Below are 51,509 nucleotides of genomic sequence, written 5' to 3'. Positions count from 1 at the left end.
ATCTCGTTGAACGCCAGCCCCAGCCGGTGCCGGTCCCCCAGCCCGACCCAGCAGATGCGCGCGGGCAGGCCCTGGAAGTGGATGCGCTCGCGCGCCATGTCGAGCCAGTTGTGGAGGTGGCGGTCGTCGGGCAGCAGCTCCTTCACCTTGGCGTCGGTCTTCCAGATGTCCTCCGGATTGCCCGACAGCGCCGCCCAGCGGAACGGGCCGATGCCGCGGCAGAACAGCGGGCGGATATAGGCGGGGACGAAGCCGGGGAAGGCAAAGGCGTCCGCCACGCCCGCGTCCTTCGCCACCTGGCGGATGTTGTTGCCATAGTCGAAGGTGGGGATGCCCATGCGGTGGAACGCCAGCATCGCCTCCACCTGCACGCCCATGGACTTGCGCGCGGCGGCCTCCACCTCGTGCGGCGCGCTCTCGCGCCTGGCGAACCACTGCTCCAGCGTCCAGCCGAGCGGGAGGTATCCGTTGATTGGATCATGGGCGGAGGTCTGGTCGGTCACCGCATCGGGCCGCACGCCGCGGCGGACCAGCTCCGGAAACACCTCGGCCGCGTTGCCCAGCAGGCCTACCGATACCGGCTTGTCCGAGGTGCGAATGATCTCAAGCGCTTCGTCGATGCTCCTCGCTTCGCGATCGAGGTATCCGGTTTCCAGCCGCATCGCGATGCGGCTCGGCTGGCATTCGACGGCCAGGCAGGATGCGCCCGCCATCGTCGCCGCCAGCGGCTGCGCGCCGCCCATGCCGCCCAGCCCGCCGGTGAGGATCCACCTGCCCGAAAGATCGCCGCCATAATGGCGCCGGCCCATCTCGACGAAGGTCTCGTAGGTGCCCTGAACGATGCCCTGGCTGCCGATGTAGATCCACGATCCGGCCGTCATCTGGCCGTACATCATCAGCCCCTTGCGATCGAGCTCGTGGAAATGATCCCAGTCCGCCCATTTGGGGACCAGGTTGGAATTGGCGATCAGCACGCGCGGGGCATCGGCATGGGTGCGGAACACGCCCACCGGCTTGCCCGACTGGACGAGCAGCGTCTGATCCTCCTCCAGCCGCCGCAGCGCCGCGACGATCCGGTCGAAGCTCTCCCAGTCGCGCGCCGCGCGGCCGATGCCGCCGTACACCACCAGGCTCTGCGGATTTTCGGCAACTTCGGCGTCGACATTGTTCATCAGCATGCGCAGCGGCGCCTCCGCCAGCCAGCTCTTTGCGCTGATCTCCGGGCCGGTGGGCGCCTTGATCCGGCGGGTGTTGTCGATGCGGGTCATGGGCTTACCTCAGGGCGAATTCGATTGCGGCGGCAAGGACATAGCGGAGCGCCATGCGGCACGGCTCGGCGCGCTCCTCATTCCATGCGGGCGGCCAGGCGGCCGGCGCCACCTCGTCCAGATAGGCGCGCATCGCCAGCTCCATCTGGATCGCATGCACCCCCTCCCCCGGCTGCCCGTAATGGCGGGTGATCCAACCGCCCTTGAAGCGGCCGTTGAGGATCGTGCTGCCCCCTGCGGTGCAGATGCGCTCCACCGCGCGCTCCAGCGCGGGATCGCACGAAGCGCCTGAATTGGTGCCGATATTGAACAGCGGCAGATCGCCGTCGAACAGCCGCGGCGCGCGGCTGCGGATCGAATGGGCGTCATAGAGCACCACCTGCCCATGCCCCTCGCGCAGCCGGGCGATCTCGCCGCGGATGGTGGCGTGATAGGGATCGAACCAGTCGCGCCGCCGCCGCGCGATCTCCTGCGCGTCCGGCTCACGCCCCTCGCGATAGAGCGGGATGCCGTCGAAAGTCTCGGTAGGGCACAGCCCCGTGGTGGTCATCCCCGGATAGAGCGACTGGCCGGAAGGATCGCGGTTCACGTCGATCACGGTGCGCGAGATGGTGGTGCGGACGATCGTGGCGCCGAGCGATCCGGCGAAGGCATAGAGATGATCGACGTAGAGGTCCGCGTCATAGCGGGCGATCGGCAGCGAGACGAGGTTGCCGGCGATATCTTCCGGTATCTCGGTTCCGGCGTGCGGGATGCTGACGATCAGCGGCGCATCGCCGCGCTCCACCCGGATCATCGCGCGACCCCCGGCAATGCCAGCCCCTGGGTCAGCGGCCCGCGCACCAGCGCGGTGGCCTCCGCCATGTCCGGCGCGAAATAGCGGTCGTCCTCCAGATGCGGTACCCTCCCCCGCAACAGCGCGCGCGCGGCCTCCAGCGGCTCGCTGGAGGCGAGCGGCGCGTGGAAATCGCATCCCTGCGCCGCCGCAAGATACTCGATCCCGAGCACGTTCGCGAGATTGTCCGCCATCGCCAGCAGCCGCCGCGCGCCATGCCCGGCCATGGAGACATGATCCTCCTGATTGGCCGATGTGGGGATCGAATCGACGCTGGCCGGATAGGCGCGCTGCTTGTTCTCGGAAACCAGCGCGGCGGCGGTCACCTGGGGGATCATGAAGCCGGAATTCAGCCCCGGCCGCGGCGTCAGGAACGCGGGCAGGCCGGAGAGCGCGGGATCGACCAGCATCGCCACGCGCCGCTCCGCCAGGCTGCCGGTCTCGCAGATCGCCAGCGCGATCGTGTCGGCGGCGAAGGCCACCGGCTCGGCGTGGAAATTGCCGCCCGACAGCGCCTCGCCGGTCTCCGCGAAGATCAGCGGGTTGTCGGTCACGCCATTCGCCTCGATCTCCAGCGTGGCGGCGGCGTTGCGCAGCAGGTCCAGGCACGCGCCCATCACCTGCGGCTGGCAGCGCAGGCAATAGGGGTCCTGCACGCGCTCGTCGTCGATCGCATGGCTCGCGCGGATGGCGGAGCCGGCCATCAGCCCGCGCAGCGCTTCCGCCACCTCGATCTGGCCGCGATGGCCGCGCAGCGCATGGATACGCGGATCGAACGGCGTGTCGCTGCCCTTCGCCGCCTCGGTGGACAGCGCACCCGTGACCAGCGCGGCACGGAACAGCCGTTCCGCCTCGAACAGCCCGGCGAGCGCATAGGCGGTGGAGAATTGCGTGCCGTTGAGCAGCGCCAGCCCCTCCTTGGCGCCCAGCGTCACCGGCGCGATCACCTCGGCCGCCGGGCGGCGCTCGCCCTCCACGATCACCTCGCCCACGCCCAGCATCGCCGCCGCCATATGGGCGAGCGGGGCAAGGTCGCCGCTGGCCCCCACCGATCCCTGGCACGGGATCACCGGCATCACGTCGCGCGCCAGCATCTCCTCCAGCAGCGCCACGGTGGCGGGCCGCACGCCCGATGCGCCCTGCGCCAGGCTGGCAAGCTTCAGCGCCAGCATCAGCCGCACGACCGGCACCGGCATCGGATCGCCCACGCCCGCGGCATGGCTGAGCACGATGTTGCGCTGGAGCGTCTCAAGGTCCGCGTCGCCGATCTTGACGCTGGCGAGCTTCCCGAACCCGGTGTTGATGCCATAGGCCGGATCGTGCCGCGCGACGATGGCCTCCACCGCGGCGGCGCTGGCCGCGACGGCGGGCATGCAGGCGGGATCGAGCGACGCACGCGCGCCCTGATGGATCGCGCGCCAATCGGCCAGCGCGGCCTTGCCGGGATAAAGGACTAGCTTGGTCATATGCCTCTGAACACGCGCGCGTGGAGCGGATTGGCGCCGATGCGATAGGCCAGCTCCGCCGGAGCCTCGACATCCCAGATCGCCAGGTTGCACAGCTTGCCCGGCTCGATCGTGCCGATCAGATGCCCCAGCCCCAGCGCCCGCGCGGCGTTGCGGGTGACGCCCAGCAGGCATTCGTCCACGGTGAGGCGGAACAGCGTCGCGCCCATGTTCACCGCCAGCAGGATGGAAGCCATGGGCGACGTGCCCGGATTGCAGTCGCTCGCCACCGCGATCGGCACGCCGGCGTCGCGCAGCGCCTGCACCGGCGGTAGCTTCGTCTCGCGGGTGAAATAGAAGGCGCCGGGCAGCAACACCGCCACGGTGCCCGCCGCCGCCATCGCCGCCACGCCTTCGGCGTCCAGATGCTCCAGATGGTCCGCCGACAGCGCCCCGTGCCGCGCGGCCAGCGCCGCGCCGTGCATGTTGGAAAGCTGCTCGGCGTGCATGCGGACGCCCAGCCCATGTTCGCGCGCCGCCGCGAAGATGCGGTCCACCTGTGCCAAGGTGAAGCCGATGCCTTCGCAATAGGCGTCCACGGCATGCGCCTCGCGGCGCGCGGCGGGGATGATCGCCTGGCAGATCAGATCGACATAGCCCTCCGGATCGTCGCGATATTCCGGCGGCACAGCATGCGCGGCGAGCAGCGTGCGCACGGTCATCACCCCGCGCCCGGCCCAGCCGAGCAGGTGCGCGGCGCGCAGCATCTTGATCTCGTCGGCCAAGGTCAGGCCATAGCCGGACTTGATCTCGACAGTGGTAACGCCCTCGCCGGTCAACTGGTCGAGCCGGGGCAGTGCGGAGGCCACCAGTTCCTCCACCGTCGCCGCGCGCGTGGCTTCCACGGTGGAGAGGATGCCGCCGCCCGCCCGCGCGATCTCCTCATAGCTGGCGCCCGCCAGCCGCAGCTCGAACTCGCGCGCGCGGTTTCCAGCGTGGACCAGATGGGTGTGGCAGTCGATCAGCCCCGGCGTGATCCAGCGGCCCAGGCAATCGATGATCTCGGCCGCGTCCGGGGCGTCCTGCGCCGGCCCGGCATAGACGATCGTATCGCCCGCCGCCGCCACCGCGCCGCGATCGACCGCGCCCAGCCCCTCCCCCGCCATCGTCGCGAGGCGGGCGTTGGTCCACAGCCGGTCCGCAGGAGTCGCCATGGACGATAGCTCTTGGCCATCGCCGCCAATATGTCTAGACATATTTGCGATGACCTTGTGGTTCGAACAGGCGCTGTTGCCCGGGGGCTGGGCGAGCAGGGTGCGGCTGAGCATCGCGAACGGGCGCATCTGCGGCATCGAGACCGGTGCGGATGCCCGCCCCGGCGACGAGCGCCATGCGATCGGCCTTCCCGGCCTGCCCAATCTGCACAGCCACGCCTTCCAGCGCGGCATGGCGGGGCTGGCCGAGGCGCGCGGGCCGGGCAGCGACGATTTCTGGAGCTGGCGCGAGCTGATGTACCGCTTCGTCGCGCGCATCGGCCCGGACGAGCTGGAGGCGATCGCGGCGCAGGCCTATGCCGAGATGCTGGAGGCCGGCTTCACCCGCGTCGGCGAGTTCCACTATCTCCACCACGCTCCCGGCGGCGGACGCTATGGCGATATCGCCGAGATGTCCGGCCGCATCGCCGCGGCGGCGCAGGCGGCGGGGATCGGGCTGACGCTGCTGCCGGTGTTCTACGCGCATTCCGGCTTCGGCGGGGCGCCGCCGGGCGAGGCGCAGGCGCGGTTCGTGACCAGCCCCGAGGTGTTCGGCGATCTGGTGGACCGTTCCCGCGCGAAGCTGGGCGACGGCGATCTGGCCGGCATCGCGCCGCACAGCCTGCGCGCGGCCACCCCGGACGAGCTGCGCGCGATCCTGCCGGTGGCGGACGGGCGTCCGGTGCATATCCACATCGCCGAACAGCTCCGCGAGGTGGAGGATTGCCTCGGCTGGAGCGGCCGCCGCCCCGTCGAGTGGCTGCTCGGCGAAATGCCGGTGGATCCGGACTGGTGCCTGGTCCACGCGACCCACATCACCCCGGGCGAGCGCGAGGCGCTGGCCGCCAGCGGCGCGGCGGCCGGGCTTTGCCCGGTCACGGAGGCGAACCTGGGCGACGGCATCTTCCCCGCGGCGGCATTCCTGGATGCGGGGGGCCGGATCGGCGTGGGTACCGATTCCAACGTGCGGATCGATGCGGCCGAGGAGCTGCGCCTGCTCGAATATGGCCAGCGCCTCACCGCCCGCGCGCGCAACGTGCTGGCGCAGGACGGCACCTCGACCGGGGGCCGCCTGTTCCGCGCCGCGCTGTCGGGCGGTGGCCAGGCGCTGGGTGCCCCCTCGGGCCTGGCGCCCGGCAACTGGGCCGATATCGTCTCGCTCGACGCCTCGGACCCCGCCCTCGCGGACCGGTCGGGCGATGCGCTGCTCGATAGCTGGATCTTCGCGGCGCGGCGCCCGGTGGATTGCGTGTGGCGGATGGGCGCGAAGCAGGTCTCCGGCGGCCGCCATCGTCACCGCGAAGCGATCGAGGCGCGCTTCCGCGCCGCGCTGGCCCGGCTGACCGCATGAGCATCGAGGCGCGCATCCGCGGCGAGATCGAGGCGCGCATCCGCTCGGGCGAATGGGCGCCGGGCATGCGCATCCCGTTCGAGCACGAGCTGGTCGCCACCTATGGCTGCGCCCGGGCGACCGCCAACAAGGCGCTGAGCCGCCTTGCGCGCGAGGGGCTGATCGAACGCCGGCGCCGTGCCGGATCGTTCGTCGCACGGCCCCAGATCCGCTCGGCGGTGGTGGGCGTCCCCGATATCGCGCTGCTGGTCGAGCGGCGCGGCGAGCACTATCGCTGGGAACCCATGCTGCGCACCATCGTGCAGCATACGGCCGATCCCGAGGTGCAGCATCCGGGCGGCCCATGGTTGCACATGGAGGGGCTTCACCACGCATCCGGCGCACCCTTTGCCTGGGAGGAACGCTGGATCGACCTTGGCACCGTGCCCGAGGCGGCAGCCGTCCCCTTCGCCGCCGAGCCGCCGGGGAGCTGGCTGCTCGCCAACGTGCCCTGGACCGACGCGCGGCACCGCATCAGCGCGATCGCTGCGCCCGCGGCGGTGGCGCGGCTGCTCGACCGGCCCGCCGGAGCGCCCTGTCTCCAGGTAGAGCGCTGGACGTGGCGGCAGGGCACACCCGTCACCTTCGTGCGCCAGCGCTTCCCCGGAGACCGCTTCAATTTGGTGGAAGATTTCGCGCCCGCGCCCTGAAAAAATCGGGGCCGCGCGTCCACCGGCAGTGACCAGGATCAGCAACAGTCTGTAACGGGTGAGAAATTAATCTGGCGCCGCTGCCTTGAGCTTGACCACCGCTGCTGTAGTATCCGCCCCCGATTGGCCACCGGATTGCCAACAGGAGGATTGCATGATTCGGCACGCTACCCGACTTCTCTTCGCGAGCGCATTCGTTCTGGGTGGAACGGCGCTGCTTCCGTCCGAAGCTTCCGCGCAGGCTTCGCGCACCTGGATCTCCGGCGTGGGCGACGACGCAAACCCCTGCAGCCGCACCGCCCCGTGCAAGACCTTCGCGGGCGCGATCTCCAAGACCGCGGCCGGCGGCGAGATCAACTGCCTCGATTCTGGCGGCTTCGGCTCCGTGACCATCACCAAGTCGATCACGCTCCTCTGCCAAGGCGTGATCGGCGGTATCCTGGCATCGGGCACCAACGGCATCAACGTCAACGCCGCCTCCACCGACGTCGTCGTGATCAAGGGCCTGGATATCGAGGGCTTCGGCACCGGCCTCTACGGCATTCGCGTGATCAGCGCGGGCTCGGTGCATGTCTATGACACCATCATCAGCGATTTCCGCGCCTCGACCAGCGGCGGGATCTTGGTGGCGCCTACCGCAGCGGTGGAGCTCTTCGTCAACAACGTCCGCATCAACAACTCGGGCGTCGCCGGCACCGGCAGCGGCATCGAGCTTGCGCCGGGCGCGGGCGGATCGGTCCGCGCGGTGATCACCAACTCGGTGATCGCGGACAACGTCAACAATGGCATCCGCCTCAACACCGCCAACGGCCCCGTCAGCGCGGTTATCGAGAACACGGACATCTCCGGCAACGTCAGCGGCCTGGTGGTGCTCTCGCTCAGCAACGCGGGAAGCGCGACGCTGACCCGCAGCTCGGTCAGCGGCAATACCACCGGCGTTCTCGCCGCGGGCGGCGCCGGCGTGGTGCGCCTGGGCGACAACACGATCTCGGCGAACACCACCGGCGTCAGCGCGGTCGCGGGCGCGAGCGCGATCAGCTTCGGCACGAACCGTCTGGCCGGCAACACCACCAACGGCGCGTTCACGTCGACGACGCCGCAGCAGTAACCGGAACGGCGGCCCGGCCCCGCGCCGCGCCGCCCTTTCGAGGCCATGGCCTGAAATAGGAGGAAGCCCGGTCCCCCAGGAGGGGGCCGGGCTTCTTCTTTGCCGCCACGGCGTTCCAGGGCGGCTGGCACTACCGCAGATCCGAAATCGCCGCATGCGCGAGCGGATGCCGCGATGGTTCCGTGCGCCCCGATCGACGGGCGTGCCGGAATTCCCCTCCGGCTTTTCTGAACCGGCACCGATTGTCCCGCCCATCCGGACGGCACAAAAAAAGAGGCACGCCGAAGCGTGCCCCCTCACGATCGATCCGCGGTTACGCGGTTCGGATCAGCTAATGCCGATGATGCCGTCGTCACCCGACGCGCCGACCGCCTCGGCCTCGCCAGCCGCTACGCGGCGAACCTCAGGGCGCACCCATTCGCGCGCCTCGGCCTGTTCCACAACCGGCGTTGCTTCCATGCTCGACAGGTTCATCGAATCTCCCCTTCCCTGGGATCAAAATATCTCAGTTCGGCGCTGTTATTATCGCGCGGGCGTCCCAGGTGCAAGGCCGGATCGTTACCGCACCGGCCCTTGCCGGGCGCCCGGCGCGTGCGTAAGCGCGTGTCGCTCAGGCGTTGCTGCGCGATGCGCGGCGCAGAAAATGGCCGCACGCCGCACCCCGGGCGAGCGCGAACCGGTAGCGTGCAATCACCTCCGGCCGCTGCCACGCGCCCTCCGGCCAGGCGTCCACCATTGTCTCGATTTGGTCCAGGTCCAGGCTGCGCCACGCGCTCGGCACCTCGTGCAACCGGGCCGCCTCTTCCTTCAGCGCGTCCCGGGCCGCGTCCATCCCGCGATACCAGTCCGCCGCCTGCACGCCATGCATCGTGCCACCCGCCACCTCCGGCGCCAGCCGGTCCGCAAAGGCCCGCCGCGCCAGCGCGCGCGGCCGCCCGTCCTCCAGGAACAGCGCGGGCGGCAGCGACAGGCAGAACTCGATCAGGCGCCGGTCGGCGGTCGGATCGCGCACGTCGATGCCCCATCCCCCCGCCGCCGCCATGTGATGATTGCCCGGATCGAAGCGCCGCAGGTGCCACAGCCGCGCCGACACCGCGTCGGCATGCGGGCGGAAGCGCAGCTCCAGCTCGCGCTCGCTGCGCAGCATCTCCGCCATGCTGCCCCGCGCCAGCACCGAATAGACGGCCGGATCGCGCGCCGCGCCGCCGCGCAGCCGGGTGAGCAAACGCCACGCCGGACGGGGTATCCACGGCCCCAGAGCCGTGGCGGCCACCCCGCCCCAGCGCATCCGCCCGGCATGCACCAGCCCGCGCCCCGCCCGTGCCAGGCGCAGCAGCGCGCCCTGCCGCAGCAGCTCGGGCAGCAGCTCGATCCCGTCATAGCTGATCGATATGTTGCCCATCTCGCCGGTCAGCAGGATGCGCAGCCCGCGCCGCGCGATCTCATCATTGATCGCGTTCCACCAGCGCTGGTTGAACGGGTTGAGCACCGGACGCTGGAGCAACGGATAGTCGCGGTCCCAATCCTCCGATACCGGCCGCGCATCGGTCTTCACGAGCAGGTGGGTGATGTTCGGATGCATCGCCGCGGTGGCGGCGGCGAGCGGCCCTTCGTCTGTGATCCGGCCCGGCGCCGCGGGCGGCGGCTCTCCGGGAACGGCGGTGAAGGCGAACAACCTGCTCCCCGGCGCCAGCAGCCGCGCCGCCGTCGCCGCCACCGCCGAACTGTCCATCCCCGCGCTCAAATGCGCCGCGACGCCGCCCCCGGCACCCCGCAGCCGCGCGGCAACCGCCCGCCCGAAATGCTCGCGCAGCCCCTCGCAGGCCTCATCCGCGCCGATCCGCAGCCGTTCGGGCCGGGGCTCCCAGTGGCGATGGGTCGCCACCGATCCCGGCGCGATCGCGACCCAGTGCCCCGGCTCCACCCGGCTGATCCCGGCGAAGAAGCTGCGCGGCCCGCGTTCGGGCAGCAGCGCCAGGAATTCGGCGGTCCGCACCTCGTCCGGGGCATAGGGCACCTCGGCCAGCGCATGCAGCCCCCCCGGCATCGAGGCGAAGGCCAGGAAGTCTGGGCCGACGTGATAGTGCAGCGGCTTCGTCCCGATGCCGTCGCGCGCCAGCAGCATACGCCGCTCGCGCGCATCCCACAGCGCGAAGGCATAGTCGCCGGACAGCCGGTCGAACACCTCCTCCTGCCAGCGCTCCCAGGCGCGCATCAGCAGCATCGCGTCGGTCAGCGTGCGCGCCTGATCCGCGGCGATGCCGATCGCTCCCGCCAGCGCCTCGCGATCGTCGAGCCGGATGTCGGACACGAGCGCGAACCTGCCGTCTCCGCCGCTGACGGGGCCGCGATCATATCCATCTTCCGGCAACGTAGCGAAGAGTCCGCGGCCGATCGCCGCTACGCCCAGATCGGCGCAGGCATCGCCATCGGGGGCGAAGCGGCGCTGCGCGGCGAGCATCCGGGCGCAATCCGCCGCGGCGCCGGGCCTGCCGTCGAAGTTCCATCGTCCCGCCAGGACGGTCATCAGCGCTTCATCCTTCCGGCCCAAGGCCCTGATAGCAAAGGCGCGGGCGGGCACAACGCCGATGTTCCCGCCCGCCGGGGCTTTGCGCCGCGCCGCGCGGCGGCTAGAGCAGTCCGAGCGCAATCCGCACCGGCTGGGAGTTCCGAAGCTGACCGCTGTCCCACCCGAACCCTATCCCGCAAGCCGTTGCTACCGGCTGTTCGGCCTGGTGCTGCGCTCCTGGATCGCGCTGCCCGAGCTGATCGAAGTGCCGGATCAGGCCGCGGACGTCACCATCCGCCGCGGCCACGTCTCCCCGGCACCGATCGGGCCGCGCACCGGCGGGCTGCGCATGGATGGCGATGCGGCTGTCCTGGAGGGGACGGGCGTGCGCTACCGCGTGGAGCGCGGCGATACGATCACCGTCGATGCCGATCCGGAGATGCCGCTGCGCGACGTGCGGCTCTATCTGCTCGGATCGGCGATGGGGGCGCTGCTCCACCAGCGCGGCATCCTGCCGGTTCATGCCAATGCGATCGTGATGGGTGAGCGCGCGATCGCCTTCGCCGGACGGTCCGGGGCGGGCAAATCGACGCTTGCGGCGGCCTTGCACGATGCCGGCCACGCGCTGCTCTCCGACGATGTCTGTGCGGTTACCGCGGCGCCGGACGGCGGATTTCTGGCGCAGCCCGGGATCGCGCGCATCCGGCTGTGGCGCGACGCGGTGGAACGCAGCGGGCGCACCACCGACGCGCTCGAAATCGCGTATGAGGGCGCCGACAAGTTCGTGGTGCCGCTGGAGCGCGAGCGGGCCACCCGCGCCTATCCGCTCGCCGCGGTCTTCTTCCTGTCAGAGCCCGAGGCCGACGAGGCTGCATCCGGTATCCGCCCGCTCCCCCCGCGCGAGGCGGCGGAGCGGCTGATCGCCAACACCTATCGCGGCGCCTTCGTGCCGATGGTGGGCGACCAGCATCGCTATTTCGCGACCTGCCTGGCGCTGGCGCGCAGCGTGCCGATGTTCACGCTGGGCCGATCCTGGGACGCTGCGCGTATCGGCGAGACCGTCGCGCTGGTCGAGGGCCATCTGGCGCGCGAGACCGCATAGGCGCGGCGGCGGATCAGGAAAGCCGGACGATCCCGTCGCCCGCCAGATCGTCGAGCAGCGCCCGCACCTCCGCCTCGCAGGTCGCCGCATCGACGGAGAATTCGCGCGTCAGCACGGCGCAGATTTCCGCCAGCGTGCGCGGGCGTTCGATGATTTGCCACACCCGCGTCGCGGTGGGGTTGAAGCCATAGCAGGTGCCGTTGGCGATATTCAGCCCCATCAGCTCACCGCCGACCTCGGCCTCGATCAGCCCTTCGCAGCGGGTGACGATGAGGCGGTTCGCATCAATCTGTGCCATGCGCGCGTTCCCAGCACAGCGCGGCGCGGCGTTCAACCGGCGATTTCGGCGCCTTTGCCGTGCCGGGGCGCGACATCGCGCGGCCCCTGTCCTATTGGCATTCCCGGCGCGGGCGCGCAGTATCTCGCGGGTTTGCGAATCAAGAAAATGAAGGCCGGGGACTGGATGGGCATCGGAACGGGGTACAAGCGGCTTTTGGCGTCGATGGGCGCGTTGTGGGCCATGCTGTCGGCGAATGTCGCCGCGGCGCAGGATTCGCTTGCGGACCCCCAGGGCTCAGGCGTGATCGTGGCCGCGGTGCGCTGGCTGGAAGGTACGCTGCTCGGCACCATCGCCACGGTGGTTGCGGTGATCGCGGTGGCCGCGGTCGGCTTCATGATGCTCACCGGCCGGATCAACTGGCGCTATGGCGCCACGGTGATCCTGGGCTGCTTCATCCTGTTCGGGGCCGCCAGCATCGTGGCGGGCATCCAGAACACGGCAGCGATGGGCCAGTGAGATGCAGGGGCTTGAGCGCGACCAGCTATTCGTGGCGCTCACGCGGCCCCAGATGTTCGCGGGCGTCACCTACAGCTATTTCATCGTCAACGCGGTGATCGCGACCGAGCTGTTCCTGATCTTCAAATCGATCTGGGTGCTGCTGGCCGCGGTGGTGATCCACCTGGCCGGCGTAGTGCTCTGCGTGCGCGAGCCGCGCTTCTTCGACCTGTGGCTGACGCGGATGGGCCGTTGTCCGCGCGTGCGCAATCATTCGATCTGGCGATGCAACTCATACCGCCCCTGAGCGACAATCCGAAGGCCGCGGCGCGCGAGGTTCCGGCAGGCAAGCACCTGCCCTATGCCCGGCACGTCGACGATCACACGATCGCGACGCGCGACGGCCTGTTGATGCAGGTGATCCACCTGCGCGGCCTGTTGTTCGAAACCGCGGACAGTGACGAGATCAACTATCGCAAGCGGCTGCGCGATGCGATGCTGCAGGCAATCGGATCGTCGCGCTTCGCCATCTATCACCATATCGTCCGCCGCCGCGTGGATGCGGAGATCGCGGCCGAATATCCCGACGCCTTCTCGCGCGATCTGGACGCGAGCTGGCGCGCCCGGCTGGCGGGCAAGCAACTCTACATCAACGAGCTGTTCCTCACGATCGTGCGCCGCCCGATGCAGGGCCGGATCGGCATGATCGATCGCGTGCGCGAATGGCTGGGCAAGTCCGGCACGCCGCCGGAAACCCAGTCCGCCTATGAGGTGCGCCAGCTCGACGTTGCGCGCGATGCGGTGCTCGCCGCGCTGGCGAGCTACGGCCCGCGTCTCCTGGGCGTCTACCAGACCGAGCAGGGGCCGTGCTCGGAGCCGCTCGAATTCCTCTCCGCGCTGTACAATGGCGAGGTCCGGCCGGTGCTGCTGCCGATGCAGGATCTGGGGATGTACCTGCCCTATCGCCGCGTCAGCTTCGGCCAGGAGGCGGTGGAGCTGGCGCCGACGGGCACCGCCGGGCGCAGCTTCCTGGGGCTCATCTCGATCAAGGACTATCCGGGCCAGACCACGCCCGGCATGCTCGACGAGCTGCTGCGCCTGCCGTTCGAGATCACCGTGTCGCAGAGCTTCGCCTTCGTCGAGCGCCAGGCCGCGCTGTCGAAGATGAACCTGGCGCTGCGCCGGATGAAATCGGCCGAGGACGAGGCGGTCAGCCTGCGCGCGGACCTGTCGAACGCCAAGGACGAGGTGGCGGCCGGCCGCGCCGGCTTCGGCGAGCATCACATGACGATCGCCGTGCGCGGCGAAACGCTGGAGCGCGTGGACGAGGGCGTGGCCGAGGTCCAGGCCGCGCTGGCGGACCTGGGCATCATCGCGGTGCGCGAGGAGATCGCGCTGGAACCCGCCTTCTGGGCGCAGTTCCCGGCCAATTTCAAATATATCGCCCGGCGCGGGCTGATCTCCACCGGCAATTTCGCCGGGCTGGCGAGCGGCCACAACTTCCCGCTGGGCGAAGCGAGCGGCAATCACTGGGGCGAGGCGGTCAGCCTGCTGGAGACGACCGCGGCCGGCCCCTATTATTTCAACTTCCACCAGGGCGATCTGGGCAACTTCACCGTCATCGGCCCGTCGGGATCGGGCAAGACGGTGGTGCTCAACTTCCTGCTCGCCCAGGCGCGCAAGTTCCGCCCGCGCATCATCTTCTTCGACAAGGATCGCGGCGCGGAGCTGTTCATCCGTGCGATCGGCGGGCGCTACGACCAGCTTCGGCCGGGCGTCGCCTCCGGGCTCAATCCGCTCCAGCTTCCGGACAATCCGGTCAACCGCCAGTTCCTGATCGACTGGGTCGCGCTGCTGGCGGGCGGCGCGGACATCGACGAGGCGGCGCGGATCAAGGACGCGATCGACGCCAATTACGAACAGCCGGTGGCGCACCGCCGGCTGCGCCACCTGGCCGAGCTGTTCCGCGGCGGCCACCGCCCGCACGGCGCCGACCTGTGGGCGCGGCTGCGGCCCTGGTGGGGCGACGGCGAGCATGCCTGGCTGTTCGACAACGAAACCGACATGACCGATCTCGCCGCCGAGGCGGTGGGATTCGACATGACCTCGATCCTCGACGATCCGGCGCTGCGCACCCCGGCGATGATGTACCTGTTCCATCGCGTCGAGGAACGGCTGGACGGATCGGCCGCGATCATCGTGGTGGACGAAGGCTGGAAGGCGCTCGACGACGATGTGTTCGTCCGGCGGATCAAGGATTGGGAAAAGACGATCCGGAAACGCAACGGCATCGTCGGCTTCGCTACCCAGAGCGCGCAGGACGCGCTGGAAAGCCGCATCGCCAGCGCGATCATCGAGCAGGCCGCGACCCAGATATTCATGGCCAATCCAAAGGCGCGCGCCGCCGATTACATCGACGGCTTCGGCCTGACGCCGCACGAATATGACCTGATCCGCACCCTGCCCGACAACGCCCATTGCTTCCTTATCAAGCATGGCGCGGACAGCGTGGTCGCCCGGCTGAACCTGACCGGTGAGCGCGACCTGCTGACCATCCTCTCGGGCCGCGAGCGCACGGTGCGCCTGCTCGACGAGATCCGCGCCGTCAGCGGCGACGATCCCGCCGACTGGATCCCGCGCCTGCTGGAGGTGGCATGAGCTATTGCCGCCCGCTCTATTACGGCGATGGCTTCCTGAAGGGCGTCCTCGACTTCATCGACTGCCAGGCGCAGAACATGGGGACGCAGGGCTATCAGGCGCTCGCGGCCCCGGGATCGACGCTGTCGCTGATGCTCACCGGGCTGCTGACGCTGTTCGTCGCCTTCTATGGCTATCGCATGCTGATGGGGCAGACGCCGGTGCTGCGCGACGGGGTGATGGCGCTGGCCAAGATCGGCATCGTGCTGGCGCTGGCCTCGAGCTGGCCGGCCTATCGCGCGCTCGTATACGATGTGGCGATGCTGGCGCCGGCACAGGTGACCGAAGAGGTGGGCAGGCCCGCCGGGATTCCGGGCGCGGGCGGCGGGCTGGTGCTGCGGCTGCAACAGGTTGATGCGGCGCTGCTGGCGCTGGCGCGGCGCGGCGTCGGATCGGTGGAGGAGCAGGAGCGATCGGCCGCAAGCCAGGCCGTCAGCGGCCGCCAGCAGACGGTGGTGCAATCCGCCAAGCCGGTGGACAGCAGCTTCGATCCCTGGGCGATCGGCGGGTCGCGCGTCACCTTCCTGGCGGCGACAATCTCGGCGCTCGCGGCGGTGCGGCTCGTCGCCGGATTCCTGCTGGCACTCGGGCCGTTCTTCATCGCCTTCCTGCTGTTCGATGCGACGCGGGGACTGTTTGAGGGCTGGGTGCGCGCGCTGGCCGGCACCGCGATCGGCGCGGTGGCGGTCACGCTGATCCTGGGCGCGGAGCTGGCGCTGCTCGAACCCTGGCTCAATTCGATGCTCGCCCGCCGCGCGGTCAACCTGGGTATCCCGGGGGCGCCGGTCGAGCTGCTGGTGGTGACCAGCGTGTTCGGGCTGGCGATGCTCGCGGCGCTCGTCGCCAGCGCGCGCGTGGCGATGGGTTTTCAGCTTCCGGCGATCGTGCGCGCCGTGCCCGAACGGATCGGCGCCGCGCTGCGCGGGGACAGCCCCCAGCTCCAGCAGCGGCTGGCGATGGCCGGGCCGCAGGTGCCCTCCGAACAGCGCAGCCGCGCGGCCGCCATCGCCGAGGCGGTGGCCGCCAGCCACCGGCGCGAGACGACGGCAAGCGGCGGCGGCGGCATCGGCCTCGGGGCGGCGCGCGCCGCCTCTCAGGCCCCTGCCCGCGACATTCCCGCCCCGGCCCCTGTGCCGCTGGGGCAAAGCTATGGCCGCCGGGCACGGACGCGCGTATCGGGTAGCGCCGGGAAACGGGATCGACGTTCATGAAGATGAAGGCGCGCGAGGAGCTCGACGCTTATTATGGTCAGGCCGAAGGCTGGGGCTCCGATCAGCGCGACGCGCTGGCGGGATCGCGCCGCACGGCCTGGATCGTGGCGTCCGTCGCGTCGGCGATCGCACTGCTGGAGGCGATCGCGCTGTGGCAGCTCATCCCGCTCAAGACGGTCGAGCCCTATACGCTGCTGGTCGACAAGCAGACCGGCTATGTCCAGGCGCTCAAGCCGCTGGAGGGCAACGCCGTCACGCCCGATGCGGCGCTGACGCAGAGCTTCCTCGTGCAATATGTGATCGCGCGCGAAAGCTTCGACATCGACGCGCTCCAGTCGAACTATCGCAAGGTCGCGCTCTGGTCCGAGGGGCAGGCGCGCACCGAATATGTCGGCGGGATGCAGGCGACCAATCCCGACAGTTTCCTCGCCCGCCTGCCGCGCAGCACGATCGTGGAGACGCGGGTCAAGAGCATCTCGCCGATGGGCAAGGACAGCGCGATGGTGCGGTTCGAGACCCAGCGGCGCGACGCCGGCGGCCAGGTGGCACCGGCCCAGCCCTGGGTCGCGGTGATCCGCTATCGCTATTCGGGCGAGCCGATGCGGCTGGAAGACCGGATGATCAACCCGCTCGGCTTCCAGGTGCAGCGCTACCAGCGCAACGCAGAGGCGCTGGTCCCGCCCGATCCCGCCGCCGGCCCGGCCCCGGCCACGCCCGCCTCTTCGCCCGCGCCGCAGGCGGGCACGCCGCAACCGGCCGCGCCGCAGCAGCAACCGGGGCAACAGGCGCCCGCCGGGGTGCAGATAACGCTGTGAGGCTGCTCGCCGCCCTGATCGCGCTCGCCGCGCCGCTGCCCGCCGCCGCGCAGGTCGTGCCTCAGCCGGGGCCGGGCGACCCGCGCGTGCAGAGCGTGGAATATAACCCGGAACAGGTGGTGCTGCTGCGCGCGGCGACCGGCTATCAGGTCACGATCGAGCTGGCCCCCGACGAGCGGATCGAGAGCATCGCCGTGGGCGACGCCGGATCGTGGCAGGCCACGCCAAACAAGCGCGGCGACCATGTGTTCGTGAAGCCGCTGCAATCGGGCATCACCACCAACATGGTGGTCGTCACCGATACGCGCACCTACGCCTTTGAGCTAGCGCCGCTGTTCGGCCCGCAACCGGACATGGCGTTCACGCTGCGCTTCCGCTACCCCGGCACCGCCCAAGCGCCCGCGGAGGGAGCCGCCACGGCGGAGGCCGCCCCGCGAGGCCGCTATCGCGTCACCGGAGACGCGGCGATCCGCCCGAGCGGGATCGATGACGATGGCGCCAAGACCTATATCGAATGGCCCGCCGATGCGACGCTGCCCGCCGTCTATTCGGTGGACGGCAAGGGCAAGGAGGCGCTGGTCAACGGCATGATGCGCGACGGGATCCTGGTGATCGACAGCGTGGTGCCAAGGCTGGTGTTCCGGCTGGACAAGCAGGTGGCGCGCGCCACCCGCGTCGCGCCGGGCAAGGGCAGGAAGCGCGACTGATGGCCGCCACGACACCCCCGGGCGATCCCCGCGCGGCCGCCGCTTCCGGCGGTTCAGGCGGCAACGGCAACGCGCCCGCCGCCGGAGCCTCGGCGAGCGCGCTCCCCGTGGTCGCGCGCGCCGCTCGCGGCCCTTCGATGGCGATCGCGATCGTGGTGCTGATCGTGTTCGGCATCGCGCTGTTCCTCGTGCTCGACGCGCGCAGGCGCTCGGGCAGCGCCCCTGCGGTGCGCGCGGGCGGCAGCGATCGCGCCGCCCTGCCCGGCTCGGCCGCGCCGCCGTCGCTGTTCATCCCGCCCGATCCGGCGCCGCCCCCGGTGGTTCAGCAGGCCCCGGCCGAGGCGCCCGTCCAGCTTCCGCCCCCTCCCGCGCCGCAGCCGCAGATCGTCTATGTGCCCCAGCCGGCCCCGCCCCCGGCCCCGTCTGCCCCGGTAGAGATCGGCGCGGCGCGCGCCGCTTCCGATCCGGCGCTGGTCTATGACAGTTCCGCCGCGGAGCAGGCCGCGGGGGGCGCCGCCTCCGGTGGCGAAGGCTCCGGCTCGGGCGGCGGCACCGCTGCCGGCCAGTCCAACGGCGTCCAGTCGGTCGCAGGCGCGCGCGCGCGCGCGGGCGTTCTCGCCAACCGCAGCAACACGGTGGCGCAGGGAACGCTGATCCCCGCCGTGCTGGAAACCGGCATCGATTCGACGCGCCCGGGCCTGGCCCGCGCAATGGTGACGCGCGACGTGCGGGGCTTTGACGGCAAACGCATCCTGATCCCGCGCGGCAGCCGCCTGATCGGCGAATATGCCTCCCAGAACCAGCTCGGCCAGAAGCGCGCGCTGGTGAACTGGGTGCGGCTGATCCGTCCGGACGGGGTGACGATCGCGATCGGATCGCCCGCGGGCGATCCGCTGGGCCGCGGCGGCGTGCGCGCGAAGGTGGACAGCCACTTCTTCGAACGCTTCACCGGGGCGATCCTGCAGTCGGCGCTCGACGTGGGCGTCAACCTGGCCTCGCGCTCGTCCAACTCGCCGGTCGTCGTCGCCCTGCCCGGCGCGGTGCAGAATTCCACCGCGCCGCTGGTGCAGCAGCAGCAGATCCAGCCCACGCTGAAGGTCGCGCCGGGCGTAAGCATCACCATCTTCGTCGCCCGCGATCTCGATTTTTCGGGCGCGGAGGGCCGTAGATGAGCAGCGCGGCCGAGGCCGGCGGCCGCGTCTATCTCCATGCCTATCTCGCTCCGCTCAATGCGATGCTGGAGCGCGACGACGTGACCGACATCTACGTCAACCGCCCCGGCGAGGTGTGGCTGGAAACGGTGGGCGGCAAGGTCGAGCGCCACGAGGTTCCGGGCCTCGACGAGCCGACGCTGGCGCGGCTGGCGCGGCAGATCGCGGCGCTGACCCATCAGGGCATCAGCCGCGAACACCCGCTGCTCTCCGCCACCCTGCCCGATGGCGCGCGCGTCCAGATGATCGCGCCGCCCGCCACGCGCGGCGGCATGGCGCTGGCGATCCGCAAGCATGTGATGCCGGATCTGACGCTGGACGATTATGTCTCCAACGGCGCGTTCGAGGCGACCCGGCGCAGCAACGCGCCCGGCCGCTCGAAGGTGGACGAGGCGCTTGCCGCGCTGCTGGCGGACGGCGACATCGCCGGTATGCTCTCGGCCGCGGTGCGGGCGCGCAAGAACATTCTCGTTTCCGGTGGAACCTCAACGGGAAAAACCACGTTCCTCAATGCGTTGATACGCGAAATTCCGGCGGAGGAGCGGCTGATCGTCATCGAGGACACGCCCGAGGTGCATCTGCGCCACGCCAATTCGCTCGGCCTGCTGGCGGCGCGCAGCGAACTGGGCGAGGCGCGCGTGACCGCCAACGATCTGCTCGCCGCGTCGCTGCGCATGCGGCCGGACCGGATCATCCTGGGCGAGCTGCGCGGGCCGGAGGCCTATGCCTTCCTGCGCGCTGTGAACACCGGCCATCCGGGCTCCATGACCTCGGTCCACGCCGACAGCGCCGAACGCGCGATCGAACAGATCGTGCTGCTGGTGCTGCAGGCCGGCACCCAGCTTGGCCGCGAGGATGTGCGCCATTATGTCGGCAGCACGGTAGACGTTTTCGTCCAGCTCGTGCGATCGGGCGGAAAGCGGCGCGTGGCGGAGGTGATCCTCTCGCACTAGGCGCTGGATGCGTGACGACGAGACGTGTATGTCATGCGATGAATTGAGTAGGCAGATTCGGGTTCGGGGATCGAGATGGACCATGTGACGGAGCGCCCGCTGAGCGGGAAGTGGACGCGGACGGTTTCGGTGCTGGCCATCGGCACGCTGTTGTCGGTGCCGGGCATCGCGCAACAGGTCCAGCCGCAGCCTTCCCCCACGGCCACGGGTGCCGCGGCGCCCGCCGCCGGGGCCAAGCAGGCCGCAGTCCTCCCGGTGCTGAGCCCGGAACAGCGCGAAGCGCTGCCGACCATGCTGATGGAGGCGCGCTTCGCCCATGGCCTGGTGGCGGAGGCCGGCGGCGGCACGCCGATCCCGTCGGACAATGACGGGCTGGTCCGCGCCGCGCTCGATTTCGCCAAGGCGGTGCATTCCGGCCGCCTGGCGCCGGAGGATTTCCAGTCGGACTGGGGCCTGCGCCCCGCCGCCTATGATCCGCTGCCGGGCTTCGCCGATGCGGTGAAGCAGGACAGGCTGGCGCAGTGGATCGAGCGGCTGCCCCCGCCCTATTCCGGCTATGACGGGCTCAAGGCCGGCCTCGACACCTATCGCCGCATCGCCGCCGCGGGCGGATGGCAGGCGCTGGCCGCCGGGCCGGATCTCGGGCCGGGCGCCACCGGCGCGGCGGTCTCCGCGCTGCGCAAGCGCCTGGCGATCGAGGACCCGGAGGTGGTGCCGACCGGCGATCAGTTCGACGCGGAGCTTCAGGCCGCCGTCCAGCGCGCCCAGCGCCGCTATGGCCTGAACCCCACCGGCACGGTCTCCACCCAGACGCGCGCCGCGCTCAACGTGAAGGTCGCCGATCGCGTCCACCAGATCATGGCGAACATGGAGCGCTGGCGCTGGCTGCCGCAGGAAATGCCGGTGAACCGCATCCAGGTGAACATCGCCTCGGCCCAGCTCGCGGTGTTCGAGGGCGATCAGCCGGTCGCGTCGATGAAGGCGGTTACCGGCGCCCCGGGCGGCCGCGAGACGCCGATGCTGTCGTCGCGCATCCATTCGATCGTGCTCAATCCGCCGTGGAACGTGCCCGCCGGCATCGCCGCCAAGGAACTGTTCCCGAAGGGGTCGGCCTATCTCGCCGCCAACGGCTTCAAGGTGATCGGCGAGGGAGCGAACCGCCGCCTGCAGCAGCAGGCGGGGCCGCGCAGCGCGCTGGGCCGCTACAAGTTCGATTTCGATAACCCCTTCGCGGTCTATCTGCACGACACGCCGAGCCAGTCGACCTTCTCGCGGTTCGACCGGCTGGCCAGCCACGGTTGCGTCCGCCTGGAAAAGCCGGCGGCGCTGGCCCGGCTGCTGCTGCGCGACGATCCCGACTGGTCGCCGGACCGCATCCAGTCGACCGTGGACAGCGCCAAGACGGTGCGTGTCGCGCTGAAGCAGCAGGTTGCGGTATATCTGCTCTACTGGACCAGCTATGCGAGCGCGAGCGGCACCATGAGCTTCCGTTCCGATCCCTATGGCTGGGACAAGGTGCTCGCCGCCAAGGTGGAGAAGCGATCGGCCACGAAGACTCTGGCCGCGCGATAAGACGCTGTAAGATAAGGGAGAAGTGAAGTGAACCGATCGATTGCCCGCGGGATCGCCATGCTCGCCATCGGCTCTGCCGCGCTGGCGCTCGCTGCCTGCGGCGGCAAGCCGGAGGAGAGCAATGTCGAGACCAACCTCATCGTCAACGAAGAGGTGGTGAACGAAGTGGCCGAGAATGTCGTGGAGCCCGCTCCGGTGGTCCAGAACGTCGCCCGTGCGCCTGCTCCGCGCGGCGCCGAGTTCGGCAACACCACCTCGGAAACCATCGACGATGCCGAAGCCGTCGGCATGACCTCGCGCGTCGACCGCGGCGAAGGCGAGAAGCCCGCCCAGTAACCGGCCTGCCGGGGGGCGTGCGCGGGGGATATCCCGGCGCCGCCCTCCCGCCCCGCCCGCAACCGCCGGGCCATCGCCGCGTCCCGCGCGCGAACAGTCGGTTCATCGCAAAGCAGCATTTGCCGTTCCCAGCCGCTTGCTTCTGGGGCCGGGCGTATTATCTGTTACGTCCATGTTGCTCGACCGTAACCTTTTTGGGACATATTCGCGTCAGTCCGGCTGCACGATATGCCGGTCGCGCGGCTCGGACGGGCATCGTCTGCGCGCCGATGGGGCGCGGACGGCATGAACTTCCAGACGGGAACGCTGCTGGACCAGGCCGTCGGGCTCGATCGCCCCGCCCTGGCGGTGCTCACCAACCCCGCCTCGACCGGAAACCGTCAGGATCTCGATCGCGTGCGCGCCTTCTGCGCCGATCGCGACGATGTGTTCCATGTCGAGGTCGAACGTGCCGAGGATGTCGGCGACGCGCTGGCCCGCGTGCTGGCTTCGCGCCCGCATGTGCTGGTGGTGAACGGCGGCGACGGCACGGTCCAGTCGGTGCTCACCCGCCTGCTCGAAGCGGGCGAGACGGGCAGCTTCCCGCCGATCGCGGTGATGCCCAACGGCAAGACCAACCTGATCGCCAAGGATCTGAGCGCCACCGGCGATCCGGTGCGCGCGCTGGAACGGATGCTGACGCTGGCGCGCAGGGGCTGCGCCTCCAGCGTGGTCAGCCGCCAGCTCATCCGCCTCGATACCGGGGGCGAGCCGGTGCTGGGCATGTTCCTGGCCGCCGGCGCGCTGGAGGATGTGATCCTCTTCTGCCGCCACAAAATCTATCCGCTGGGGCTGCCCAACGGCGTCTCGCACACGCTGACGGTGATCGCCGGGCTGGTGTCCGTGTTCACGGGCCTTTCGGGCCGTTTCCTGCCGCCCAAGCCGACCGAGCTGAACGTCACCGTCGGCGATCACGCGCCGCTGAAGGGCAAGTTCCAGGTGCTGATGGTCACCACGCTGCGCCGGCTGGTGCTGTCGGGCACCGCTCCGCCGGAGCGCGAAGGCACGCTCCAGCTCCTGGCGGTCGAGCGCCGTTCATGGACGCTGATCGCGCTGGTCTTCGCCACGCTGATCGGCAAGCTGGGCAAGTGGAACCTGCGCGGCGTCCACCTGAAGATGGGTGCCGAGATCCGGATCGAGGACGAGCGGACCGGCGTGCTGATGGACGGCGAGCTGTTCGCCCCCACCCCGGGCAAGCCGATCGTGCTGACGCCCACGCGGCCGCTGCGCTTCCTGGATCTGGGCCAGGCCACCCGCGCGCTCGATCCCGTGCGCGACGATGCGCAGGCGGTTCAGATGCACGGGCCGCAACTGGCCACCGGCAACGCGCTGTTGTCCGAACCCCGCTGACAGTGACATAGGGCCATGCGCCCGCCCGAATCGCTCCTCGATCGCGTCCGCGCGGAACTCGCGCTGCCGGTCGATCCGCGCGTTTCGGCGATGGCGGCGGCGGTGGCGGCGGCGCATGGCGATGCCTCCCGTGCGGTGCTGTTCTATGGTTCGTGCCTGCGCCAGCAGCAGCTCGACGGGCTGATGCTCGATTTCTACCTGATCGTGTCGGACTATCGTGCCGCCTATCGCTCGCGCTGGCTGGCCTTCGCCAACCGCGCCGTGCCGCCCAACGTCTTCCCGTTCGAACATGACGGGCTGGCCGCCAAATATGCCGTTCTGAGCGAGGCCGATTTCCGCGCGCGGTGCGGGATGGAGGCGCGCGACGTATCGGTATGGGCGCGCTTCGCCCAGCCGACGCGGCTCGTATGGGCGCGCGACGCGGCCGCCCGCGACGCCGCCGAACACAGCGTGGCGCGTGCCGCCCCCACCCTGCTCGCCTGGTCGCGCCCGCTGGCCGCGCAGGATGCGTGGCGGGAGGGCTTCGCGCGCACCTATGGCTGCGAGCTGCGCGCCGAGCGCAAGGGCCGCGAAACCTCGATCGTAGACCTGGAGCCGGAGCGCTACCGCGAATTCGCCGCGCTGGCCGAGGTGCCGGAGGTATCGCCCGCCGATGCCGAGCGCGCCTGGCGCCGCTTCCGCCGCCGCGGCAAGCTGCTCAGCGTGGTTCGGCTGGCCAAGGCGACGACCACCTTCGCCGGCGGGGTCGATTACCTCGCGTGGAAGATCAATCGCCACGCCGGCACCGCCATCGTCGTGAAGCCCTGGCAACGGCGCTGGCCGATCCTGGGCGCGATGGTGCTGCTGCCCCGGCTGCTGCGCCAGGGCGCGATCCGCTGAATGAGCGGCCAGGCAGAGCCCCATCCCGAATCGGTGAGCCGCAGCGACGTCGCCCGCGGCGCCGGGCTGGCCGGTCTGTCGCGCCTCAGCGTCGGGATCGAGGCGATCGCCCAGCCGCTCTACATCTGGCTGTTCGGCCTCGCCAGCTACGGCATCTATGTCGTGCTGTGGGGGGCGGTGAACCTGCTCTCCAACCTGCTCGACCTGTGCCTGACCAGCGGCCTCCAGCGCGTCGTGCCGCTCCAGCGGGACGAGGAACGCGCCAACGCCGCGGTGAAGCTGGCGCTGATCGTGTCGATGAGCACCACCACCGCCGCCGCAGCGCTGATCGCGCTCAACGCGGAATGGATCGCCGGTTTCTTCGCCACCGCGCCGCAGGATCGCGAGGCGCTGCCGCGGATGATCGCGATCTTCGTCTGGACGCTGCCACTGTGGACCTTTGTGGAGATCGCCACCTCCGCCGCGCGCGCGCGCCGCGCCTTCGGGCCGGAGATCCGGCTGCGGCTGTTCTGGGAACAGGTTGCGCGCATCCTGTTCGCGCTCGGCGTGTTCGCGCTGGGGATGCGCAGCACCGGGCTGATCGTGGCGCACCTCGCCTCGCTCAGCATCACCGCGCTGCTCTCGGTCCGGCTGCTCACGCGCTATTATGACCCCCGGCTGCTGGTCCGCGCGCGGATCGAGCGCGATCTGGCGCGCAATCTGCTGATCTCGGGCGTCGGCCTGCTGCCGTCCGAGCTGGCGCGCCGGGCACTGGTGGACGCGCCGGCGATCCTGCTCAACCTGATGATCCCGGGCGCGCGCGGCGCCGACGCGGCGGGCCTGTTCGAGATCGGCCGCAAGCTGGCCACCGTGCCGCAGATCGTGCGCCAGGCCTTCCAATATGTCCTCGGCCCGCTGTCCTCTCACCAGGCGAGCGTGGACCGCAGCGTGATCGGCCTGCTCTACCGCTTCTCCAGCCGCGTCTCGACCGCGCTGGTGGTGCCGCTCGCCGGGCTGATGATCTTCTCCGCACGCGATCTGCTGAGCGTCTATCGCGAGGAGGCGATGGGGGCGCTGCCGATCCTGGTGATCCTTTCGGCCGCGCGCGCGGCGGATGCGATCGTCGGCCCTTCCACCGCGATCGTGGAGATGGTGGGCCATCGCGCGCTGCCCATGCTCAACACGCTGATCGCGATGCTGGTGTGGGTCGTGCTGGCGCTGATGCTGGTCCCGCAACATGGCGCGCTGGGCATGGCGATCGCGGTGGCGGCGGCGGTGCTGGCGACAAGCTGGGCCGCGATGGTGGAGCTGCGCATCAGCGACGGCGTGTCGCCCTTCGACCTCAAGCTGCTTCAGGGGCTGGCCGTGGCGATGGTGGGCCTTGCCGCGATGGCGGGGGCCGAATGGCTGCTGGGCGGCCCGGCCCGCTTCGCCGCGGTGGTGGCGCTGTGGCTGGTCACGACCTGGTTCACGCTGCGCTACGGCCTGTCGCGTGAGGACCGGCGCGGCCTGGGCGGCCTTTCAAAGGCGCTTCGCCTGCCCGTCTGACCGGTATCGCACGTGCGAAGTGTTGCCGCACTGCAACAATCATTGCGAAAAAGTCAGAATCGCCCCCCTTGCGCGCCGGTTCGCGGCCCGTGGCCCGTGCGATTCCTTCAAACCGTTACATTCGCTTCCTAGATCGCTGCGAGTGACTCGCAATCCGACCCTAGCTTTCGGTGCGTGGCTCGCCACGGCTCCGCGCGACTGGCCCGATGCGGCCGTCCGGGCCGCGCGGGATGCCTTTCTTGATGGCATCGCGGTCACCGTTCCGGGCGCGGCCGATCCGGCGGCCCGCACCATATTCGAAACCGTGCGCGGCTGGGGCAGCGGCCCGGCGGCGGCGATCGGCTTCGGCACCGGCCTTGCCGCGCCCTGGGCGGCGCTGGTCAACGGCACGGCGGCGCACGCGCTCGATTTCGACGATAATTTCGATCCGCCCAAGGCGCACGCCACCGCCGTTCTCGTCCCCGCCATCCTCGCGCTGGGCGAACAGGAGGGCGCGCCGGGCGCCGATTGCATCGACGCCTATATCGCCGGGCTCCAGATCATGGGCCGCACCGGCCAGGGCGTGAACCCGCCGCACCGCAACCGCGGCTGGCACGCCACCGCCACGCTGGGCGCGATCGGCGCCGCCGCCGCCTGTGCCCGGCTGCTGCGCCTGCCCACGCAGATGGCGGCGCACGCGCTGTCGCTCGCCACCAGCATGGCGGGCGGCTTCATGTCGCAGTTCGGCACCCAGGCGAAGCCGCTCCACGCCGGCCTCGCGGCCAAGGCCGGGGTGATCGCCGCCAGCCTGGCGCGCGACGGGCTCACCGCCGGGCTCGGCACCTTCGATGGCCCCACCGGCATGAACCGGCTGATGGTCGGCCCCGATTACGAGCAGCTTCGCGACGGGCTGACCCGGATCGAGCATGGCCAGAACCTGCGCTTCGAGACCGAATCCGTCGGCGATCCCCTGCTGATCCTGTCGAGCGGGCTCAAGGTGAAGCGCTTCCCCAACTGCGGCAGCGCGCATCGCGCGATGGACGGGCTGCTCGCGCTGCGCGAGGCGCATGGCTTCGCCGCCGAAGAGGTGGCGGAGGTCAACGTCCGCTATCCCGCCGTTCACAACGCAAACCTGATGTACGGCGATCCGCGCGACGCGGCGCAGGCCAAATTCTCGCTGGAATATGCGCTGGCGGTGCTGCTGCTCCAGGGCAACTGCACGCTGGCGGATTTCGCGGGCGATGCGCCGCTGCGTCCGGAGGTCCGCGCGCTCTATCCGCGCATCCGCCGCCATCCGGTCGACCGGTCTGAGGGCGAATATCCGACGCGGGTCGAGGTGGTGCTGGCCGGCGGCCGCCGCCTCGAAACCGCGGTGCGGATGCCTGCCGGCAGCATCGACGCCCCTTTCACCCCGGAACAATATCGCGCGAAGTTCGCCGGATGCGTCGCCGGGCTGCTTTCCCCGGCTGAGGCCGATGCGCTGTACCGGGCGATCGGCGCGCTGCCACGGCTTCGTGACATCGGCGAACTCACCGCCGCCCTTCGCATCCCCTTCGCGCTCGAACGAGAGGACAGCCAATGACCGATCAGCGCTATACCGCCCTCGTCCTCGCCGCCACGCGCGGCAACCGCGATCCCCTGGCCGAGGCCGGCGGCGTATCGCACAAGGCGTTCATCGACATCGCCGGCCAGCCGATGCTGCGCCGCGTGGTCGCCAGCGTGCTCGACAGCGGGCGCGTGGGCCGCGTGATCGTCCAGATCGAGCCCGGCAGCACGGAGGAGGCCAAGGCGATCCTCGCTCCGCTCGGCGCGGACGGCCGCATCATCTTCGCCCCGTCCGCGGACAGTATCGGCGCCAGCGTGGCCAGGGCGGCGGAGGCGTTCCCGGAAGCGCTGCCGATGATCATCACCACCGGCGACAACGCGCTGCACACCGGCGATCTGGTCCGCTATTTCTGCGACGCGCTGGACAAGGTGGAGGAGGACGCAGCCCTGGGCCTCACCGCCGCGTCCACCGTGCTGGCCGAATATCCGGAGGGCAACCGCGCCTTCCACCGCTTCCGCGATGGCGGCTATTCGAGCTGCAACCTTTATGCGCTGCTCACCCCGCGCGCGGTTGAGGCGGCGCGGATCTTCAATTCGGGCGGCCAGTTCGGCAAGAAGCCCAAGCGCCTGATCGGCGCCTTCGGCCTGTTCGCCTTCCTGGTCTACAAGACACGGCTCACGCGGCTGCGCACGTTCCTGAAGTTCCTGTCGCGCGCGATCGGGGTGAAGACCGCGCCGGTGGTGATCCCCTTCGCGGTCGGCCCGATCGACGTGGATCGCATGGTGGACTGGGAACTCGCCAACCGCATCGTCGGCGAGCGCGAGACCCGCAAGGCGGCCTGATCCGCCGAACCGGCACCCGCCCGTTCCCCTATCGCAGGAACACCTCGGCGCGGCGGCTCATCGCGTCGCGCTGGCCCTGCGAGAGGTGCGTCGCGCGCGAGCTGCCATAGCCGTTCTGCACGATGATGCCCGCCGGGATTCCCCGCGCGCTGAGATACTGCGCCACGGACGATGCCATGCGGTTGGTGAGCCCGACCGCATAGGAAGACGAACTCTCCTTGTCGGTATAGGCGTTGATCACCACACTGCCCGATCGGCACGAATTCCAGCGGCTGACCGCATTGTCCAGGATCGCGGTGGCCTCGGGCGTGATGCTCGAACGGTCCCATTCGAAATAGAGGATGAACGGCCCGGCCGCACAACTACCCCCGCCCCCGGAAGAGCCGCCCACGGGCGTCGTGCGCGGCGTTGGCGTGGGGGTCGGCTTGGGCGTCGGCGTCGGGCTGGGCGACGCGCTTGGCGTGGGCGTGGGCGTGGGTGAAGGCGCAGCCGCGGCGGCAGGCTTCAGCGTGGCCAGATAGGCGATCAGGTCGGCGCGCTCGCGCGGATCGGGCAGACCGACGAAGGTCTCGCGCGTGCCCGGCGCCATCTGCCGCGACGAGGTGAGCCACTGGTCGAGCCGCTCGGGCGTCCAGTTGCCGCCCAGCTTCTTCAGCGGCTCGGTATAGCCGAAGCCCTTTACGGAGGCCACGGCCCGGCCGACGATGCCGTTCAGGCTGGGGCCGATGCCATTGGCCTCGTCCGTCGTCAGGTGACAGGCGGTGCATTTCTTCGAAACCGCCTCGCCCCGCACGGGATCGGCGCTCGCCATCAGCGCCTGGAAGCCCGTTCCGGGTGCCGCGGCGGTATCGTTGCCCGTATCCGCCGCGCCGCCGCCCTGCGTCGCCATCACGATCGCGATCACCGCCGCGGCCGCCAGCAGCACGCCGCCCCCCGCCACCAGCGGCAGCTTCCCCGGCGGGATCAGCCCGCCCGCTCCCGGCGTGCGCGGCTCCCTGGGCGGAGGCGGAGGCGGCGGCGGTGGTGGAGGAGGGGGTGGCGCGGGAGGCAGAGGCGGCGGAGGCGCCAGGGCCGCTACCGGCACGGCGGCCGGCTTCTGCAGGCCGAACCCCAGCTCCCGGCGCCAGGCGTCGGCGTCGGCGGGCCGGTCTTCGGGGCGCGGCTCCAGCGCATGATCGATCGCCGCCAGGAATCCGGGCGGATAGCCCTCCGGCGCGATCGCCGACAGCGGCCGGTGATCGCTGCGGTACAGCCGGCGGCCCGCCTCCTGCGGGGGGCGTCCCGTGATCGCGCGGTAAAGCACCGCGGCGGCTGAATAGATATCGGTCCAGGGGCCGAACCCCTCGCCTTCCTCGGCATATTGCTCGATCGGCGAATACCCCGGCTTCACCACCGCAGCGACGCTGCGCGTCATCTGCATCACCAGGTCCTTGGCGGCGTTGAAGTCGATCAGCACCGCGCGCCAGTCATAGCCCGGGGTGACGATCAGATTGTCCGGCGCCACATCGCGGTGGAAGATGCCCTGATGGTGGAGGAACGCCAGCGTCTCCGACAATTGGTCCGCCACCGTCATCACGTCCGCGGGATCGGTCAGCCCGCCTTCGGCCAGCACCGCCTCCAGCACGCGCCCCTCGACGCGGTCCATCGCCACATAGGCGGTGTTGTTCGCCTCGAACACGTCATGGACGCGCATCACGCCCGGATGTTCGGGCAGGTCGCGCATCCGCCCGCCCAGCGACACGAAACGCTCGACGCCGCGCAGGAAATCCTGTCCCCAGCTCCCGCGCGAAGGATGTGCCTTGCCGTCGGCGCGCGACACCACCTGCTTGGGCCAATATTCTTTGAGCAGCAGCGCGCCGCGCCGCGGGTGCTCGACGGTATAGACGATCCCCTCCCCGCCCTGGCCCAGCACTCCGGTGATGCGATATTCGCCCACCATCGCGCCGGCCGGCTGCGCGTCGCGGAAATCGCCCGTGTCGGTCATGCCTTCCTCTCCCGGCTGGGTATCACGCTCAGTTGCGGCGGCAGTTCTGCGGACAGATCTGCGCCTGCGGCGCGCTCTTGTAACAGGTGTAGCTCACGTCCCCGAAGCAACTGTCGCCCACGCATTCCTCGTTGCTCACGGTCACGCTTCCCGAAAGGCTCGATCCCGCGAGCGCGCTGGGGCAGGCCCGCTGCGCGGCGGCATATCCGGCAGAATAGGCGGAATTGCCCCGGCGGAAGCTGAAGTTCTGGGAGAAGCGGCGCGAGCTGCCGCTCGGCTGCTGGGTCACGCATCCCGCCGGGCAGATCGGCCGCTGGTCCACCTGCACGGCCTGCGACGGGCGCGAGACTGGGCTCGGCGCCGTCACGAGCAGAGACTTGTCCGCGGCGGGAGGCTTTGACGGCTTGCCGCTCGCGGCCAGGGCCGGCGTTGCGCTGGCTGCCGCAACCGGCGCCGCGCTGTTGCCGGTCACCGTCGCCAAGCCGCTCTCGTTCGTAACCGGAGCGCCGCCCATCCGCGACGCCAGCACGGCGATCACCAGCAGCACGACCACCGCCGCGCCCAGCCCCAGCGCGATGAGCTGGCGCCGGGTGTCGTCCCGCGGCGGCGGAGTGACGCCGGTCTCACCCGGCACCTCGTCCGTCTCCTTCTCGCGCTCCGGCGGCGGCGCCGGAGGTGGCGGCGGTGGCGCCGGAGGTGGCGGAGGTGGCGGAGGTGGCGCCGGAGGTGGCGGAGGGGGCGGCGGCGGCGGAGGCGGCGGTGGCGGAGGTGGCGGAGGCGGCGGCGGCGGCGCGGGAGGCGCAGGCGGCACGTAGCTGCTGGAAAGGCCCATCGCATGGCGCCACTGCTCGCTGTCCTGCGGCCGCGCGTCGGGGCGCGGGTCCAGCGCCGCCTCGATCGCCGCCAGGAACCCGGGCTCGAAGCGTCCCGCCGCCAGTTCGGTCAGCGGCTCGTGCTCGGCGGGCCGCAGCAATCGCCGCGTCGGGTCCATCGGCGGGCGGCCGGTGATGACGCGATAGAGCACCGCCGCGGCCGAATAGATATCGGTCCACGGGCCAACCGGCTCCTGCCCCAGCGAGTCATATTGCTCGATCGGGGTATAGCCCGGCTTCACCACCGATTCACGGCTGCGCGTCAGTTGCGCGACCAGGTCCTTGGCGGCGTTGAAATCGATCAGCACTGCCTTCCAGTCGTGGCCGGCGCGGATCATGATGTTGTCGGGCGCGATGTCGCGGTGGAGCAGCCCGTGCGCGTGCAGATGGCCGATCGCGGCGGTAAGCTGGTCGGCCAGCTCCACGATCTGGTCGGGATCGGCGAAGGCCCCGGCGGGCAGCGCGCGCTCCAGCGTGCGGCCTTCCACATCCTCCATCACCATATAGGCGGTGTTGCGCTCCATCAGCACTTCGCTGATCCTGAGCACGCCGGGATGGTGCGGCATCCGCGCGAAGCGTTCGCCCAGCAACTGGAACTGCTCCACGCCGCGGCGGAAATCCGCCCGCCAGTTCTGGTGCGAAGCCTCCGCCCGGTGGCCCTTGCCGCGCGACGCGATCTGCTTGGGCCAATATTCCTTGATCAGCACGGTTCCGCGCGAAGGATGGTGCGCGCGATAGACGATCCCCTCCCCGCCCTGGCCGATCGCCTCGCCAAGGATATAGTCGCCCACCGCCGATCCCGGCGGCTGCGCGTCGCGGAAATCGCCGCTCATGCCCTGTCCCGCGCCTTCGATCGCCTGATCACGCGAACCCCCATGCCGCCTTCATGCCATCATCCGGGTGTTCCCCGCCAGCCCCTCGCGCCTCAGCCCCTAATCGCGGTGAAGGCGATGGGGGTGATCCCGTCGCCCTCCACCATCACGACCGAGAATTTGCGCGATCCGGTCATCAGTACGTCCGCCGTCCATCGCTGCATGTCGCCGGGCTTGCCGGTGTCGGCATAGCGCCATTCGCCGCGCAGGTAGAAGCCGCACAGGCCATTCTCCTCGCGCACCTCGGTATGGAATTCGAAGTCGCCGAAGATCGCGCCGATCTCCGATTGCCACAGCGTGCAGCCGGTCTTCTCATAGGGCAGGTCCACCACCTTGATCTTCAGCTTGTAGCGGACCTTGTCCCCGTCCACCTGCCGTCCGTCGAGATAATAGACGTGGAGCAGCTCGCCGCCCTTGCACTCGCGATTGGTGACGATGCCCGGAGCCAGGTACAGCACGCCCTGATAGCGGCCGGAGTGGACCAGCGAGCTCGCGGTCTGCTCGCGCTGCAGCATCCGCGCGCGCTCGCAATTGCCGGTGTAGATCGCCTGCGCCTGCGCGGTTCCCGCCTGGGCCAGGCATCCCGCCAGCGCCGCGGCGCGCATCCATTTCCCCGGTGTACGCATATTCTACTCCCTTGCCGGCTCCCGCCTTCGCTCAGAACGGATCGATGGTCAGCGCGATCGGCGTAACATAGCCGCTGGCGGTGCTCTGGTTCACGACGCGATCGGTGCCGCTGGCGGTCTGCACGGCCACGCTCCAGTTGGTCGACCAGCCGCTGTTGTTGCGCAGCGCCCAGTCCGAATTGAGCGTGAAATCGCACAGGCCGTTGTTCGGCGTCACCTTGGTGGTGAAGGTCACGGTGCCGTATACCTCGCTGTTGTGCAGCTTGATGGTGGGACAGCTCGTGCCCGGCAGGCCGACGCGATATTCGTCGCGGCGCACCGAATAGACCTTGCTGGTGCCGGTCGAGCTGCTGCGCGTCAGCGAATAGACGACCAGATACTGCGGGTTGCACGAGGTATCGGTCCGAGCCCGCCAGCTCACCACGCCCTTGTACTTGGTGCCCGGCATCAGCTTCTCGACCGTCTGTTCCCGCTGGAGCGCGCGGGCGCGATCGCAGTTGCCGGTATAGATGGACTGGGCCTCGGCCGCGCTCGCGCCCGTCAGGCACGCCGCCGCCATCATCCCCCGCGCCCAGCCGGAGCGCCCGAACCGCGTCATCTTGCCCTGCATCGTCTTCCCCTTTCCGCTTCCGGCCGAACCTGCTGCTCCCCCGTCCCGGTCATGTCGGGTCCGGAGTCAGCGCGATGGGGCTGACCATGATCAGCCCGGAATGCGCGCGGCGGCTCACCATCAGATAGGGCGCCGCGACCTGCACCGTCTCGCTCCAGTCGTCCGCCCATTTGGAATCGACCTGCGCACGATGCCGCCACGCGGATTCGAGCAGGAAGTCGCAGACCCCGCCGCGCTCGACTACCTTCGTGGTGAAAGCCACATCGCCATAAATCGCCTTGTTGCGCACGCTGACCTCGGGCGAACAGCTCTCGCCGGCCTGGGCGACGTTATAGCTTTCGCGCGTCAGCCGGTATTCGACGCGGCTGCTGTCCAATCGCGTGCGCACCAGCAGATAGCGGAACATCAGCAGCGACTGGCATGCCGGCTGGGTCCGCCAGCGCTCCATATAGACGCCCTGATATTTGGCGGAGGGCACCAGCCGGTCCACCGTCTGCTCGCGCTGGAGCGCGCGGGCGCGATCGCAATTGCCCGAATAGATCGCCTGGGCCTCCGCCGGGACGGCGCAGGCGGTGGCGATCATCGCAGCGACGGCACCGGTGATCCTCATCGCATCCTCCATCCCCAGATTCCGCGCCTGCGCGTGGCGCGGAACAGCGTTGCCAGCGTGAAATTGTCCCCGTTGAACGGCTTACGCCGCGCCAGCGCCACCGCCAGCCGGGGCGCATCGTATCCCGCGGCGGCAAGATCGAACAAGTCTTCCTCCGCGGCATGCTCCCAGAAACCGTCGGAGCACAGCGCCAGCGCCTCGTCCGCGCCGATCGATCCGCCGCCGGTGTCGATCATCGGGTCCTCGCCGCCCAGCGAGCTGACCAGCACGTTGCGGCGCGGATCGTGGCGCACGTCCGCGGTCAGCCGCTCGCCTTCGGGCAGCGCGGCCATCGCCACGCTATGATCGCCGGTCAGGCGCAGCGACGCGGCGTCGCGCGCCAGCAGGTAGATGCGCGTGTCGCCGCAATGCGCCCATCCGATGAGGTCCCCCGCCGCCACCGCCACCGCGATGGTGGAGGAAAGGTCCGATTTGCGCCTGCGCTGCTCGGCCCGGACGGCATCGGCGGCGGCCCGCACGCATCCCGCCGCGATCGTCTCCGGATCGCCGCCTTCTCCGCATCCGCGCAGAAACCGCTGCGCCGCGCGCACCGCGACGCGGGAGGCCAGTTGCCCGTCGCTGTGCCCGCCCAGCCCGTCGGCGACGATCGCGGCCGCCCCGTCGCCCAGCCGCGCGCCCACCCAGCTATCCTCGTTGCGCTCGCGCCCGCCCTTGCCGCTCGCGCCGGACCAGCTCCACCGGACGGACATCCCGCGGTCAGCCGCGCCAGGCGCTCTCGATCTCCTCGAAGATCTGGGAGAGGTTGTCGATCAGCCCGATGGTCACGTCCAGCCCGACGCTGGTGGCGTCCATCAGGTCGGTGACGTCCTTCGCGCCCTGCGACATGGTGTTCGAGGTAGTGGTGACCAGCTCGCCGAGCTGCTGGAGCGCGTCGCGCATCGCCTCGATGCCCTGGGTCACCTCGTTGCGGTTGCCATTCTCTTCCTGGGTGACGCGGTCCATCTCCTGGCGGGTGTGGTCGCTCAGCTCCTGCTCGCGCGCTTCCACCTCCTGGCGGGTGTGGTCCACCGCGGTTTCCAGCGTCTGACCGAATTCGGTGCGCGCGCCGGTGACGTCGCTCTCCACGCCCTTCTGCACCGCGTCGCGCTGGGTGGTCGCGTCGTTCTCGGTCGCCTCGCGCCAGGCGGTGAGCTGCGACTGGAACTCCTGCAGCGCCTCGCCATGGCGGCTGTGGCCCGAATTGGCCTCGGTCAGCAGTTCGTCGAACAGCGTCATCCCCGCCTCGCGCCGCGCGCGCACGGTCTCGCGATGCTGGCCCAGTGTGTCGGTACCGTCGCCGTTGGCGGAGCTGCCCTCCTCGCAATGATGCGCGAGCTGGCCCAGCGCCTGGCCGTGCTGGCTGGCCGCGGTTGATGCCCAGTTCTGCGCGCGGGAGAACGCCTCCAGCACCTTGGCCGCCGCCTCCGCCGCGCGGCCCGCCTCGGACTGGAGGTGGCCGCGCAGGTCGTCGAACTGTTCGGTGAGCTGGTTGAAGCGCTGGACGGAGAGGCGCATCACCTCCTGCACGCGCTCCTTGCCGTCCTCGATATGCCCGATCGCATTGGCCACGCCTTCGCGGGTGGCCGATACCTGTGCGAGGATCTCGTCGGTTTCCACGGCAGCCTCCTCAGATGTCCACACCGACCGCGCCCGCGATCGCCTTGATGCCGCCGCTCTGCTCCTCGACCGCGTCGAAGATCGGCCGCAGCTTCTCGACCAGCTCGCGCACCAGCCGCTGCTTGGCGTCGGCGTCGTCGCGCGCGCCCGCGATCTCGTCGATCGCCTCGTTCAGCGCATCGTCCAGCGCGCCGATCGCCTCGTCGGCCAGGTTCTTCAGCTCCTCGCTGACCGTCTGGATCGCCTCGCGCTGCAGCTCGCTCAGCGGCTGCGTCAGATATTGCTCGACCAACTGGTCCAGGTTCTGGTCGAAAAGCTGCGCGATCTGGCCCAGGTCGGTCTGGAGATACTGGGCGACATTCTCGCCCGCCTCCTTCATCAGACCTTCCAGCGCGGTGCGCATCTGATCGACGAACTGGCTCCACTGCTGCTCGATCTCGGTGACGGCGGCGCTGAACTCCTGCATGAACTGCTCGCCCTCGCGGACGCGCCCGTCGAGCTCCTGGATGCCCTGGGAGATGGCGTCGCCCCACTCCTGCACCGCCTGGGTCAGCGCGTCGGCGGTCTCGCGCACCTCCTGCTCCAGCTCGTCGGCGGCGGCGGTGGCGGCGTTGATCGCCTCCTCCAGCGTCTTGGCCGCGGTCTCGGTCTCGTGCGCGGCGGATTCGATCGCGGTGCAGGTGGCGTCCACCTCCGACTGCAATTCGCCCGCGCCGCTCGCGATCACGCCCGCGCGCTCGGTCAGCTTGGTCTCCAGCCCGTGGAGCTGCTCCACCGCGCTGGCGAACAGGCTTGCCGCCTTCTCCTCCAGCATCGCGATGCTGGAGCTGGCCTCCGCGATCAGGTCGGCAAGCTCGGCGGCCTGCATCGCCGCCGATTCCACGTCGTGCGCCAGCGCCTCGGCCTCTGCGCGGACTGCTTCGATGGTCGCCATCCCCGGCCCTCCCCTGAACTAGAACAGATCGCCGAAGCGGCCGATGGTATCCTTCCAGATGCGGATCGCCTGCAGGATCACGTCGGTCAGCTTCTTGATGGCGATCAGCTCGGGCAGCACCGGCGACATCGCCCCGGTGACCGCCGCGCCGAGCTGGGTGGAGGCGACCGCTTCCAGGATCGTCTCCAGGATGCGCTTCACCGCCGCCTCGATGATCCGCTGCATCGCGGCCTCTAGCTTCTCCTGCACCTCGGACGAGACATGCTGGCCCAGGTCGCGCACCGCCGCGTCCACCTGCTGCTCGAAATCGGCCAGGAGCTGTTCGGCGACCTGGCTCATCCGCTCCAGCGCCGATTCCGCCTGCTCGCGCGCGTCGGACAGGTGGCGCTCCACCGCTTCGGTCTGCGGGCCGTGCAGGTCGTCCAGGAAGGCATCGCACGCCTCGCGCAGCGTGCGTTCGAAATTGCTCTCGATCTCGGTGGCGAAGCGCTCGACCAGCCCGTCCACCGCCTCATGCGCGGAGGACCACGTGGCCTCGGCGGACTGGAGGTGCGTGTCGAGCTGGCGCAGCGCCTCCTGCACCTGCTGCGTCTGTTCGGCCAGCGCGGCGGAGAATTCGCGCGTCGCGCCCTCGGCGGTGTGCAGCGTCGAATTCCACTGCTCGCTCGCCTGGGCGATCGCCTGCTCGATGCCGTGTACCGCGTCGCGCGCGGTATCGACCACGCCCGAAAGCCGCGTGCCCAGCGCCTCGGCGGCATGGTCCGATGCGTCGGCCACGGTGTCGATCGCCGGCTGGACGTCGGGCTCCGGCGCCTCCTCGTCCCATGGCCCGGATGCGAAATGCCCCGCCATCGCCTCCGCTTCGGAAACGATGCGGCCGCGCGCCTCGTCGATCGCCGCGTCGGCGGCGGTGATGCGCGCAAGAATGTCGTTGAGATCCTCGATCGCCGCGGTCGGCATGGCTACCCCCTCAGCTCAACTGTTCCGCCAGCTCCAGCACCGGCCGTATCTTGTCGATGATCTCGGAAACCTCGCGGATCACGTCGATCACCTGCTCGATCTCGTCGCCAAAGTCGCCGCCCAGCGATTCGGAGAGCTTGCCCAGCGCCTCGGCCGCGTCGATCGCGGTGCTGCACGCCTCGCCGATCGTGTCGAGCGCGCCGGATGCGTTGCCGCTCATCGCCTGCGATCCGGCCTCGGCGGCGGCCCGCACCGCGCCCTCGGCCTCGCCCAGCAGCGTCTGCGCCTGCTCGCCGAGCTGCTGCAGCATCTCGGTCAGGTCGCTCACCTGCTCGGCGGTCGCCTGGCCCAGCGCCTCGAACTGCTCGCCCGCGCGCTCGACGAGCTGGGAGGTCGCGTCGATCCGCTCGCGGAGCTGGTCCAGCCCCTGCTCCAGCGTCTCCAGCGCGGCCGCCAGCGCGTCGCGCGCCTCGCTGTCCAGCGTCTCGCCCTTCTCCTCGGCGTCGGTGATCGCGGCGTCGGCGCTGCGCAGCCCGTCGGCCAGTGCGGTATCGCTGCCGGTAAGCTGCGTCGCGAAGCTAGCCTCGGCCTCGGACATCGCCAGCGAACGTTCCTGCGTCGCCGCCTCCGCCGCGCCGATCGCCTCGGTCACGCGATGCGCCTCCGCCTCGAAACGGTCGACGATCTCGGTGGCCGATTCCTTCATCGCCGCGATGCGCTCGCGCGCCGCGTCGAACGCCGCCTCGACCCGCGAAGTCAGCTCCGCGAGCGATGCCGCCACCTGGTTCTGCAATTCGACGTCGAGCGACTTGAGCGCGTTCGACGTACCGAAATCCCCGTTTTCTGCCACGAATCCCCCGCCTGAAAGGAACCGTTTCGCCAACGCTAGGTCCCGTTCGCCCAACCTGTCGAGTCGAATTTGAACCTTGACTGAACCCGTAACGGCTTTCCATAGTCCCCGGCATGGCGGCAGACGGAGCCAGCAATACGCCCGCTCCGGCACCACGCCCGGCCGCCCGCGCGCTCGCGCCGCGCTCCGCCATTTCGAACACGCCAGAGGTCGAAAAGACGCTCCTGCAGGTGCGCAAGCTGGTCGCCGACGTCGATGAGGCGCGGGTCCAGCGCGCCTATCGCCACTGGCTCGATTGGGTGCTCGATCGCGGCAAGCGCGCGCCGCTCGCCCTCGCCGTGCTGGCCGGGGACCAGCTTGCCGCCATCGCCCCCGATGCCGCCCGCGCCGTCGCCCAGATCGACGAGCCGGTGGTCGAGCTGGGGCCGCGGCGGCGATCGGGCGAGGATACGCCCTGGACGCGCATCACCCATGATCTCGGCACGCTCCACCGCATCATCCTGATCCGCGATCCCGCCGCGCTCGCGGCGGACTGGCCGGTCTGTGCGATGCTGCGCCGCGAATGCGCCGGCTTCCTCCATTTCGACGGCGTTGACGGTTCGGCGATCCCCGCCGGGCTGTTCGCGCAGCTTCCGCTCGGTACGGTGACCGTGCGGCGCGGCGGAGGCGATGCCAATCCCCCCGCCCCGCGCGGCCGCCAGCGCAGCTATGTGCTCGACGTGGCGGAGGATGCGCCGCTCGCCGCGATCCTGGAACGCGCGCTGCCGGTGCAAGTCATCCCCTCGCTCCGCCTGGCGATGCTGTCGCAGGATCTCGCCGATCTCGCCGCCGCGGTTCAGGGCGAGGACGCGACGATCAACCAGCGCAGCGACGAGAACAGCACCTCCGAAACCGCGCGCGCCAGCCGCAGCGAGGAGGAACGGCTGCTGGTCGAGGTCGATGCGGTCGGCGCCGCGCGGACCGAGATCGGCACCGATGTGAAACAGGTCGTCGCCGCACTGCGCCAGTCGCGCGCCGGCTTCGATCCCGCCGTGCTGCTGGAGATCGGCACGCCGGAATCCTTCGCCCATCTGGTGCAGCAGCTCGAACAGGCGCCGGACGAGGAGCTGAGCGAGCTCGTCGCCTCGCATCCCAAGCGCAACTGGTGGCGCGATACGCCGTTCCGCCACGTGCCCGCGCTGTTCAGCGCCAAGCAGGAGGCGCAGCTCCGCCCGGAGGTGCTCCAGAACGCGCTCAAGGACGTCGAATACGGCACCGTCCGCGCGATCGGAAAGGCGGCGTCGGACGCCATCGCCGATTTCAACCGCGCGCTCGCCGACGCCGATCTGACGTTCGAGCCCGCGAGCGGCGGCATCAGCGCGATCCTGCGCGGGCACATGATGCAGCGCACGCATTTCGACAGCTTCCTGATCAACCGCCCCCCGCCGCCCGGCGGGGCGCTGCCCGATTCCCAGCTCGCCCAGCAGATCAAGGAAACCGCGGCCAAGGCGTTCAGCGCCTTCGGCCAGAGCGAGGTCCGCGCCTTCCGTATCGAGCGCGAGCGCAAGGGCTTCGTCGGCCGGCTGACCGAGGCGCGCAGCGCGATCTTCGGCGTCTATTTCCTGCTGCTGATCGGCCTGCGCTTCCTGCGCCAGGATACGATCTGCCAGCGCGCGTCGGAACTGTCGAAGGAGCCCGCGCGCGGCTATGAGCTGTGGTGCGCGATCGAGGACGGGCTGCGCAGCAACTGGCTCAGCTACATCATGCTCGGGCTGATCGTCTTCGGCCTGTTCTTCAACATCTATTCCCAGCCGCGCAAGGAGCGCATCCAGTTCGCCGATCGCGTCGAGGCGAAGCTGGAGGAGCTGCGCAACCGCCTCTCCGCCTTCCTCGACCGGCTGGTGAAGGACCAGCTCAGCGCGCTGGAAACGCGCCTGAACGATCAGGCCGATGCCATCGATGCCGCGCTGGCCCGGCTCCAGGCGTCGCTACGCACCCGGCTGGAGGCGTTGCGCGGCCCGGTCGCGCCGCCGCCCCCGCGTGAGCTGACGCCGCTCGGCCGCCGCGATCTGGATGCCCAGGCGCGCGCGCTGGCGGGCAAGATCGGCGACGATTTCGCGGCCGAATATGCCGCGGCGGTGGCCGGCTGATGGCGACGCTTGCGCTCTTCATCGCCGCGGCGCCCTTCCGCGGGGTCGTGCAGACCGCGGACGGCGTGCGCGCGCTGCTGCGCGGGCTCGACGATCCGCCCGACGATTCGAACCTCGATCCCGCGGTGTTTGTCGATGCGCTGGGGCCGGAGATCGGCCGCCGCGCGCGCCGCACCGCCTCCGCCAACCCCAACGGACTCTTGTGGAACGCCCAGCCGGGCGGCGTGGCCGAGGCGCGGGTGGAACATCCCACCACCGGCCAGATATGGAGCGGGCGCGATCTGTTCGCGGTGCTGTTCCGCCGCGCGATCCAGGCCGCCGAGCGCGGATCGGGGCAGCCGGTGGTCGGCCTGTGCCTCATCACCCCCTCGGGCCTCAGCGAAGAGGATCGCCGCGCGCTGATGGCCGCCGGCCATCTGGCGGGCGCGGCAGAGGTGGAGCTGATCGACATCGGCCGGCTGGTGGTGGACGCCTCCGACATCGGCCAGCGCCACCTGCTGATCCAGTTCGACGCCAACCAGCTCCGCCTCAACCTGTTCCGCTCGGGCGCCGAGGGGCCGGTGCTGGAGCAGAGCCGCGATCTTTCCGCCAACTGGGCGGGCGACCGCATCATCGATCGCCTGCTCCACCGCATGGGCGACGAGGCGGGCAGCCGCGCCGTGCAGGAGATGCTGCGCGAAACGCTGCCGCAATGGAATGCGGAGGCCGGCGGCTATGCGCTCGTCCCCAACCGTTTCGGCACGCCCGCGCCGCTGTTCCTCCCGCGCGAGGAGCGGCAGGAGATCGTCGAGCGGGTGATGAAACAGGTCGGCGCGATCCTGGAGCTGGGGATGATCCAGCCCCAGATGATAAGCTGGATCCATCTCCAGGGCGAATGGGCCACCGCCATGCAGCGGCATTTCGAGGCCTTTGCCCCGGCCGCGCGGATCGTGGCGGCGGCATCCTCGGCGGCGGCGCTGGAGCTGGTGCAGCCGGTGGTCCACGGCCTGCTGCGCACCCGCTCGCGCATCCATGCGGACCTGCCCGCGCGCGCCCGCGTGCCGCGCGACCATGAGACCCGCGTGCCGCTGGTGGAGCCGGGGGCGCCGCTGCTGCCCACGCTCGATCGCCCGGCCGATTTCCCGACGCTCTATCTCGATTCGATGGGCATCTTCGCCGCTGATCCCCAGGTGCGCGGCGGCGAGCCGGTGGAAATCGGCGAGGTGGCGATCCCCCGCCTCTACGAGCGCCGCCCGCACAGCAAGCTCCAGCTCCGCCTCAGCGCCGACAACGCCGATTTCCTGGTCGCCCGCGCCGATCTGGGCCTGTCGTTCAGCCCCACGCTGCTGCTGTTCGACAAGAAGCTGGTGAAGGGAGAGGTCGTGGCGCCCCACGTCACCACCGCGCTCACCCGCCAGGAACGCACCGGCCGCATCCGCCCAGGCACCACCTCGGCCGCCTGAGCCCGGTGCGGGCTCAGCGCCCCAAGCGCACCGATCCCGGCCCCATTCAGCAGTCCGGCCCATCCCGCATGCTAGGCCGGGCCGGCTGCGGCGGATTTCGCGAAATCAGGAAATCTCCGATGTCGGCAGCATGCGTGCTGGGCTGGCGGGGCTGCGGCCCGCGCCGCGACAGCAGCACCCCGCCGGCTACACCCTGCGGATTCTGGCCCGGATCACGCGCACCCTCGTAAGTGCTGACATTCGCCTCTATCGGCCCACTCGTATCGAGGGGAATCGACGCACATTTTCCCGCCTGGCCGCATGCCGTAAGCATCAGGAGCGCGGCGGCGACTGGCACAGCACGTCGCATAGTTCGGTCCCTTGCCCTCCGAGTCTCCGTCCCAATATACAACCGGTCGCCGAGCAAAGTCCCGGCATGAAATTCCGGCGACACTGAAGTTCCGGGGAAATTCCAGGTACAAAATACCTAATTGGCGGTAGCGGGTCAGTTTGAATTTTGACGGACGAACTCCGACCCGGTCCAGTAAATTCGGTCGGCGCTTTCACGATAGGTGATGTCGCCATACGGGGTGTTGGTTTGTAGCCGCCCATCGACCTTCGTTGCCGGGAAGCCGCCATCCCGGGAATCGGTGGTGGTTCCGTGGCCTTGGATGAAATAGCCAGAGCCGTCCCGGGAAATGGCAATCCGAAGACCCGCCCTGGGCGAAAACCATTCGCCGACAAAAGGATCAGTTGTTGCGACGGTCTGACCCGTTGTACTTGCCCCGGATTCATTAGATTTCGTAATGCTCTGCTCTTGAGAGCACGACGCCGTGCCGAATAGAAACGCAGCGCAGATGCAAATCGCTGGTCGATTCATAATGCCCCCGGACACAATTGCGTCATGAGCATATCACGCTTCCCGCTTCTTGTAAGGCCCGTGCTTCTTCGGCCCCGGCTCCGCTTCCTCAACGAGCGCCACGATGTCACCGATCTCCCAAAGCCGATCCGTCACACCAGCGGCCACGAATTCTGGGGACACCACACCTGGTAAGCCGAGGTTCGGGACCGTGCTTCTGGCGGCCGGGCATCCCGCCCTAAACCCGCGCCAGCAGCCGCTGCGCCTGCTTCAGGTGCGGCTGGTCGATCATCTTGCCGTCCAGCTTGAGCACCCCGGCGCCGGGGTTCGCGGCAAAGGCCGCCACCACCGCGCGGGCATGGGCGATCTCCGCCTCGCCCGGGGTGAAGCCCGCGTTGATCGCCGCCACCTGCGCCGGGTGGATCGCCATCATCCCCGTGAACCCGTCTCGCCGCCCCCGCGCGACATAGGCGGCCAGCCCGTCCGCGTCGGCGATGTCGGGGAAGACGGTCTCGATCGCCGCCACCCCCGCCGCATGCGCGCCGAACAGCACCAGCGACCGGACGACCTCATAGGGCGCCGTATAGCTGCCGTCGGGGTTGCGCGCGGTGGCCGCGCCGATCGCGGCGGGCAGGTCCTCCGCGCCCCAGGTCAGTCCGGCCAGCAGCGCCGCCGCCGCGCCATAGCTGCCCAGGCCGAACACCGCGGCCGGCGTCTCGCTCGCGATCGGCAGGATCGGCGGGCAGCCCTCGCCCAGCCGCTCCGCCAGCGCGCGCACCGATCCGGCGTCGATCGATTTGGGCAGCACGATCCCGTCGGGCAGAATCCGGCGCAGGACATCAACATCGGCGTCGGCATGTTCCGATCCGGTTGGATTCACCCGCACGAAGCAGGGCGTCTCCCGCGGCTGCGCCAGCCACGCCGCAACCGCCTGCCGCGCCCCGGCTTTCTTCTCCGGCGCGACCGAATCCTCCAGGTCCAGGATCAGCGCGTCCGCGCCGCTGGCCGCCGCCTTGGGAAACCGCTCCGGCCGGTCGCCGGGGACGAAGAGCAATGATCTCAATCGCATACCGCCTCTTCGCGCGGCCCGCGATCCAACGCAATATGCGCCGCAGATCCAAAGCCGCGCCGCTTCCGGTTTTTTTCGCGCAGGCCGGGGACAGGCGCCGCCTCTTGTCCCATAAGGCCGCGCGGAGGACCAGGTGGACATCGAACTTCTGAAGCGCTGGATCGGCCGCGAAGAGCGTGTTTCCGGCCGAGCCAATCCCGAGCCTTTACAGGGACTTGCAGCCCTTCTTGATCACAGCTCTCCGCCCTGGCGCGCGGGTGAGGTGCCGCCGCTGGGGCACTGGCTCTACTTCCTGCCCACCGCGCTCCAGTCCGGGCTGGCGGCGGACGGCCATCCCCATCGCGGCGGCTTCCTGCCCCCCGTGCCGCTGCCGCGCCGGATGTGGGCGGGCGGCACCGTCAGCTTCCGCGCGCCCGTGCCCATCGGCGCCGCGATCGAGCGCGTCTCGACCATCGGCGACGTCAGCCACAAGACCGGCGCCAGCGGCGAGATGGTGTTCGTCGCAGTCGATCACCGCATCCTCGTCGATGGCGCAGTGGCGATCGAGGAGCGGCACGACATCGTCTATCGCGGCCATGCCGCGCCCGGATCGCCCGCCCCGGCGGCCCCGCCTCCCCCTCCCCGCGCGGCGGAGATTACCCGAAGCTATCTCGCTGATCCGGTTATCCTTTTCCGCTATTCGGCGCTTACCTTCAACGGCCACCGCATCCATTACGACCGCGACTATGCCTGCGGGGTGGAGGGCTATCCCGGCCTGGTCGTCCATGGCCCGCTCTGCGCCACGCTGCTGGTCGATCTCTATCTGCGCGAACATCCCGGCGCGCGCGTCACCGGCTTCGCCTATCGCGCCCGTGCGCCGCTGTTCGATGTCGATCCCTTCACGCTCAACCTGGCCCGCGGCGGCGGCCGGACCGAGCTATGGACCGCCGGCCCCGCCGGCACCCCCGCCATGACCGCGACGATCGAAGGAGAATGAGTTTGCGTGAGACTGTGATCTGCGAGCCCCTGCGCACGCCCGTCGGCCGCTTCGGCGGCGTGTTCAAGACGCTGCACGCACATGAACTGGGCGCCGCGGTGGTGCGCGGGCTGATCGATCGCACGGGGCTGCCGGTCGATCAGGTGGACGATGTGCTGTTCGCGCAATGCTATCCTTCGATGGACGCCCCCGCGCTCGGCCGCGTCGTCGGGCTCGACGCCGGGCTGCCGATCGAAGCCGGCGGCATCCAGATCGATCGCCGCTGCGGCTCGGGGCTCCAGGCGCTGATCTATGCGGTGATGCAGGTCGCGACCGGCGGCTCGGACCTCGTCCTGGCGGGCGGCGCGGAGTCGATGAGCAACGCGCTGTTCTATTCGACGAAGTTCCGCTGGGGCATCCCGGCCGGCGGCATGGCGTTCGACGACGGGCTGGCGCGCGGGCGCGTCACCGCCGGCGGCCGCAACTTCCCGGTGCCCGGCGGCATGATCGAGACCGCCGAGAACCTGCGCCGCGACTATGCGATCCCGCGTGAGGAGCAGGACGCGCTCGCCGCCGAAAGCCACCGCCGCGCCATCGCCGCGCAGGACACCGGCATCTTCGCGCAGGAAATCGTTCCCGTCGCCGTGCCCGGCCGCAAGGAGACGGTGACCATCGACACCGACGAGCACCCCCGCCGCGGCATCACCGCGGAGGGGCTCGCCGCGCTCAAGCCGCTGGTGGCCAAGGACCCGGAAAGCACCGTCACCGCCGGCAACGCCAGCGGCCAGAACGACGGCGCCTCCGCCGCCATCGTCACCACGCGCGAGAAGGCCGAGGCGCTGGGGCTGAAGCCCTATGCGCGGATGGTGTCCTGGGCGCTGGCGGGCGTGCCGCCCAAGACGATGGGCATCGGCCCGGTCCCCGCCGTCGCCAAGGCGCTGGGCCGCGCCGGGCTCAGGCTGGCCGACATCGACCTGATCGAGCTGAACGAGGCCTTCGCCTCGCAGGTGCTGGCCTGCGCGCGCGAATGGGGCCTGGGGGCAGAGGATTTCGCGCGGATCAACGTCAACGGATCGGGCATCTCGCTCGGCCATCCGCTGGGCGCCACCGGCGGGCGCATCCTCGCCACGCTGCTGCGCGAGATGGACCGGCGCGAGGCGCGCTATGGCCTGGAGACGATGTGCATCGGCGGCGGCCAGGGCCTCGCCGCGGTGTTCGAGCGCTGCGGCGGCTGATCCGGAGCCGCGTGCGGCCGGTCGCGGTGGAGCAAGGCGGCGCAGGGAGCCTGAGGAGGGTCGAGACCGGCGCCCCATCGCCCCGGCCGCTCGAGCTTATGCGAGGAAGGCCAAGGCGTCGGATGCCGCCGCCGACGCCTGAGGCTCAAACAAGATGTGGCGGAGAGAAGGGGAGACTCTTCGAACTCATTCATTGCCGGAATCCCTCTCTCGGACCTGTTTGAGGAACTGGCCGACTATAACCGCCAGCTTGAAGCCCTGCAGAAAAATCGCCGCGATCTGGAAGCGGAGCCGCAGCCATGATGCAGCCGCTCCAATCACATTTCACCGTGGCCGCCTCCCCTGCCAATGCCACCAAGCGCCGAGATAGGGCACCCCGGCCCATCTCTATTCGCGTGACCACCGAAGAGCGGGCATGGCTCGAACAGGAGGCGGGCACCCTGACGCTTAGTTCCTACGTCCGTTCCAGGCTGCTCGATACGCCCGGAAAGCGCCGTCAGCACCGGAAGCAGCCCAACCTTGACCGTGTGGCCCTTGCCAGAATCCTTGCCCTATTGGGCCAATCGAACCTTGCGCCGAACCTGAGCACCATCACGGAAGCCGTGCGCACGGGAACGGTGGAACTTGGCCCTGAGCTCGCTTCATCGCTTAGGCAGGCGTGTGCCGACATCGCCCTGATGCGCTGCGACCTTATCCGGGCGCTGGGGATCAGGGCGGAATAACGCTATGATCCTCGTCGGCAACCAGCGCGGGGGTGCGAAAAACCTCGCACTTCACCTGCTCAAGCAGGAAAACGATCATGTGCAGGTTCACGAGTTGCGCGGCTTCGTTTCCGACAATCTCATGTCCGCGCTCAACGAGAGCTACGCGATCAGCCGGGGAACGCGCTGCAAGCAGCACCTCTTTTCGTTGAGCATCAACCCGCCGCCCGAGAAGCAGGTCAGCACCTCCGAGTTCGAGCAGACGATTAACCGGGCGGAAGCCCAGCTGGGGCTTACAGGCCAACCGCGCGCCATTGTGTTCCACGAAAAGGAAGGGCGGCGTCATGCGCATGCCGTGTGGAGCCGGATCGATGCGGAAAAAATGAGGGCGGTTCAGCTCTCCCACACCAAGCGCAAGCTCACCGCGCTTTCCCGCGACATCTTCATCGAGCGCCAATGGCGGATGCCGGACGGGCTGATGGAGAGCAAGCCGCGCGACGTGCGCAACTTCACGCTGGAAGAGTGGCAGCATACGCGGGTCTTTCTTGTCTTCTACATCGTCCTGATCGGCCATGGGGCATTCTACCAAGCCGCGACGCGGAAAGCAGCATGTCGGTACTGATTTGTCATAGCAGCGCGTGGCGGCGACGACGCCGAACTGGACGTCCTGTCGATGCTCAGCAAACCATGCGTGCTACGCTTGAGTGGATTCCGGGGGCTCGCCGCCAACAGGTTCCTTACGGCCGATCCCGACCATGGAAGCGTCGTCAAAGTAGGCACGAACGATATCGCCGTAGCGGTTGGCGACGCTCTCTCCGAATTCCGCGAATTCGCGGAGTTGCTTACGCATGGCGGTCGCGAACAATTCTAGTTCCTCGGACTGTAGGCGAACCCTATTCGCTTCGCCTGTCGTCATCCGCGCGATCGTCCGGGAAACTCCGGTTTGATCGCGGGTGGTGGATCCCTTCTCGGCGACGCGATAGTGAAATTCGGTCTTCAACAGTCCAAAGGTTGAAAGGCTTTCGATAGCGGCGCGGTGACGGCGGGGCAGGAGAATGAGGTCATCAACATATTCGGTCTGCTTCGCGCTGACAAAAAGCGCTAGTTCTTCGGCTTCGAAATCCGGAGTCAACTCCCGCTCGACCCCTGCAAAGGATGAAATGCGCTCGTGAAGCAACATGTCTGTATGACCGTCCCGTTCGGCCCGGGCGATCATCTCCTCGACCTGATTGTGAAAGTCCGCGAGCGAGTTCGAGAGGATGCATAGTTTGACGAATGCGCGGTGAGCGGCGCCTTGCTCTTTGTCGAGGCGGCTTTGCCTGTCGCGTTCAAGAACTTCCTTTGAAGCCCGTTGCGCCAGGAAATAGGACGGAATGCCGCCCGCGAGCGCGCCGATGATCCCAGCAAGGGTGGGGATGAGGACTTCCCACAGACCGGGTCCGCCGGGAAAAATCTGCATTGCTATCGAACTCCGTCATCAGGGCTTCACGACGCGCCGCTCGAAGCCGCCTGCTCCGCGTGGAAATCGTCTTCCATTGAAAGAGCCGATTTGGCCTTTCCAATATCGAGCGACAGCTTCGCGGGCTCGATTCCTGTCAGCTCTTCGATTTCCCGAAGGGCAGACTCAACGAGGTCCACCGCGTCAACCGCAGGCTGGAGCACGTGCGCAACGCTGTATGAGTATTTTCGGTCGGGATTTTCTTCGAGCCGGGGCAGCCAAGTCTGCGCCTCCTCGATACGAAAGTAGAACTTGCTGACTTCGAGCGCGATTGAGGGAGGAAGCAATCCAATTTTGGGGGCCAGCGCCGGAAACAGGCGGGGTGCGGGGATTTCGACCATTTCACGGAAGTACCTGTCGAAATCATCTTCGCCGCCTTGAAAACCCGACCGCAGGTAGCGCGCGCCGACGAACTGTGCCAACCGCGCGGTGCTTTCGCGAAGCAGGAGGATTTCGCCATATAGCGCCAAGGCGGTCGATGCGATCTCCTCGTTGCGAAGACGTTGATCGCGGCGTCGATTCAAATGGAAATTTACGAGCGCGCCGACCACCAAGGCCACGAAACCGAGCGTCGCCCCGATGGCAGTCTGCCAGCCTTTCAGTTCTGCGTAGAATTCCGTCATCGCTCGGCCCTGCGGCGATTATGCCCAGTTTCGGCACGTCCATACAACAAGCCTTGCGGCTTGGCCGCGCTGTGAACGGGATTACATAACAGGCACAGGTGATTGCCAGAATGGCAAGGCGCTTGCCGTGCGAGGCATTGGACCCCAACCGGGAATTCGTGGTAATATAGAATATGGACAAGAAAGCGCCGATCAGGTTCAGCGACGACAGCATTTCCGGCCGCTTGCAGCGGTTCGAGCAAGGGCTGATCGACGCCGACATAGAAGGCATCCCGCCCGATCCCGAGGGTGAAGCCTTGCTGCGCGACCTCATCGTGCGCGGCGTTGATCGCGATGAGCGCGTTACCCGCCTTAAGGAATTCCTTGCCTCCAGACGAGCCCGTACCGTCGCGGCCGAATGAACGAATATACCCGGTCTGCGCAGGAAGAGCGCGAATATCGGCGCTTGCGCTATCCGGGCAGCGACGTTCTCATCAACAAGCTGAATTGCCGCACCCAGGAAGAGCTGGACGAGGCCGAGCGGCTGATTGTCACGGCTCGTTTGAGTGACAACCTTCCTCCCGCCGCCCGCCGTTTCGACGTTGCAGGCCTCCGGGCGGTTCGGCCTTCGCACACCGCGACGGGAACGGATTCAACGTCGTGCTCGATGCCACGCCGCTGGACGGGCGGCTCACGCTTCGGACGCCGCAAGACGTGAACGCCACCCTGAGCAAGAACAAGGAAGGGCAGGAACGCGGCTCGCAAGAACCTGATCGGTGACGCAACGAGACAAGTTTGCGGGCACGTTCCCTTCGATCCCGACGCGGGAGGAACTCGCGCAGCGCCTCGCCGCGCGGGATCGACCAGCGCCCGCATTAGAGCCGAGAATGCCGAGTCCGGACGGCGAGGCGATCCGTGATCTTGTGCATCGGGCATGTTGCCCTCCTTGCAGGCGTTTTAGGGTCAGGACCCATAAACGGGGTTCCCTTGGCGGCTGAGGTGTGATTCAAGCTCCGCGACAGCAGGAGCGTGGATTTGAGCGAGTTTTGGTTGAGTGAGGCACAGTTTGAGCGGCTTCGGCCGCTGCTGCCGGACAAGGTGCGGGGCGTTGGCCGGGTTGATGATCGTCGCGTGATCAGCGGCATCATCCACGTCTTGAAATCGGGCGGGCGCTGGGTCGATGCGCCGACCTGCTATGGTCCGAGAAAGACGCTCTACAACCGGTTCGTGCGCTGGGCGGCGACCCGCAACCGCATGGAGGCTCGTCTACGGCAGGGATATTGGCCGTTCATCGCGTGTCTGGGCTACCGCTATGAGAGGTTTGAAGGTCACGGCAAGCTGCTGGTGCGCGACGAGCCTTTCGCCTCGATCATCCAGGAGGCGTTGGAAGGATACGCCAGCGGGCGGTTTCAGACGCAGGCGGAAGTGAAGCGCTTCTTTGAAGCGCGACCGGAGTTTCCGCGGAACGCCAAGGGCGAGGTCCGCAATCAATATGTGAACGAGATTCTGACTCACCCTTTGTACGCAGGAATGGTGCAGCGCCCCGAATGGGGCGTATCGCTGCGCAAGGGCAAGCATGATGGTCTTATCGACTTTGCCACCTTCGAAAAGGTTCAGGCCCGTCTCAAGGGACGGGCTTACGCGCCGGCACGTCCAGACATCAGCGCGGACTTTCCGCTTCGCGGCGCGGTGTGCTGCGCCGACTGCGAGCGTCCTCTGACGGCAAGCTGGTCACGGAGCAAAACAGGCGATCGGCACGGCTATTACATGTGCTTCAATCGCGCCTGCGTCAGCCGTGGCAAATCAATTCGCCGCGCAGAGATCGAAGGCCAGTTTGAGCAACTGCTGGAAGGGCTGGAAGCCTCTCCATCACTCGTGAAGATCGTGAAGGCCATGTTCCGCGATGGGTGGGAACTGCAACGCAAGCAGGCGCACAAATCTGCCGCCGTATTTAGGCGGGCCATTGAGGCAGCCGACGAAGAGATCGCCCGCCTTGTCAATCGTGCGGTCGCAGCCACCAACGAGTCGGTTGCCGCTGCCTATGAACGGCGCATCGACGCGCTCGAACGCGAGAAGCTTGTTCTCGCCGAGCGTTGCGGGAATTCCGGTCAGCCGGTGCGCCCCTTCGATGAAATGTTCGAACTCGCTATGCAGTTCGTATTAAAGCCTTCAAATCTTTGGAAAAGTGAACGTCTGGAAGACAAGCAAACGGTCATCAAACTCGCATTTGCTGACCGGCTTTCCTATTCCCGGAATCGAGGGTTTCGAACCCCCAAAACCTCCAAGGTTTTCAGGATGTTGGAGGCAGCGAAAACCGGAAATTTTAGAATGGCGGAGAGGGAGGGATTCGAACCCTCGATACAGTTGCCCGTATGCCGCATTTCGAGTGCGGTGCTTTCGACCACTCAGCCACCTCTCCGCAGAGGAAATCGCATCCCTGTCCCGGTGCGGGACCGGATGCGGATCGCTGGTGAGCGCGCGGCATTAGCGAGTTCGTCCGGGGCACGCAAGCTGTGTCCTTGTGCGCCGCCGCAAACGCATTAGATTGGGTGCATGACCGCGATGCACACCCCTTCCGAAAGCTTTGAGGCCGGGGTGCCGATGCCCCCCGTGGCCCATGCGCGCTTCGCCATCGGCGAGGTGGTGCGCCACCGGCTGTTCGACTTCCGCGGCGTCGTGTTCGACGTCGATCCGGTCTTCGCCAACAGCGACGAATGGTATGAGGCGATCCCCGAAGACGTGCGCCCGCGCAAGGACCAGCCCTTCTACCACCTGCTCGCCGAAAATTCCGATTCGACCTATATCGCCTATGTCAGCCAGCAGAATCTGGTGTCCGACGACAGCGGCGATCCGGTGGACCATCCGGCGATCGGCGGGCTGTTCGACGGCTACGACGCGGGCAAATACCGGCTGAAGCCGCACCACCGGCATTAGGCTGTATCGACATTCAGAGGATTCCCAAAGGTAGGGATGTCTGATTCATGGGTTTCTGCAGTTGCGGAGGCACCATGGGGATCAAGCGATACGAGTTGAGCGAAGCGCAATGGCATCGGATCGAGCCGATGCT

49 protein-coding genes, 1 tRNA gene and 3 pseudogenes are annotated in these 51,509 nt (G+C 69.0%); 30 read left to right on the top strand and 23 right to left on the bottom strand.

Going from position 1 to position 51,509, the window contains the following annotated elements; all coding sequences use genetic code 11:
• The 4 genes from hutU to hutI all read right to left on the bottom strand — a co-directional run.
• On the bottom strand, nt 1-1,268 hold a 1,268-nt coding region (gene hutU / locus OM513_RS20525; RefSeq protein ID WP_264946650.1), incomplete at its 3' end, for a urocanate hydratase.
• Nucleotides 1,269-1,272: 4 nt separating this feature from the next.
• Complete coding sequence (hutG, locus tag OM513_RS20520) at nt 1,273-2,064, bottom strand: N-formylglutamate deformylase (protein WP_264946649.1); 792 nt, start codon at nt 2,062-2,064, stop codon at nt 1,273-1,275.
• Nucleotides 2,061-3,569, bottom strand: coding sequence for a histidine ammonia-lyase (hutH, locus tag OM513_RS20515; protein WP_264946648.1), 1,509 nt, complete (start codon nt 3,567-3,569; stop codon nt 2,061-2,063). The genes hutG and hutH overlap by 4 nt, the downstream gene beginning before the upstream one ends.
• Nucleotides 3,566-4,762, bottom strand: coding sequence for an imidazolonepropionase (gene hutI, locus OM513_RS20510; protein ID WP_264946647.1), 1,197 nt, complete (start codon nt 4,760-4,762; stop codon nt 3,566-3,568). Before hutI ends, hutH begins: the two co-directional genes overlap by 4 nt.
• A 49-nt stretch (nt 4,763-4,811) precedes the next feature.
• On the opposite strand from hutI, the gene OM513_RS20505 reads away from it, so the two are divergent.
• The 3 genes from OM513_RS20505 to OM513_RS20495 all read left to right on the top strand — a co-directional run bounded on the left by OM513_RS20505 (nt 4,812) and on the right by OM513_RS20495 (nt 7,949).
• Nucleotides 4,812-6,152, top strand: a complete 1,341-nt coding sequence (locus OM513_RS20505) for a formimidoylglutamate deiminase (protein WP_264946646.1) — start codon at nt 4,812-4,814, stop codon at nt 6,150-6,152.
• Nucleotides 6,149-6,841, top strand: a complete 693-nt coding sequence (locus tag OM513_RS20500) for a UTRA domain-containing protein (protein WP_264946645.1) — start codon at nt 6,149-6,151, stop codon at nt 6,839-6,841. Before OM513_RS20505 ends, OM513_RS20500 begins: the two co-directional genes overlap by 4 nt.
• Nucleotides 6,842-7,106: 265 nt before the next feature.
• Nucleotides 7,107-7,949 carry a right-handed parallel beta-helix repeat-containing protein gene (locus OM513_RS20495; RefSeq protein ID WP_264946644.1) on the top strand — a complete coding sequence of 281 codons (843 nt, stop codon included), beginning with the start codon at nt 7,107-7,109 and terminating at the stop codon, nt 7,947-7,949.
• A 327-nt stretch (nt 7,950-8,276) separates the two neighbouring features.
• On the opposite strand, the gene OM513_RS20490 is transcribed toward OM513_RS20495, so the two are convergent.
• Both OM513_RS20490 and OM513_RS20485 read right to left on the bottom strand, forming a co-directional pair.
• Nucleotides 8,277-8,423: a hypothetical protein gene (locus tag OM513_RS20490; protein ID WP_264946643.1), complete on the bottom strand. Its 147-nt coding sequence runs from the start codon at nt 8,421-8,423 to the stop codon at nt 8,277-8,279.
• A 136-nt stretch (nt 8,424-8,559) separates the two neighbouring features.
• On the bottom strand, nt 8,560-10,476 hold the full coding sequence (locus OM513_RS20485; RefSeq protein WP_264946642.1) for an asparagine synthetase B family protein: 1,917 nt from the start codon (nt 10,474-10,476) through the stop codon (nt 8,560-8,562).
• Between the two features lie 61 nt (nt 10,477-10,537).
• Here OM513_RS20485 and OM513_RS20480 point away from each other — a divergent pair, with 61 nt between their 5' ends.
• Nucleotides 10,538-11,560 (top strand): hypothetical protein, encoded by a 1,023-nt coding sequence (locus OM513_RS20480; RefSeq protein ID WP_264946641.1) that lies wholly within the window; start codon nt 10,538-10,540, stop codon nt 11,558-11,560.
• A 13-nt stretch (nt 11,561-11,573) separates the two neighbouring features.
• Here OM513_RS20480 and OM513_RS20475 read toward each other — a convergent pair whose 3' ends face one another.
• Complete coding sequence (locus tag OM513_RS20475) at nt 11,574-11,858, bottom strand: PqqD family protein (protein ID WP_264946640.1); 285 nt, start codon at nt 11,856-11,858, stop codon at nt 11,574-11,576.
• Nucleotides 11,859-11,990: 132 nt separating this feature from the next.
• On the opposite strand from OM513_RS20475, the gene OM513_RS20470 reads away from it, so the two are divergent.
• The 15 genes from OM513_RS20470 to OM513_RS20400 all read left to right on the top strand — a co-directional run bounded on the left by OM513_RS20470 (nt 11,991) and on the right by OM513_RS20400 (nt 27,999).
• Complete coding sequence (locus tag OM513_RS20470) at nt 11,991-12,356, top strand: TrbC/VirB2 family protein (RefSeq protein ID WP_406701378.1); 366 nt, start codon at nt 11,991-11,993, stop codon at nt 12,354-12,356.
• A gap of 1 nt (nt 12,357) precedes the next feature.
• Complete coding sequence (locus tag OM513_RS20465) at nt 12,358-12,642, top strand: type IV secretion system protein VirB3 (protein WP_264946639.1); 285 nt, start codon at nt 12,358-12,360, stop codon at nt 12,640-12,642.
• Nucleotides 12,621-14,993, top strand: coding sequence for a VirB4 family type IV secretion/conjugal transfer ATPase (locus OM513_RS20460; protein WP_264946638.1), 2,373 nt, complete (start codon nt 12,621-12,623; stop codon nt 14,991-14,993). Before OM513_RS20465 ends, OM513_RS20460 begins: the two co-directional genes overlap by 22 nt.
• Nucleotides 14,990-16,243 (top strand): type IV secretion system protein, encoded by a 1,254-nt coding sequence (locus tag OM513_RS20455; RefSeq protein WP_264946637.1) that lies wholly within the window; start codon nt 14,990-14,992, stop codon nt 16,241-16,243. Before OM513_RS20460 ends, OM513_RS20455 begins: the two co-directional genes overlap by 4 nt.
• Nucleotides 16,240-17,058, top strand: a complete 819-nt coding sequence (locus OM513_RS20450; RefSeq protein ID WP_264946636.1) for a virB8 family protein — start codon at nt 16,240-16,242, stop codon at nt 17,056-17,058. Before OM513_RS20455 ends, OM513_RS20450 begins: the two co-directional genes overlap by 4 nt.
• Nucleotides 17,055-17,765 carry a TrbG/VirB9 family P-type conjugative transfer protein gene (locus OM513_RS20445; protein ID WP_264946635.1) on the top strand — a complete coding sequence of 237 codons (711 nt, stop codon included), beginning with the start codon at nt 17,055-17,057 and terminating at the stop codon, nt 17,763-17,765. The genes OM513_RS20450 and OM513_RS20445 overlap by 4 nt, the downstream gene beginning before the upstream one ends.
• On the top strand, nt 17,765-18,937 hold the full coding sequence (locus tag OM513_RS20440) for a TrbI/VirB10 family protein (protein ID WP_264946634.1): 1,173 nt from the start codon (nt 17,765-17,767) through the stop codon (nt 18,935-18,937). Before OM513_RS20445 ends, OM513_RS20440 begins: the two co-directional genes overlap by 1 nt.
• Nucleotides 18,934-19,929: a P-type DNA transfer ATPase VirB11 gene (gene virB11, locus OM513_RS20435; protein ID WP_264946633.1), complete on the top strand. Its 996-nt coding sequence runs from the start codon at nt 18,934-18,936 to the stop codon at nt 19,927-19,929. The genes OM513_RS20440 and virB11 overlap by 4 nt, the downstream gene beginning before the upstream one ends.
• A gap of 75 nt (nt 19,930-20,004) precedes the next feature.
• Nucleotides 20,005-21,501, top strand: a complete 1,497-nt coding sequence (locus tag OM513_RS20430; protein WP_264946632.1) for a L,D-transpeptidase family protein — start codon at nt 20,005-20,007, stop codon at nt 21,499-21,501.
• A gap of 27 nt (nt 21,502-21,528) precedes the next feature.
• Nucleotides 21,529-21,837: a hypothetical protein gene (locus OM513_RS20425; RefSeq protein WP_264946631.1), complete on the top strand. Its 309-nt coding sequence runs from the start codon at nt 21,529-21,531 to the stop codon at nt 21,835-21,837.
• 285 nt (nt 21,838-22,122) lie between these two features.
• Complete coding sequence (locus tag OM513_RS20420; RefSeq protein ID WP_264946630.1) at nt 22,123-23,226, top strand: diacylglycerol/lipid kinase family protein; 1,104 nt, start codon at nt 22,123-22,125, stop codon at nt 23,224-23,226.
• A 15-nt stretch (nt 23,227-23,241) separates the two neighbouring features.
• Nucleotides 23,242-24,105: a hypothetical protein gene (locus OM513_RS20415; protein ID WP_264946629.1), complete on the top strand. Its 864-nt coding sequence runs from the start codon at nt 23,242-23,244 to the stop codon at nt 24,103-24,105.
• On the top strand, nt 24,106-25,632 hold the full coding sequence (locus tag OM513_RS20410; RefSeq protein ID WP_264946628.1) for a lipopolysaccharide biosynthesis protein: 1,527 nt from the start codon (nt 24,106-24,108) through the stop codon (nt 25,630-25,632).
• Nucleotides 25,633-25,774: 142 nt separating this feature from the next.
• Nucleotides 25,775-27,193 carry an MmgE/PrpD family protein gene (locus OM513_RS20405; protein WP_264946627.1) on the top strand — a complete coding sequence of 473 codons (1,419 nt, stop codon included), beginning with the start codon at nt 25,775-25,777 and terminating at the stop codon, nt 27,191-27,193.
• Nucleotides 27,190-27,999 carry a nucleotidyltransferase family protein gene (locus OM513_RS20400; RefSeq protein ID WP_264946626.1) on the top strand — a complete coding sequence of 270 codons (810 nt, stop codon included), beginning with the start codon at nt 27,190-27,192 and terminating at the stop codon, nt 27,997-27,999. Before OM513_RS20405 ends, OM513_RS20400 begins: the two co-directional genes overlap by 4 nt.
• Nucleotides 28,000-28,027: 28 nt before the next feature.
• Here OM513_RS20400 and OM513_RS20395 read toward each other — a convergent pair whose 3' ends face one another.
• The 10 genes from OM513_RS20395 to OM513_RS20350 form a co-directional block, all read right to left on the bottom strand.
• Nucleotides 28,028-29,983: a protein kinase domain-containing protein gene (locus OM513_RS20395; protein ID WP_264946625.1), complete on the bottom strand. Its 1,956-nt coding sequence runs from the start codon at nt 29,981-29,983 to the stop codon at nt 28,028-28,030.
• 28 nt (nt 29,984-30,011) lie between these two features.
• Nucleotides 30,012-31,688, bottom strand: a complete 1,677-nt coding sequence (locus tag OM513_RS20390) for a serine/threonine protein kinase (RefSeq protein ID WP_264946624.1) — start codon at nt 31,686-31,688, stop codon at nt 30,012-30,014.
• Between the two features lie 92 nt (nt 31,689-31,780).
• On the bottom strand, nt 31,781-32,353 hold the full coding sequence (locus OM513_RS20385) for a hypothetical protein (RefSeq protein WP_264946623.1): 573 nt from the start codon (nt 32,351-32,353) through the stop codon (nt 31,781-31,783).
• Between the two features lie 31 nt (nt 32,354-32,384).
• The gene (locus OM513_RS20380; RefSeq protein WP_264946622.1) at nt 32,385-32,963 is read right to left on the bottom strand and encodes a hypothetical protein; all 579 of its coding nucleotides are present in this window, start codon (nt 32,961-32,963) and stop codon (nt 32,385-32,387) included.
• Between the two features lie 49 nt (nt 32,964-33,012).
• On the bottom strand, nt 33,013-33,573 hold the full coding sequence (locus tag OM513_RS20375) for a hypothetical protein (RefSeq protein ID WP_264946621.1): 561 nt from the start codon (nt 33,571-33,573) through the stop codon (nt 33,013-33,015).
• Nucleotides 33,570-34,322 carry a PP2C family protein-serine/threonine phosphatase gene (locus tag OM513_RS20370; RefSeq protein WP_264946620.1) on the bottom strand — a complete coding sequence of 251 codons (753 nt, stop codon included), beginning with the start codon at nt 34,320-34,322 and terminating at the stop codon, nt 33,570-33,572. The genes OM513_RS20375 and OM513_RS20370 overlap by 4 nt, the downstream gene beginning before the upstream one ends.
• A gap of 7 nt (nt 34,323-34,329) precedes the next feature.
• Nucleotides 34,330-35,229: a hypothetical protein gene (locus tag OM513_RS20365; protein ID WP_264946619.1), complete on the bottom strand. Its 900-nt coding sequence runs from the start codon at nt 35,227-35,229 to the stop codon at nt 34,330-34,332.
• A 10-nt stretch (nt 35,230-35,239) separates the two neighbouring features.
• Nucleotides 35,240-36,163 (bottom strand): coiled-coil domain-containing protein, encoded by a 924-nt coding sequence (locus OM513_RS20360; RefSeq protein WP_264946618.1) that lies wholly within the window; start codon nt 36,161-36,163, stop codon nt 35,240-35,242.
• Between the two features lie 18 nt (nt 36,164-36,181).
• Nucleotides 36,182-37,123, bottom strand: coding sequence for a hypothetical protein (locus OM513_RS20355; RefSeq protein ID WP_264946617.1), 942 nt, complete (start codon nt 37,121-37,123; stop codon nt 36,182-36,184).
• A 10-nt stretch (nt 37,124-37,133) separates the two neighbouring features.
• Nucleotides 37,134-37,973, bottom strand: coding sequence for a hypothetical protein (locus OM513_RS20350; RefSeq protein WP_264946616.1), 840 nt, complete (start codon nt 37,971-37,973; stop codon nt 37,134-37,136).
• 113 nt (nt 37,974-38,086) lie between these two features.
• On the opposite strand from OM513_RS20350, the gene OM513_RS20345 reads away from it, so the two are divergent.
• Together OM513_RS20345 and OM513_RS20340 are read left to right on the top strand one after the other, a co-directional pair.
• Entirely contained in the window at nt 38,087-40,102 is a 2,016-nt protein-coding gene (locus OM513_RS20345) for a hypothetical protein (protein ID WP_264946615.1), read from the top strand.
• Complete coding sequence (locus tag OM513_RS20340) at nt 40,102-41,544, top strand: hypothetical protein (RefSeq protein WP_264946614.1); 1,443 nt, start codon at nt 40,102-40,104, stop codon at nt 41,542-41,544. The genes OM513_RS20345 and OM513_RS20340 overlap by 1 nt, the downstream gene beginning before the upstream one ends.
• A 484-nt stretch (nt 41,545-42,028) precedes the next feature.
• Here the strand turns inward: OM513_RS20340 and OM513_RS20335 are convergent, their stop codons facing one another.
• The 3 genes and pseudogenes from OM513_RS20335 to OM513_RS20330 all read right to left on the bottom strand — a co-directional run bounded on the left by OM513_RS20335 (nt 42,029) and on the right by OM513_RS20330 (nt 43,451).
• The gene (locus OM513_RS20335; RefSeq protein WP_264946613.1) at nt 42,029-42,418 is read right to left on the bottom strand and encodes a hypothetical protein; all 390 of its coding nucleotides are present in this window, start codon (nt 42,416-42,418) and stop codon (nt 42,029-42,031) included.
• A gap of 18 nt (nt 42,419-42,436) precedes the next feature.
• Nucleotides 42,437-42,550: pseudogene (locus OM513_RS20880) on the bottom strand (IS1 family transposase); the annotation flags it as partial.
• Between the two features lie 70 nt (nt 42,551-42,620).
• Nucleotides 42,621-43,451 carry an HpcH/HpaI aldolase/citrate lyase family protein gene (locus tag OM513_RS20330; RefSeq protein ID WP_264946612.1) on the bottom strand — a complete coding sequence of 277 codons (831 nt, stop codon included), beginning with the start codon at nt 43,449-43,451 and terminating at the stop codon, nt 42,621-42,623.
• Nucleotides 43,452-43,584: 133 nt separating this feature from the next.
• Here OM513_RS20330 and OM513_RS20325 point away from each other — a divergent pair, with 133 nt between their 5' ends.
• The 4 genes from OM513_RS20325 (at nt 43,585) to OM513_RS20310 (ending at nt 46,964) form a co-directional block, all read left to right on the top strand.
• The gene (locus OM513_RS20325; protein ID WP_264946611.1) at nt 43,585-44,427 is read left to right on the top strand and encodes an FAS1-like dehydratase domain-containing protein; all 843 of its coding nucleotides are present in this window, start codon (nt 43,585-43,587) and stop codon (nt 44,425-44,427) included.
• Nucleotides 44,424-45,641 carry an acetyl-CoA C-acetyltransferase gene (locus OM513_RS20320; RefSeq protein WP_264946610.1) on the top strand — a complete coding sequence of 406 codons (1,218 nt, stop codon included), beginning with the start codon at nt 44,424-44,426 and terminating at the stop codon, nt 45,639-45,641. Before OM513_RS20325 ends, OM513_RS20320 begins: the two co-directional genes overlap by 4 nt.
• A gap of 299 nt (nt 45,642-45,940) precedes the next feature.
• Nucleotides 45,941-46,363 (top strand): hypothetical protein, encoded by a 423-nt coding sequence (locus OM513_RS20315; RefSeq protein ID WP_264946609.1) that lies wholly within the window; start codon nt 45,941-45,943, stop codon nt 46,361-46,363.
• Between the two features lie 4 nt (nt 46,364-46,367).
• Nucleotides 46,368-46,964: a relaxase/mobilization nuclease domain-containing protein gene (locus tag OM513_RS20310; RefSeq protein ID WP_264946608.1), complete on the top strand. Its 597-nt coding sequence runs from the start codon at nt 46,368-46,370 to the stop codon at nt 46,962-46,964.
• A gap of 72 nt (nt 46,965-47,036) precedes the next feature.
• On the opposite strand, the gene OM513_RS20305 is transcribed toward OM513_RS20310, so the two are convergent.
• Nucleotides 47,037-47,801, bottom strand: a complete 765-nt coding sequence (locus tag OM513_RS20305) for a hypothetical protein (protein ID WP_264946607.1) — start codon at nt 47,799-47,801, stop codon at nt 47,037-47,039.
• Between the two features lie 26 nt (nt 47,802-47,827).
• A complete protein-coding gene (locus OM513_RS20300; RefSeq protein ID WP_264946606.1) occupies nt 47,828-48,463 on the bottom strand; it encodes a hypothetical protein in 636 nt (211 codons plus the stop codon).
• Nucleotides 48,464-48,636: 173 nt separating this feature from the next.
• On the opposite strand from OM513_RS20300, the gene OM513_RS20295 reads away from it, so the two are divergent.
• The 4 genes and pseudogenes from OM513_RS20295 to OM513_RS20865 form a co-directional block, all read left to right on the top strand.
• Nucleotides 48,637-48,864 carry a hypothetical protein gene (locus OM513_RS20295; RefSeq protein WP_264946605.1) on the top strand — a complete coding sequence of 76 codons (228 nt, stop codon included), beginning with the start codon at nt 48,637-48,639 and terminating at the stop codon, nt 48,862-48,864.
• The gene (locus OM513_RS20290) at nt 48,861-49,160 is read left to right on the top strand and encodes a hypothetical protein (RefSeq protein ID WP_264946604.1); all 300 of its coding nucleotides are present in this window, start codon (nt 48,861-48,863) and stop codon (nt 49,158-49,160) included. Before OM513_RS20295 ends, OM513_RS20290 begins: the two co-directional genes overlap by 4 nt.
• Nucleotides 49,161-49,477: 317 nt before the next feature.
• A pseudogene (locus tag OM513_RS20285) lies at nt 49,478-49,684 on the top strand (transposase); the annotation flags it as partial.
• A gap of 12 nt (nt 49,685-49,696) precedes the next feature.
• Nucleotides 49,697-50,272 (top strand): annotated as a pseudogene (locus tag OM513_RS20865) (recombinase family protein); the annotation flags it as partial.
• 499 nt (nt 50,273-50,771) lie between these two features.
• Here OM513_RS20865 and OM513_RS20280 read toward each other — a convergent pair.
• Nucleotides 50,772-50,861, bottom strand: a tRNA-Ser gene (locus tag OM513_RS20280).
• 134 nt (nt 50,862-50,995) lie between these two features.
• On the opposite strand from OM513_RS20280, the gene hspQ reads away from it, so the two are divergent.
• The gene (gene hspQ / locus OM513_RS20275) at nt 50,996-51,376 is read left to right on the top strand and encodes a heat shock protein HspQ (RefSeq protein ID WP_380916585.1); all 381 of its coding nucleotides are present in this window, start codon (nt 50,996-50,998) and stop codon (nt 51,374-51,376) included.
• Nucleotides 51,377-51,509: the final 133 nt, after the last annotated feature.

Source organism: Sphingomonas canadensis, assembly GCF_026013525.1.
Lineage (GTDB): Bacteria > Pseudomonadota > Alphaproteobacteria > Sphingomonadales > Sphingomonadaceae > Sphingomonas > Sphingomonas canadensis.
Note: the sequence above shows the minus strand (reverse complement) of the source record. Positions and strands in the feature narration are given on the sequence as shown.

Bases quoted from the DNA above. Each gene is read 5' to 3' on its own strand.
- OM513_RS20340 (WP_264946614.1), top strand. From the start codon at position 40,102: ATGGCGACGCTTGCGCTCTTCATCGCCGCGGCGCCCTTCCGCGGGGTC.
- OM513_RS20410 (WP_264946628.1), top strand. From the start codon at position 24,106: ATGAGCGGCCAGGCAGAGCCCCATCCCGAATCGGTGAGCCGCAGCGAC.
- OM513_RS20305 (WP_264946607.1), bottom strand. From the start codon at position 47,801: ATGCAGATTTTTCCCGGCGGACCCGGTCTGTGGGAAGTCCTCATCCCC.
- OM513_RS20500 (WP_264946645.1), top strand. From the start codon at position 6,149: ATGAGCATCGAGGCGCGCATCCGCGGCGAGATCGAGGCGCGCATCCGC.
- OM513_RS20440 (WP_264946634.1), top strand. From the start codon at position 17,765: ATGGCCGCCACGACACCCCCGGGCGATCCCCGCGCGGCCGCCGCTTCC.
- OM513_RS20380 (WP_264946622.1), bottom strand. From the start codon at position 32,963: ATGCAGGGCAAGATGACGCGGTTCGGGCGCTCCGGCTGGGCGCGGGGG.
- OM513_RS20300 (WP_264946606.1), bottom strand. From the start codon at position 48,463: ATGACGGAATTCTACGCAGAACTGAAAGGCTGGCAGACTGCCATCGGG.
- OM513_RS20505 (WP_264946646.1), top strand. From the start codon at position 4,812: ATGACCTTGTGGTTCGAACAGGCGCTGTTGCCCGGGGGCTGGGCGAGC.
- OM513_RS20375 (WP_264946621.1), bottom strand. From the start codon at position 33,573: ATGAGGATCACCGGTGCCGTCGCTGCGATGATCGCCACCGCCTGCGCC.
- OM513_RS20385 (WP_264946623.1), bottom strand. From the start codon at position 32,353: ATGCGTACACCGGGGAAATGGATGCGCGCCGCGGCGCTGGCGGGATGC.
- OM513_RS20415 (WP_264946629.1), top strand. From the start codon at position 23,242: ATGCGCCCGCCCGAATCGCTCCTCGATCGCGTCCGCGCGGAACTCGCG.
- hutG (WP_264946649.1), bottom strand. From the start codon at position 2,064: ATGATCCGGGTGGAGCGCGGCGATGCGCCGCTGATCGTCAGCATCCCG.
- hutI (WP_264946647.1), bottom strand. From the start codon at position 4,762: ATGGCGACTCCTGCGGACCGGCTGTGGACCAACGCCCGCCTCGCGACG.
- OM513_RS20465 (WP_264946639.1), top strand. From the start codon at position 12,358: ATGCAGGGGCTTGAGCGCGACCAGCTATTCGTGGCGCTCACGCGGCCC.
- OM513_RS20480 (WP_264946641.1), top strand. From the start codon at position 10,538: ATGTTCCCGCCCGCCGGGGCTTTGCGCCGCGCCGCGCGGCGGCTAGAG.
- OM513_RS20460 (WP_264946638.1), top strand. From the start codon at position 12,621: ATGCAACTCATACCGCCCCTGAGCGACAATCCGAAGGCCGCGGCGCGC.
- OM513_RS20360 (WP_264946618.1), bottom strand. From the start codon at position 36,163: ATGGCGACCATCGAAGCAGTCCGCGCAGAGGCCGAGGCGCTGGCGCAC.
- OM513_RS20390 (WP_264946624.1), bottom strand. From the start codon at position 31,688: ATGAGCGGCGATTTCCGCGACGCGCAGCCGCCGGGATCGGCGGTGGGC.
- OM513_RS20400 (WP_264946626.1), top strand. From the start codon at position 27,190: ATGACCGATCAGCGCTATACCGCCCTCGTCCTCGCCGCCACGCGCGGC.
- OM513_RS20455 (WP_264946637.1), top strand. From the start codon at position 14,990: ATGAGCTATTGCCGCCCGCTCTATTACGGCGATGGCTTCCTGAAGGGC.
- OM513_RS20355 (WP_264946617.1), bottom strand. From the start codon at position 37,123: ATGCCGACCGCGGCGATCGAGGATCTCAACGACATTCTTGCGCGCATC.
- OM513_RS20290 (WP_264946604.1), top strand. From the start codon at position 48,861: ATGAACGAATATACCCGGTCTGCGCAGGAAGAGCGCGAATATCGGCGC.
- OM513_RS20475 (WP_264946640.1), bottom strand. From the start codon at position 11,858: ATGGCACAGATTGATGCGAACCGCCTCATCGTCACCCGCTGCGAAGGG.
- OM513_RS20370 (WP_264946620.1), bottom strand. From the start codon at position 34,322: ATGTCCGTCCGGTGGAGCTGGTCCGGCGCGAGCGGCAAGGGCGGGCGC.
- hspQ (WP_380916585.1), top strand. From the start codon at position 50,996: ATGACCGCGATGCACACCCCTTCCGAAAGCTTTGAGGCCGGGGTGCCG.
- OM513_RS20420 (WP_264946630.1), top strand. From the start codon at position 22,123: ATGAACTTCCAGACGGGAACGCTGCTGGACCAGGCCGTCGGGCTCGAT.
- hutH (WP_264946648.1), bottom strand. From the start codon at position 3,569: ATGACCAAGCTAGTCCTTTATCCCGGCAAGGCCGCGCTGGCCGATTGG.
- OM513_RS20320 (WP_264946610.1), top strand. From the start codon at position 44,424: ATGAGTTTGCGTGAGACTGTGATCTGCGAGCCCCTGCGCACGCCCGTC.
- OM513_RS20330 (WP_264946612.1), bottom strand. From the start codon at position 43,451: ATGCGATTGAGATCATTGCTCTTCGTCCCCGGCGACCGGCCGGAGCGG.
- OM513_RS20430 (WP_264946632.1), top strand. From the start codon at position 20,005: ATGGACCATGTGACGGAGCGCCCGCTGAGCGGGAAGTGGACGCGGACG.
- OM513_RS20295 (WP_264946605.1), top strand. From the start codon at position 48,637: ATGGACAAGAAAGCGCCGATCAGGTTCAGCGACGACAGCATTTCCGGC.
- OM513_RS20310 (WP_264946608.1), top strand. From the start codon at position 46,368: ATGATCCTCGTCGGCAACCAGCGCGGGGGTGCGAAAAACCTCGCACTT.
- OM513_RS20485 (WP_264946642.1), bottom strand. From the start codon at position 10,476: ATGACCGTCCTGGCGGGACGATGGAACTTCGACGGCAGGCCCGGCGCC.
- OM513_RS20395 (WP_264946625.1), bottom strand. From the start codon at position 29,983: ATGACCGACACGGGCGATTTCCGCGACGCGCAGCCGGCCGGCGCGATG.
- OM513_RS20345 (WP_264946615.1), top strand. From the start codon at position 38,087: ATGGCGGCAGACGGAGCCAGCAATACGCCCGCTCCGGCACCACGCCCG.
- OM513_RS20450 (WP_264946636.1), top strand. From the start codon at position 16,240: ATGAAGATGAAGGCGCGCGAGGAGCTCGACGCTTATTATGGTCAGGCC.
- virB11 (WP_264946633.1), top strand. From the start codon at position 18,934: ATGAGCAGCGCGGCCGAGGCCGGCGGCCGCGTCTATCTCCATGCCTAT.
- OM513_RS20315 (WP_264946609.1), top strand. From the start codon at position 45,941: ATGATGCAGCCGCTCCAATCACATTTCACCGTGGCCGCCTCCCCTGCC.
- OM513_RS20490 (WP_264946643.1), bottom strand. From the start codon at position 8,423: ATGAACCTGTCGAGCATGGAAGCAACGCCGGTTGTGGAACAGGCCGAG.